The 57,671-nt window shown below is 44.5% G+C and carries 56 protein-coding genes, 1 pseudogene and 1 riboswitch (1 of these 58 running past the window's edge); of the genes and pseudogenes, 27 read left to right on the top strand and 30 right to left on the bottom strand.

Going from position 1 to position 57,671, the window contains the following annotated elements; genetic code table 11:
- Positions 1-462, top strand: the 3' portion of a protein-coding gene (locus ACKLNH_RS10450) for an amino acid ABC transporter ATP-binding protein (RefSeq protein WP_413112201.1). Its footprint begins 267 nt before the window's first position; the window shows 462 of its 729 coding nt (coding positions 268-729); the start codon falls outside the window, past its left edge; it ends in the stop codon at positions 460-462.
- Positions 463-663: 201 nt separating this feature from the next.
- Positions 664-879, top strand: coding sequence for a hypothetical protein (locus tag ACKLNH_RS10445; RefSeq protein WP_413112200.1), 216 nt, complete (start codon positions 664-666; stop codon positions 877-879).
- An 85-nt stretch (positions 880-964) separates the two neighbouring features.
- Here the strand turns inward: ACKLNH_RS10445 and pyk are convergent, their stop codons facing one another.
- Complete coding sequence (pyk, locus tag ACKLNH_RS10440) at positions 965-2,410, bottom strand: pyruvate kinase (protein ID WP_413112199.1); 1,446 nt, start codon at positions 2,408-2,410, stop codon at positions 965-967.
- Positions 2,411-2,513: 103 nt separating this feature from the next.
- Positions 2,514-3,368: a MurR/RpiR family transcriptional regulator gene (locus ACKLNH_RS10435; RefSeq protein ID WP_413112198.1), complete on the bottom strand. Its 855-nt coding sequence runs from the start codon at positions 3,366-3,368 to the stop codon at positions 2,514-2,516.
- Between the two features lie 437 nt (positions 3,369-3,805).
- Here ACKLNH_RS10435 and ACKLNH_RS10430 point away from each other — a divergent pair, with 437 nt between their 5' ends.
- Positions 3,806-4,081, top strand: coding sequence for a hypothetical protein (locus ACKLNH_RS10430; RefSeq protein ID WP_413112197.1), 276 nt, complete (start codon positions 3,806-3,808; stop codon positions 4,079-4,081).
- 89 nt (positions 4,082-4,170) lie between these two features.
- Here the strand turns inward: ACKLNH_RS10430 and ACKLNH_RS10425 are convergent, their stop codons facing one another.
- Complete coding sequence (locus ACKLNH_RS10425; protein WP_413112196.1) at positions 4,171-4,521, bottom strand: YajD family HNH nuclease; 351 nt, start codon at positions 4,519-4,521, stop codon at positions 4,171-4,173.
- Positions 4,522-4,801: 280 nt separating this feature from the next.
- Here ACKLNH_RS10425 and ACKLNH_RS10420 point away from each other — a divergent pair, with 280 nt between their 5' ends.
- Entirely contained in the window at positions 4,802-5,269 is a 468-nt protein-coding gene (locus ACKLNH_RS10420; RefSeq protein ID WP_413112195.1) for a DoxX family protein, read from the top strand.
- A 138-nt stretch (positions 5,270-5,407) separates the two neighbouring features.
- On the opposite strand, the gene ACKLNH_RS10415 is transcribed toward ACKLNH_RS10420, so the two are convergent.
- Positions 5,408-6,331 (bottom strand): LysR family transcriptional regulator, encoded by a 924-nt coding sequence (locus ACKLNH_RS10415; protein ID WP_413112194.1) that lies wholly within the window; start codon positions 6,329-6,331, stop codon positions 5,408-5,410.
- A 113-nt stretch (positions 6,332-6,444) separates the two neighbouring features.
- Here ACKLNH_RS10415 and ACKLNH_RS10410 point away from each other — a divergent pair, with 113 nt between their 5' ends.
- Entirely contained in the window at positions 6,445-8,466 is a 2,022-nt protein-coding gene (locus tag ACKLNH_RS10410; RefSeq protein ID WP_413112193.1) for an alkyl/aryl-sulfatase, read from the top strand.
- 292 nt (positions 8,467-8,758) lie between these two features.
- Positions 8,759-9,184: a gamma-glutamylcyclotransferase family protein gene (locus ACKLNH_RS10405; RefSeq protein WP_413112192.1), complete on the top strand. Its 426-nt coding sequence runs from the start codon at positions 8,759-8,761 to the stop codon at positions 9,182-9,184.
- A 50-nt stretch (positions 9,185-9,234) separates the two neighbouring features.
- On the opposite strand, the pseudogene ACKLNH_RS10400 reads toward ACKLNH_RS10405, so the two are convergent.
- From ACKLNH_RS10400 to ACKLNH_RS10390, 3 genes and pseudogenes are all read right to left on the bottom strand, one after another.
- Positions 9,235-9,438: pseudogene (locus ACKLNH_RS10400) on the bottom strand (IS66 family transposase); the annotation flags it as partial.
- A gap of 660 nt (positions 9,439-10,098) precedes the next feature.
- Positions 10,099-10,542 carry a DUF1240 domain-containing protein gene (locus ACKLNH_RS10395; RefSeq protein WP_413112191.1) on the bottom strand — a complete coding sequence of 148 codons (444 nt, stop codon included), beginning with the start codon at positions 10,540-10,542 and terminating at the stop codon, positions 10,099-10,101.
- Positions 10,532-12,736 carry an MIX and LysM peptidoglycan-binding domain-containing protein gene (locus tag ACKLNH_RS10390; protein ID WP_413112190.1) on the bottom strand — a complete coding sequence of 735 codons (2,205 nt, stop codon included), beginning with the start codon at positions 12,734-12,736 and terminating at the stop codon, positions 10,532-10,534. The genes ACKLNH_RS10395 and ACKLNH_RS10390 overlap by 11 nt, the downstream gene beginning before the upstream one ends.
- Positions 12,737-13,612: 876 nt before the next feature.
- On the opposite strand from ACKLNH_RS10390, the gene psrA reads away from it, so the two are divergent.
- The 4 genes from psrA (at position 13,613) to ACKLNH_RS10370 (ending at position 18,819) form a co-directional block, all read left to right on the top strand.
- Positions 13,613-14,284: a TetR family transcriptional repressor PsrA gene (gene psrA / locus ACKLNH_RS10385; protein WP_413112189.1), complete on the top strand. Its 672-nt coding sequence runs from the start codon at positions 13,613-13,615 to the stop codon at positions 14,282-14,284.
- Between the two features lie 33 nt (positions 14,285-14,317).
- Entirely contained in the window at positions 14,318-16,582 is a 2,265-nt protein-coding gene (locus tag ACKLNH_RS10380) for an acyl-CoA dehydrogenase (RefSeq protein ID WP_413112360.1), read from the top strand.
- Positions 16,583-16,775: 193 nt separating this feature from the next.
- Positions 16,776-17,978 carry an enoyl-ACP reductase FabV gene (gene fabV, locus ACKLNH_RS10375; RefSeq protein ID WP_413112188.1) on the top strand — a complete coding sequence of 401 codons (1,203 nt, stop codon included), beginning with the start codon at positions 16,776-16,778 and terminating at the stop codon, positions 17,976-17,978.
- Positions 17,979-18,096: 118 nt separating this feature from the next.
- Complete coding sequence (locus ACKLNH_RS10370; protein WP_413112187.1) at positions 18,097-18,819, top strand: YebC/PmpR family DNA-binding transcriptional regulator; 723 nt, start codon at positions 18,097-18,099, stop codon at positions 18,817-18,819.
- Between the two features lie 42 nt (positions 18,820-18,861).
- On the opposite strand, the gene ribB is transcribed toward ACKLNH_RS10370, so the two are convergent.
- The 3 genes from ribB to ACKLNH_RS10355 form a co-directional block, all read right to left on the bottom strand.
- Complete coding sequence (gene ribB, locus ACKLNH_RS10365; protein ID WP_413112186.1) at positions 18,862-19,530, bottom strand: 3,4-dihydroxy-2-butanone-4-phosphate synthase; 669 nt, start codon at positions 19,528-19,530, stop codon at positions 18,862-18,864.
- Positions 19,531-19,631: 101 nt separating this feature from the next.
- Positions 19,632-19,786, bottom strand: a riboswitch (FMN riboswitch).
- An 87-nt stretch (positions 19,787-19,873) separates the two neighbouring features.
- Positions 19,874-21,766 (bottom strand): TRAP transporter permease, encoded by a 1,893-nt coding sequence (locus ACKLNH_RS10360; RefSeq protein WP_413112185.1) that lies wholly within the window; start codon positions 21,764-21,766, stop codon positions 19,874-19,876.
- A 19-nt stretch (positions 21,767-21,785) separates the two neighbouring features.
- The gene (locus ACKLNH_RS10355; RefSeq protein WP_413112184.1) at positions 21,786-22,712 is read right to left on the bottom strand and encodes a TAXI family TRAP transporter solute-binding subunit; all 927 of its coding nucleotides are present in this window, start codon (positions 22,710-22,712) and stop codon (positions 21,786-21,788) included.
- A 310-nt stretch (positions 22,713-23,022) separates the two neighbouring features.
- On the opposite strand from ACKLNH_RS10355, the gene ACKLNH_RS10350 reads away from it, so the two are divergent.
- Entirely contained in the window at positions 23,023-23,409 is a 387-nt protein-coding gene (locus ACKLNH_RS10350) for a hypothetical protein (RefSeq protein WP_413112183.1), read from the top strand.
- Between the two features lie 61 nt (positions 23,410-23,470).
- Here the strand turns inward: ACKLNH_RS10350 and ACKLNH_RS10345 are convergent, their stop codons facing one another.
- Positions 23,471-24,286, bottom strand: a complete 816-nt coding sequence (locus ACKLNH_RS10345; RefSeq protein WP_413112182.1) for an AlkA N-terminal domain-containing protein — start codon at positions 24,284-24,286, stop codon at positions 23,471-23,473.
- A 134-nt stretch (positions 24,287-24,420) separates the two neighbouring features.
- Complete coding sequence (locus tag ACKLNH_RS10340) at positions 24,421-24,666, bottom strand: DUF6868 family protein (RefSeq protein WP_413112181.1); 246 nt, start codon at positions 24,664-24,666, stop codon at positions 24,421-24,423.
- A 211-nt stretch (positions 24,667-24,877) separates the two neighbouring features.
- Here ACKLNH_RS10340 and ACKLNH_RS10335 point away from each other — a divergent pair, with 211 nt between their 5' ends.
- The 9 genes from ACKLNH_RS10335 to ACKLNH_RS10295 all read left to right on the top strand — a co-directional run bounded on the left by ACKLNH_RS10335 (position 24,878) and on the right by ACKLNH_RS10295 (position 30,784).
- A complete protein-coding gene (locus tag ACKLNH_RS10335; protein WP_413112180.1) occupies positions 24,878-25,321 on the top strand; it encodes a copper chaperone PCu(A)C in 444 nt (147 codons plus the stop codon).
- A gap of 188 nt (positions 25,322-25,509) precedes the next feature.
- On the top strand, positions 25,510-26,595 hold the full coding sequence (locus ACKLNH_RS10330) for a YcjF family protein (protein WP_413112179.1): 1,086 nt from the start codon (positions 25,510-25,512) through the stop codon (positions 26,593-26,595).
- Positions 26,592-28,073 (top strand): GTPase family protein, encoded by a 1,482-nt coding sequence (locus tag ACKLNH_RS10325; RefSeq protein ID WP_413112178.1) that lies wholly within the window; start codon positions 26,592-26,594, stop codon positions 28,071-28,073. The genes ACKLNH_RS10330 and ACKLNH_RS10325 overlap by 4 nt, the downstream gene beginning before the upstream one ends.
- Positions 28,057-28,539, top strand: coding sequence for a peptide deformylase (def, locus tag ACKLNH_RS10320; protein WP_413112177.1), 483 nt, complete (start codon positions 28,057-28,059; stop codon positions 28,537-28,539). Before ACKLNH_RS10325 ends, def begins: the two co-directional genes overlap by 17 nt.
- A gap of 122 nt (positions 28,540-28,661) precedes the next feature.
- Positions 28,662-28,853, top strand: a complete 192-nt coding sequence (locus ACKLNH_RS10315) for a hypothetical protein (protein WP_413112176.1) — start codon at positions 28,662-28,664, stop codon at positions 28,851-28,853.
- 274 nt (positions 28,854-29,127) lie between these two features.
- Entirely contained in the window at positions 29,128-29,634 is a 507-nt protein-coding gene (locus ACKLNH_RS10310) for an outer membrane beta-barrel protein (protein WP_413112175.1), read from the top strand.
- Positions 29,635-29,765: 131 nt separating this feature from the next.
- Positions 29,766-30,179 carry an RNA-binding S4 domain-containing protein gene (locus ACKLNH_RS10305; protein WP_413112174.1) on the top strand — a complete coding sequence of 138 codons (414 nt, stop codon included), beginning with the start codon at positions 29,766-29,768 and terminating at the stop codon, positions 30,177-30,179.
- 69 nt (positions 30,180-30,248) lie between these two features.
- Positions 30,249-30,455, top strand: a complete 207-nt coding sequence (locus ACKLNH_RS10300) for an acetyltransferase (RefSeq protein WP_413112173.1) — start codon at positions 30,249-30,251, stop codon at positions 30,453-30,455.
- 62 nt (positions 30,456-30,517) lie between these two features.
- Complete coding sequence (locus ACKLNH_RS10295) at positions 30,518-30,784, top strand: hypothetical protein (protein ID WP_413112172.1); 267 nt, start codon at positions 30,518-30,520, stop codon at positions 30,782-30,784.
- Positions 30,785-30,943: 159 nt separating this feature from the next.
- Here the strand turns inward: ACKLNH_RS10295 and ACKLNH_RS10290 are convergent, their stop codons facing one another.
- From ACKLNH_RS10290 to ACKLNH_RS10275, 4 genes are all read right to left on the bottom strand, one after another.
- Positions 30,944-31,948: a LacI family DNA-binding transcriptional regulator gene (locus ACKLNH_RS10290; RefSeq protein ID WP_413112171.1), complete on the bottom strand. Its 1,005-nt coding sequence runs from the start codon at positions 31,946-31,948 to the stop codon at positions 30,944-30,946.
- Between the two features lie 221 nt (positions 31,949-32,169).
- Positions 32,170-33,240 (bottom strand): porin, encoded by a 1,071-nt coding sequence (locus ACKLNH_RS10285; RefSeq protein WP_413112170.1) that lies wholly within the window; start codon positions 33,238-33,240, stop codon positions 32,170-32,172.
- A 181-nt stretch (positions 33,241-33,421) separates the two neighbouring features.
- Positions 33,422-34,438, bottom strand: a complete 1,017-nt coding sequence (locus ACKLNH_RS10280; RefSeq protein ID WP_413112169.1) for an ester cyclase — start codon at positions 34,436-34,438, stop codon at positions 33,422-33,424.
- A 91-nt stretch (positions 34,439-34,529) separates the two neighbouring features.
- On the bottom strand, positions 34,530-35,816 hold the full coding sequence (locus ACKLNH_RS10275) for an MFS transporter (protein WP_413112168.1): 1,287 nt from the start codon (positions 35,814-35,816) through the stop codon (positions 34,530-34,532).
- 333 nt (positions 35,817-36,149) lie between these two features.
- On the opposite strand from ACKLNH_RS10275, the gene ACKLNH_RS10270 reads away from it, so the two are divergent.
- Positions 36,150-37,691 (top strand): sodium:solute symporter family protein, encoded by a 1,542-nt coding sequence (locus ACKLNH_RS10270; RefSeq protein WP_413112167.1) that lies wholly within the window; start codon positions 36,150-36,152, stop codon positions 37,689-37,691.
- 147 nt (positions 37,692-37,838) lie between these two features.
- Here the strand turns inward: ACKLNH_RS10270 and ACKLNH_RS10265 are convergent, their stop codons facing one another.
- On the bottom strand, positions 37,839-38,129 hold the full coding sequence (locus ACKLNH_RS10265) for a putative quinol monooxygenase (protein ID WP_413112166.1): 291 nt from the start codon (positions 38,127-38,129) through the stop codon (positions 37,839-37,841).
- Between the two features lie 314 nt (positions 38,130-38,443).
- Between ACKLNH_RS10265 and ACKLNH_RS10260 the strand changes: the two genes are divergently transcribed.
- Entirely contained in the window at positions 38,444-39,355 is a 912-nt protein-coding gene (locus ACKLNH_RS10260) for an alpha/beta hydrolase (protein ID WP_413112165.1), read from the top strand.
- 68 nt (positions 39,356-39,423) lie between these two features.
- Positions 39,424-40,527: a mechanosensitive ion channel family protein gene (locus tag ACKLNH_RS10255; protein WP_413112164.1), complete on the top strand. Its 1,104-nt coding sequence runs from the start codon at positions 39,424-39,426 to the stop codon at positions 40,525-40,527.
- Positions 40,528-40,598: 71 nt separating this feature from the next.
- Here the strand turns inward: ACKLNH_RS10255 and ACKLNH_RS10250 are convergent, their stop codons facing one another.
- Positions 40,599-40,751 (bottom strand): hypothetical protein, encoded by a 153-nt coding sequence (locus ACKLNH_RS10250; RefSeq protein WP_413112163.1) that lies wholly within the window; start codon positions 40,749-40,751, stop codon positions 40,599-40,601.
- A gap of 220 nt (positions 40,752-40,971) precedes the next feature.
- On the opposite strand from ACKLNH_RS10250, the gene trpB reads away from it, so the two are divergent.
- Positions 40,972-42,195, top strand: a complete 1,224-nt coding sequence (gene trpB / locus ACKLNH_RS10245; RefSeq protein WP_413112162.1) for a tryptophan synthase subunit beta — start codon at positions 40,972-40,974, stop codon at positions 42,193-42,195.
- Positions 42,196-42,266: 71 nt separating this feature from the next.
- Here trpB and ACKLNH_RS10240 read toward each other — a convergent pair whose 3' ends face one another.
- The 3 genes from ACKLNH_RS10240 to dcuC form a co-directional block, all read right to left on the bottom strand.
- Positions 42,267-42,881, bottom strand: a complete 615-nt coding sequence (locus tag ACKLNH_RS10240) for a 3'-5' exonuclease (protein WP_413112161.1) — start codon at positions 42,879-42,881, stop codon at positions 42,267-42,269.
- A 136-nt stretch (positions 42,882-43,017) separates the two neighbouring features.
- Positions 43,018-44,376: a class-II fumarase/aspartase family protein gene (locus ACKLNH_RS10235; RefSeq protein WP_413112160.1), complete on the bottom strand. Its 1,359-nt coding sequence runs from the start codon at positions 44,374-44,376 to the stop codon at positions 43,018-43,020.
- A 99-nt stretch (positions 44,377-44,475) separates the two neighbouring features.
- Positions 44,476-45,840 carry a C4-dicarboxylate transporter DcuC gene (gene dcuC, locus ACKLNH_RS10230; RefSeq protein WP_413112159.1) on the bottom strand — a complete coding sequence of 455 codons (1,365 nt, stop codon included), beginning with the start codon at positions 45,838-45,840 and terminating at the stop codon, positions 44,476-44,478.
- Between the two features lie 198 nt (positions 45,841-46,038).
- Here dcuC and ACKLNH_RS10225 point away from each other — a divergent pair, with 198 nt between their 5' ends.
- Positions 46,039-46,908, top strand: a complete 870-nt coding sequence (locus tag ACKLNH_RS10225; RefSeq protein WP_413112158.1) for a MurR/RpiR family transcriptional regulator — start codon at positions 46,039-46,041, stop codon at positions 46,906-46,908.
- Positions 46,909-47,005: 97 nt separating this feature from the next.
- On the opposite strand, the gene ACKLNH_RS10220 is transcribed toward ACKLNH_RS10225, so the two are convergent.
- Positions 47,006-48,118 (bottom strand): DUF481 domain-containing protein, encoded by a 1,113-nt coding sequence (locus tag ACKLNH_RS10220; RefSeq protein ID WP_413112157.1) that lies wholly within the window; start codon positions 48,116-48,118, stop codon positions 47,006-47,008.
- 212 nt (positions 48,119-48,330) lie between these two features.
- Positions 48,331-50,034, bottom strand: a complete 1,704-nt coding sequence (locus ACKLNH_RS10215) for an FAD-dependent oxidoreductase (protein WP_413112156.1) — start codon at positions 50,032-50,034, stop codon at positions 48,331-48,333.
- Between the two features lie 191 nt (positions 50,035-50,225).
- Between ACKLNH_RS10215 and ACKLNH_RS10210 the strand changes: the two genes are divergently transcribed.
- Positions 50,226-50,657 (top strand): YeeE/YedE family protein, encoded by a 432-nt coding sequence (locus ACKLNH_RS10210; RefSeq protein WP_413112155.1) that lies wholly within the window; start codon positions 50,226-50,228, stop codon positions 50,655-50,657.
- A gap of 9 nt (positions 50,658-50,666) precedes the next feature.
- Complete coding sequence (locus ACKLNH_RS10205; protein WP_413112154.1) at positions 50,667-51,089, top strand: DUF6691 family protein; 423 nt, start codon at positions 50,667-50,669, stop codon at positions 51,087-51,089.
- Between the two features lie 164 nt (positions 51,090-51,253).
- Here the strand turns inward: ACKLNH_RS10205 and ACKLNH_RS10200 are convergent, their stop codons facing one another.
- The 7 genes from ACKLNH_RS10200 to ACKLNH_RS10170 all read right to left on the bottom strand — a co-directional run.
- A complete protein-coding gene (locus ACKLNH_RS10200; protein WP_413112153.1) occupies positions 51,254-51,721 on the bottom strand; it encodes a hotdog family protein in 468 nt (155 codons plus the stop codon).
- A complete protein-coding gene (locus tag ACKLNH_RS10195; protein ID WP_413112152.1) occupies positions 51,718-52,980 on the bottom strand; it encodes a beta-ketoacyl-[acyl-carrier-protein] synthase family protein in 1,263 nt (420 codons plus the stop codon). Before ACKLNH_RS10195 ends, ACKLNH_RS10200 begins: the two co-directional genes overlap by 4 nt.
- The gene (locus ACKLNH_RS10190; RefSeq protein ID WP_413112151.1) at positions 52,977-54,515 is read right to left on the bottom strand and encodes an HAL/PAL/TAL family ammonia-lyase; all 1,539 of its coding nucleotides are present in this window, start codon (positions 54,513-54,515) and stop codon (positions 52,977-52,979) included. Before ACKLNH_RS10190 ends, ACKLNH_RS10195 begins: the two co-directional genes overlap by 4 nt.
- 6 nt (positions 54,516-54,521) lie before the next feature.
- The gene (locus ACKLNH_RS10185; RefSeq protein WP_413112150.1) at positions 54,522-54,890 is read right to left on the bottom strand and encodes an ApeI family dehydratase; all 369 of its coding nucleotides are present in this window, start codon (positions 54,888-54,890) and stop codon (positions 54,522-54,524) included.
- A gap of 459 nt (positions 54,891-55,349) precedes the next feature.
- Complete coding sequence (locus tag ACKLNH_RS10180; RefSeq protein ID WP_413112149.1) at positions 55,350-55,622, bottom strand: phosphopantetheine-binding protein; 273 nt, start codon at positions 55,620-55,622, stop codon at positions 55,350-55,352.
- 33 nt (positions 55,623-55,655) lie between these two features.
- Positions 55,656-56,237 (bottom strand): beta-ketoacyl synthase chain length factor, encoded by a 582-nt coding sequence (locus ACKLNH_RS10175; RefSeq protein WP_413112148.1) that lies wholly within the window; start codon positions 56,235-56,237, stop codon positions 55,656-55,658.
- A 468-nt stretch (positions 56,238-56,705) separates the two neighbouring features.
- The coding region (locus ACKLNH_RS10170) for an invasin domain 3-containing protein (RefSeq protein ID WP_413112147.1) at positions 56,706-57,671 on the bottom strand (966 nt) is incomplete at its 5' end.

Below are 57,671 nucleotides of genomic sequence, written 5' to 3'. Positions count from 1 at the left end.
CTATTCCCGCATAAAACGGTTGGAGAAAATGTGATGCTAGCACCAAAGCTAGTATTGAAAAAAAACGAAGAGGAATGTCGTCAACTGGCTGAAGAGGTGCTGGATAAAGTCGGGCTGGGTGATAAGTTTGATGCGTATCCAGAAAACTTGTCTGGTGGGCAGCAGCAGCGTGTGGCGATTGCCAGAGCGTTAGCGATGTCACCCAAGGTGTTGTTGTGTGATGAGATTACCTCGGCGTTAGATCCAGAGTTGGTTGGTGAAGTTCTTAAGGTGCTAGAGCAGTTAAAAGCTGAAGGAATGACATTGATTTTGGTCACGCATGAAATGGGCTTTGCGCGTGATGTCGGTGATCGTGTTATTTATATGAACGAAGGTAAGGTATGGGAGACTGGGGCTGCTAATGAGGTGTTTGCCAACCCGCAAACGCCTGAGTTACAAAATTTTTTAGCTGCAGTTAGGTAGCGTTAGGTTGTTTGTCGAGTAAATCAACATTTTAATCAAATCAGTAATTAGATTAATGCGAAGTAAGCTTTTTACTTCGCTTTTTTTGTATGAGTTATGCGTCATTTGATGAGATGCATGCAGATCTACAGGTGATACAGTTTTCTCCAGCCACCTTATCTAGACATGATAGTGAACAACTGGCTGGCAAAATAGCAACTTGTGCTTAAACCGTTTAAGCACTGCAGCGCAACGGCAGCGGGGCTGCTTAATTTCTTACAGATGTCGTTGTGTTTTGGCGCAAGTGGGTTGGTGTCTGCTTATATCACACAAGGCGTGGTAGCAATGACAGCGGTAATGATGATTTGTAGTCTATTGGTATTTATCGGTTATATACAATTACACCGTTCTGATAACCCTAAACTTGCCTTAGCATAATGAAGTAAGTTAAGCCCTACCTTGGTAGGGCTTAACGTTGTTGTGCTATAGCATTAAATCAGTTGTTCTAAATGATATTAAGCGGTTAGGCTGTCAGAATTCGCATGTTATTGGTGGTTTTGCTCTGATCCATGACATCACCTTGGGTGAATATAACCATATCACCGTTATCAATCATTCCACGAATAACGAGTTCTTTTATGGCACTCTTGGCCGCCTTAAGCCCAAGCAGATCTTCGCTATCGAAATAGATTGGCGTTACCCCGCGATACAGCGCTGTACGTTTCAACGTACCTTCATTGCGGGACAGTGCAAAGATGGGTAACCCTGATGAAATACGTGACATCATTAACGGGGTTCGGCCTGACTCTGTTAGGGCAATAATAGCCTTAACACCCTCAAGGTGATTGGCGGCATACATGGTCGACATCGCAATTGTCTCTTCAACGCTTGGAAAGACCTTATTCATGCGGTGATTTGAAACATTGAGGCTTTTCATCTGCTCTGCACCAATGCAGACCTCAGCCATTGCTGTTACCGTTTCAATGGGATAATCACCCGTTGCGGTTTCTGCAGATAGCATAACGGCGTCTGTGCCATCGATAACGGCATTGGCGACATCCATCACTTCCGCGCGGGTAGGCATAGGACTACTGACCATCGACTCCATCATTTGAGTGGCAGTAATCACAGTACGGTTAAGGCTGCGAGCACGACGGATAAGTTTTTTTTGCACGCCGACGAGCATAGGATCACCGATTTCGACACCGAGATCGCCGCGCGCGACCATGACAACATCTGATGCTTTTATTATATCGTCGAGCGCTTCATCAGTGGCGACCGTTTCAGCCCGTTCTACTTTTGCGACAAGCTGAGCTTTTAATCCTGCTTCTCGCGCCAAGCAACGTGCGTAATTCATATCTTCGCCGTTGCGAGGAAAACTAACCGCGAGAAAGTCTACCCCAATCTCAGCAGCAGTGACGATGTCACGTTTGTCCTTGTCGGTTAACGCTTCAGCAGACAGTCCACCGCCTTTTTTATTGATACCCTTATTGTCTGATAGCGTACCCGCAACCACGACTTCTGTGTGTACCTTGTTACCTTCAACAGCGTTAACTTTTAGCTGAACTCGACCATCATCAAGTAACAAAACATCGCCAGTGCGAACATCTCTGGGTAGTGCTTTGTAGGCTAACCCAACACAGTGTTGATCACCATCATTAGTAGGAAGGTCGCTATCTAAGGTGAATTTATCCCCCATAGATAGAGAAATAGATCCGGCCTTAAATGATGAAATACGTATTTTAGGACCTTGTAAATCACCGAGAATCGCAACGTGCTTTCCAAGTTTGGCAGCAATTTGCCGTACTTTTTCAGCCCGTGTTTTATGGATGTCTGCATTTGCATGAGAAAAATTCAGGCGAACGACATTTGCCCCAGCTTTGATGACGCCCTCGAGAATGGCATCGTCTTTATCCGTTGAAGGACCAAGGGTGGTGACAATTTTGGTACGGCGTAAAGGATGGGGCATGTTTCTCTCCATAGAAGTAACGTTAGTAGGTCATTATCTTTTAGTGAATAGAGTCATTAGCAAACAGATAAAAAAACGCCGTGATAATTATCACGGCGTTTTTTTACATCACATCTTCTTTGTTAAAACGCGATTCTTTAATCGCATCTTTGACGCGTCTCAAATTGTCCCTAAAACCAGAGCCCCTACGTAGAGTAAAGCCAGTGGCGAGCACATCGATAACGGTCATTTGCACAACGCGACTTGCCATTGGCATGTATACATCTGTGTCTTCAGGGACTTCAACCGAGATCACCAGCGAGCACTCTTTGGCTAAGGGGGAGTCTTTGCTGGTTAGCCCGATAACCGTGGCATTGTTTTCACGTGCCATTCGAGCAATCTCAACCAAACTTTTTGTTCGGCCAGTGTGAGAAATCAGGAACATGACATCGCCAACGGTCGAATTAATACAATTCATTCGTTGCATAACAACATCGTCAAAACAGTTGATTGGAATGTTAAAGCGGAAAAATTTGTTCATTGCATCATGTGCAACGGACGCTGACGCACCAAGACCAAAAAACGAAATTTTGTTGGCTTGAATCAATAAATCGACAGCGCGGTTGATTTCAGCAGGCTCAATGGTATTTCTTGCCACATCAAGACAAGCCATTGTCGATTCGAATATTTTGTTGGTGTAGGCTTCGGCGCTATCGCTCTCTTCTACATTTCGGTTGACGTAAGGCGTGCCATTAGCAAGGCTTTGTGCCAAGTGAAGCTTAAAGTCCGGATATCCTTTAGTATCTAAGCGGCGACAAAATCGATTAACGGTTGGCTCAGAGACATCGGCCATCTTTGCAAGCGTTGCGATGCTTGAATGAATAGCTGATTGTGGCGATGCGATAATAACTTCAGCCACTTTACGTTCTGATTTACTGAATTGATCAATATTTTTTTGAATTTTTTCAAGGATATTCATAGTAGGAGAATCGACCTAAATGTCTCTCAGTTATGAAGTACTCGTATGTACTTACTTATAGTCTTTAGAAACTATACATGCTTATCGGCACTATTTGTTAAAAAAGCACCGAGAGAGATGTGTTAATTTGAAGTAAGTCTAGTTTTTTACTTACAGTTTTGATGGTAGCTATCAACTTTTAATCATAAAAATCGCACAATTCGCGGTTTTTTGTCAAAAAATTTCATTAGGTAGAAATTTTTTTCCAGCAAAAATTGAATATACACCAGTGATTATATCGAGGTGTTACGTGCTGCCTGGATCTGTACAATAATACTTGCTTGATGATATCCGCGTCAGCTTATTGGCATAATGAGCGCGTAAAGAAGTATCTACGCTAGGGTATTTGGATCAATTATCCCGTATTTTGGAGAAGTAAATGACAGAGCCAATGCAATATGAAATCCCCCGTTGATAAGTTACTAACGAAACATCACGGCTTGGTTCATTCCGATGGTGTCAAGGTTGTCTCACATACCCAACGAGAAGTGGACGACTGGGTGCAGCATACATTGATGATAGAAGGCTGTGATATTGCGTTTAAGTTCAAGCGAAAGCAGAAATATAAAAGCTTGAAAGGGCAACGGGTAAATATGACCTATTACCCAAACTTAGAATCCGTGGCAGGATTTGAAGTAGAGGTTATGAAGGTGGTTAGAATTAAAGTTCACTGATAACGGGCAAACCGTAATGGCAGGTGAGTGACGGTGACTATATGGTATTACCATGGGTATCACATCACCTGCGTTTTGTTGCTATGCCGTTACTTTTTGTTGTTCATCATGGCTTTTAAATCGGCAAATGGATTAAACGTTGCAGCTTGGTGATCGCTATCACCTGCTTTTATTTCCGACCCATACTGATCATGCTCGGTATATTTCGAGTGTTCATGATCATGACAGAACAAACATAACAGTTCCCAGTTACTGCCATCCTCAGGGTTGTTGGTGTGATCGTGATCGATATGATGAACAGTTAATTCCCGTAAATTCGAATAGACAAACTCGCGGGCACAACGGCCACATACCCAAGGGTATAGCTTTAGCGCTTTTTCACGATAGCCACTTTCTTGGCGTTTATAGCTTGCACTGTTTCCGTAAAAATCAGAAGACATTGACATACCTTGTATAGCTGAAAGGGTAATTGTGCTTAGTCTAATCGCTTTGCTGGGTAGGGTCTAGATAGAATCGGAACAAGTGCTAGCGGATAGCTGGTTTTTGTGATGCTTCATTTAACTTGGGGATAGCAACTACTTCAAAAAAGTTGAATAAGAAGACCAAATTATAGATATGTTCATCATTACGCCGATTACTTACACTTTTCTATATCAGTTTATTTATCTCCACTCATCAAAGGTTTGATGGGTAAAAGGACAATGAAGAGGTAGGAAAATAATGAAACTCATTAATCGTATATTGGCGTCGACATCAAGCTGGGCCCCCTTAGCACTCAGGCTGCCATTAGGGATTATTTTTGCTGCTCATGGTGCACAAAAGTTATTTGGCTGGTTTGGAGGCTATGGATTACAAGGAACTGCAGGCTTTATGGAGTCTATCGGTTTAGCGCCAGGATTATTGATGGCGGCGCTCGCTGGTGCTGGGGAGTTTTTTGGTGGCATTTTCATTTTGATTGGTTTTTTAACACGTCCATCAGCGGCAGTGCTGGCGGTAACCATGTTGGTTGCTATCGTCACGGTGCACTTAGATAACGGTTTATTTATGTCGAATGGAGGGTATGAGTTTGGGTTGGCTCTGCTTGCTGGTTCTCTCTCATTGATGTTGTCTGGGGCGGGTCGGTTAGCGCTAGATAATGCTCTACTTTCCCACTTATTAATGCGCAAGCCTGCTTTAGGTACGGCGTAACAATGACAGCCCTAGTGTAGCCTCTATCTGCAAAGGCTACGCTCTGGGTTGTTGAAAGCCAATAACGTTTGATACCGCGACAATATAGTTTGTCACTTTTGCCCTCTTTGAGCAGCGTTTTTCCAACGCGAATTCTGATCACTTGGTATGCTTTGTAATCGTCCATTCTTGCTCGAAATATGACTTTAACTTTTCTCTTAGCCACATACTTGCGGGGCTTTTTCTGTCTCGGTTATGAACCATTATACGGTGGTTAATTGCGGTGGTTGTAAACGGGACTGGCAGTACTTGAATTTCGAGTTTGTCAGCAAACATATCGGCAATACTTTTGGTCATGGAGGCAATGCAATCACTTGTTGAGACCATCGACATCTGCGAAACCAATGACGTGCATTCTGCTGCCACCGTTCTTTCTTGCAGGTTTTCGGCGGTAAAGTAGTCAGCTAGATAGGTGTGCTCTCGGCGGAGTTTTAAGGTGATGTGCCTCTCTTGATAAAACTCAGCCACCGATAGGCTGTTAGCAATCCTTGGATGCCCCTTCCTAGCAATAATGCACATATCATCTGTAAACAATTCTTCAGTGAAAAAAGAGCTCGAGGTGCAGTTCGAAAACTCGATGGCTAAATCTGCTTGGCGCTGATGGAGATCGTTGACCAATTGCTCCTCGTTGGAGCGGGTTGGGTGCAGCTCTATAGTGACGTTGCCCAGTTCAGTATCGGCCTCTATCTTAGGCAACAGAATCAGCATAATGGGCTCTGAGGTATACACCACAAATCGATGCGGATAATTGACATTAAAACCTTCTAGGTTCTCCAAAGCGCTGTTGATCTGATCTAAAGCCGGTTCGACCTGACGGATCAGCTCTTGCGCATGACGGGTTGGCGCAATGCCCCGACCAGAGCGAATAAACAGCTGACTGCCTACTTGTTGTTGCAGGCGCTTTAATAATCCACTCACCCCTGGTTGAGTCATCTCCATCTCTTCCGCGGCGAGCGTTATCGATTGGTGACGATAAACAACGGAAAACACCTTGAGAAGGTTGAGGTCTATTTTATCTATCACGGATTAACTCATAACAAATGGTGATGTATTGAATGAAGTTTTGTTTATATATCGTTATGTGTCAATTGGCTAAATTAGCGCCATACCAATTGAGAGACAAAACGAGGCTCAGCATGAAAATGAATTTCGCACCATCTGTACTTTCTTTAGCGGTTGTCATGTCATTTAGCGCAACAGCGAACGACTACGCATCCATCGACACCTATGAGGGTAAACCAGCAACGGAACACACCGTAAAGGCAAACGCACAAGTGTCCAAAAACCTGCCTTGGGAAGATACGTCAGCATTTGCCCGAACCAGCCGTGGCTTGATTGCTGAGTTTGGCACGCATGAAGCGGGTGAGCTAAAAAATCGCTTTGAGTACATGACTGACATGTCGGTAGATGATTTACCACCAACGGTTAACCCCTCTATTTGGCGTCAAGGCATGCTCAACTATGCTGCTGGCGGTTTGTATGAAGTGACGGACGGGGTGTATCAGATCCGTGGGGCTGACATCTCTAATATGACTATCTACCGTACTGATAATGGCTACGTGATTCACGACCCTCTGCTATCAAAAGAAGCGGCGCAAGCCTCGTGGGAGTTTGCAAAACAGCATCTACCTAAAATCAATGGTGAGCATAAAATTACCGGCATGATCTACTCTCACATGCATGCGGATCACTTTGGCGGATCTCGTGGCATTCTTGAGTCGGGTGATTTTGATAAAGCGGCAAGAATCTACGCACCCAAAGATTTCATCAAAGAGCTGGCGGATGAAAATGTGATTGCCGGCACCGCAATGGGGCGTCGTGCAAACTACCAATATGGCACCACCCTTGATAATAATACCAAAGGTATTGTTGATAATGCGTTAGGCCTAGGTACGTCTCGTGGCGAGGTGACACTGGTCGCACCAACCGAAGAGATCCAAGAGCGTGAGAAGGTGGTCACCATTGATGGGCTAGATTTCCACGCGATTAACATGCCGGGGGCTGAAGCGCCTGCCGAGATTGTACTTTACGTTCCAGAGTATCGTTCGCTCAATACGGCAGAACTAACCTATGATGGCATGCATAATATCTACACCTTCCGTGGTGCGAAGGTACGCGATGCTTTGGTGTGGACAAAGTACCTCACAGAGCTAAAACTGCGCTTTGTTGACAGTGGGTTGGTCGACAATATTCATGCGGCCCATTCAGCACCCGTTTGGAATGATACCAACACCGATGTGAATGAAATTTCCGAATACATGACGTTACAACGCGATAATTACGGCTTCATTCATAATCAGTCGATGCGCTTAGCCAATCATGGCGTGACCATTCATGATGTGGGGCGAGAGATTGAAAAATTAGTCCCTCAGTCGCAGCTAGACACATGGCACACCAACGGTTATCACGGCTCTTACAGCCACAATGCGCGCGCCGTGGTGAACTTGTACCTTGGGTACCATGATATGAACCCAGTGAACACTAACCCACTACAAACCATTGATAAGTCATGTGTATATGTCAATGCGGCTGGCGCCGATGCGCTGTTTAATGCGGGCCTAAGCCATTTTGAACAAGGGGAGTACCAAGCGGCTTCACAACTGTTTAATGATTTAGTGCAATGCGACCCGAGCAACGTTGACTACCGCTTTGCATTAGCAGACAGTTTTGAGCAGCAAGGTTATCAGTCAGAAACCATGGCGTGGCGTAATAGCTACCTACAAGGTGCGGCAGAGCTAAGAACCGGTGAGATACAGCCATCGATTAAATTGGCCTCTGCCGATGTGATTGCCAATACACCAACGGGGATGTTCTTAGATTTTGTTGCCGTCAGCTTAAATGCAACCAAGGCAGAGCAAGCTGATCTTAACTTTAACTTTGGCCTTAACCACCCAGATGTTGAAGAGCTCTATTACGGTGAGGTATCAAACGCAAACATGTCCAACATTGAGGTTGAGAAGTTACCCGCTGTAGACTTTGAGCTGGTTATCAATAAGACCGATTTTACTAGTCTGGTACTTGGCGAAACAACATTAGAGGCGCTGCTTGAATCAGGAAAAGCGAGCGTAAAAGGTGAAGGAGAATTGATTAGCCAACTGGCAGCAACGCTGGATGAGTTTGATGGCTTATTTGAAATCCTACCAATGCCGAACAAATAACGACGCCTTAATTTAAAACTACGGTTAACCAAACCGCTCTGGATTACCCCAAGAGCGGTTTACTATTTTGTTAAATCCAAAAAGCCAAGCGAACTAACCTAATGGTACGGTAAATCTGGCGATATGCTTTAAGTGAACATAATTCGCGAAAAATCAATTTAGTAAAAGTGTTGGCTTTTACACAGCCGCGATCACCGATCCTTTCAACGATGTAAAATAAGTTTGGTTGACTTAAATTCAAAACAGGATTAATTTCACCCTTTGCGGATCGTTGATAAGGCAATGAAAGTAAATGGATTTAGATAAGGTTTTTGTGTTTGGAACTCTTAAGGAAGGTTTTCCCAACTACCACATCAACAATGGAACTCGCTTAAAAGGAGAGTTCCAAACCCTCAATCGGTATCCTCTTTATTTGGTTGGTGAGCGGAATTCTCCTTGGTTAGTATTAGAAGAAGGTGAAGGTTGGCACGTCAAAGGCGAAGTTTATTCTGTAACCAGAGAAGCCCTTACTAATATGGATAAGCTTGAGCGGATTTTAGAGCCTGATGGCTATCAGAAAGAAACTATACAGGTCCGCTGCTGTGAGACAGAAGAGCTCATTGACGTGCTCGTCTATGGCAAAACCATCAAGCAAATCAAAAATGCAAAGATCCGAAAAATCTTGGCTGGAGAATACCTTATTGAGCACTCTATCCTATATCAAAAACGTAGGCTCTAAACTATGCCCTCAGATTGCAAAACCTAAAAATGTGAAGGGTTGGAAGTAGTGCCATCACTTTGCAGATAACCGCTGTAATCACCCAAAAAAGCCGCTGGGCAGACTCTGGCGCGACTGTTTTGATAGTCGAACAAGACGATGTTTTTCATGTCATTGATTGTTGCTTTTGGTGAGTCGGACCCTGAGCAGTACAACCACATATACGCCTGTTTATCTTCTTTCAGTACATTAAGTGGTGTTTCATCCGTTTTTAGAGTAAAAACACATTCACAACCTGTTTGCAAACTCATTTCTGCCCCGAAGTTTGTTACGACCCCATATGAAAGTGGGAAACTCGAAGGGAAATACTTTAGCTTGTCTAACGCTCAGATACGACAAGAGCCACTAAAAGTGGCTCTATTACGCGCTACTTGCGGTCAATACTCTATGAGCGGAAGAGAACAGGGCTGTTGAAAGGCGGAGGTCTTTGGCTATCGCGGCACGGCCTGCGACTCATCAGAGTAGACATCAATGTACTAACATAGTCCCGCTATCATTGATGGTTTGTATTTTATCTGTAACTCTAACTGCAAAGCGACCCAAACATACAATGTTCTGTCCCATTATCCTATAGTTACGTCTATCACTAACAAAGGTTGTATGATGATGTGACCTACTTTTTCTAATCTAAAGGCTTCATCGCACCGCCTTAATAATCTCAGTTAAAAGCTGCCAAAAGCAAGCAATTGCTGTTCGGTACTTCATCCCATTTGCTATGGTGGTCGTCCGGGGTTCAGATTTGGCGATGGTATGGGTTTTTGCTGGGAACCGGGATCGGAAGAGAGACGCACGCGCTGTGCTTTTTGGGGTGGATGTGTCCCCACGCGGGTGCGTGGGAATGAGGGAAAGCTACGAACCGTTAAGGTGTAATTAGGCTACTTTTCGCAAAGCTGCATGTTGATTGCGTATGTTGTGCTAGGTCTTCGAGAATGGCTCATTGTTTTAGGGCACTCATAAAAACCTGAGTCTAAGAGGGTTTCAACCATCGAATGTCGCCCGATCAGACCAAAACCACCTAAAACAATCGCAGCGGCAATTGGAATATACCAGTCTATATCCGTTTTATTCGTTTTCATATTGAGGCACTTCACTTTCACATACGCATAAGCGAAAACTAGGATCGTTGATAGCATTAGCGTGCTTATTCCAAGGCTAATGGAGTAGTACGTTAAGTGCCCTACCTTATATTGCTCTAGCTCTGCCACACCTGATATATGAAAGCTGATGATTTCATATAGCGCAGATAGACCAAACATAATTAATATTCCACCAACCAATATCACAAAGACAATATCGCGGATTTTCAGCTCAGTTTTCATCAATTACATCCTTTACCGCATCTATCATTGAGTCGGTGAGTTTATAGTGGTCATCAATGGAGTTAAATAAGACGCTTGTACCTATAGTAACTACAGCAACTGTACTTATTACTAAAACGTAGGGGGCTGCAGCAACAGCTCCTGCTCCAAAGATCAAGCCCTTTAGACCAACATAAACAGCAGCCACTGTGGAACCAAACTTTATCCCTATAGCCGTTGCTACAAAGGCTTGCGTTAAATCACTTGCTGTGCGACCCAGCAAGTCTACCATTGTACTCTCGTCTTTTAAGATATGTTCAATGACATTTATTCCTGCTGTGAATAAAATGGTGAGTTTCACAGTTGTTTTAAAATAGGCCATTTTTCCGTGACCACCCGCAAGTCCCAAACCTAGATCGGTTACTTGTGGGTTGCTTGCTCTCCACCGATTTCCGGCGACTAAGGTTTTCAGGTGGTTTTTATAGCCCTTAATTACGATGTATGCTCTGCCATTGTAAGTCGTTACTTTAGATATAACATTTAATGAGCCAAGCTCTCTGGCAATGGCTTGGGCGTTAACTCGAGTGCTGATGAAATCTCTTAAGTTATTGAAGTGCGTTAACGTGTCTCTTCGATTTTCATCTGAAAACCTGCTCTTTATAAATTCTTCGACGCTTATGCCCATTTTAACTAAGATATCGTGAAGAAACTCACCCGCTTCTTCTGCGGACATCACCGCAATGGACTCTGCAACGGTGTCGTCGTAGTTTACACGCATCTTCGCGTTTACTTTTTCACCCGTGAGGAAGTTGTAATCAGGCCAATACATTAATCTGGGGTCGAGTGTTGTTTCGTATGGGACGGGCTTACTATCGTCTTTTAACGATTCTGCTGGCTCTTTGTAATCAGCGATTGTGGCTATGTTGAGTAGCGGGATCATGTCTTTCGCTGCCGAAATAGCATTAACGTGCTCCGTCAGCCGCAGATTTGGGCGCTGATAACTTGCATCTTCTGCTTTGGTGACGGCAGTAATGGCGACGGGTGGTAGCGTGTTGCGCTCACTAGTGGTGGTGTTAGTTGCGGGCGTTCTGGAGACTCTTAGGGCATCACCGACTTTTAGTACTGACGGATCTGGCTCGTAGCTTGGGTTGAGGCGTAACAACTCGAGTGGCGTTAGTTGATGCTGCTCTGCTATGTCTTTCCAAAGCTCACGACCTTCATCGTTTTGTGCTGACACGACAATGTGAAGCCGAGTTTGATGTTCGATGTTTTTCTTTGGGTAGATCAGAAGCGTCTCGCCAATTTGCAGTGATTTTTCGCGCCCTTTCACCGCTGGGTTAAGCTCTATCAGATCATTAACTGCAACGCCATACTTTTGGGCGACGTCCCAAAGGGTGTCCCCTGCGAGCAGATTGTAGTAGGTGTCGCCATTTTGCTCATACTCGCGCTTTGCTTTCTCTTTGCTTAGGGTATCTATGATCTGTTGTAAATCGACCTTAAACGCATGTTCATCTAACCAAGACACATCAATAAAAGCAAGGACTTCACTGTCTATCGGCGATAGTTGATAGAGCAGGTGTTGAGTTGAGACTTCCTGGCCGTGTCTGTGCCATGGCAGAAGCAGGTAAGTTAGCGGTCTGTTTGTTTTGGCTGTTTGGTTAAGCAACGAGGCTGTTGATAGTGTGACTCTGAACTGGCTGTTTCCTTCTCCTGCAAGCGCGTACTCGTGAACTAGCTTTCCATCGATAAAATGATAGTAATAGCCGAGCGTTGGCACCCCTAGGCGCTTTCCTAGCTGCACAGCTAACCTGACGGGAATAAAGCTTTCGTTAATTACGCCACTATTTTTGCTTAATACTTCTACGTTTTCGCTGCCTAGTGCAGAGTTAACCCCGCCAAGTGCTGAATTTACCCGACCCTCAAAGGAGTGATAAAGACGCTTTGGTTCTTGATGAAAAACGTCTGCGGTTAATATTGTGTGGCCATCTTTTCCTTTTTTGACCCATGAGGTGATTGCTGGCTCAAGCTCTGATTTTGCCAAGTTGAACTCGCCAACAACAGCAGGACGACAGGCTGTAAGATGACAGGCTATCTTGATATTATATTCGTACTTTGCTAGCTCTTCTTGGGGTTGCGGATCTAACTGTTTGTCCAGAACAACATCTTCCTGTATGGAAGGAAAGTGTGACGGACCTTTGTACTCAACGAAGTTCATACTTTCAATGCGACTGATTAAATAGGGTCCATTATAAGGTATTGACGTGATCCCGTTTATAGCCGTTTTGCCTTGTTTTATAGGTAATGTGTTGGTTTGTATGATTTTGTGATGTTATCCCAAAATACTTGTCTTCCGGCTATTTCTGCAGTTCGCTGCTCTTTGATGGTGCTAGTTACTTGCCTTTGGCTTAATTGCGTGCTGATGAATCTGAGCAAAAACTATGCCTGATTTGTGCAGCTGTAGTGGATGAGAGAATTTGGTCCTCAGATCAGAGTGTTTGCAATACCGCTGATAATCCGCCAAAAGCTAATTTAGTAAAGTTACTACCTCATTGTTGTCCAAACGTCCTAAAGATTGATGAAGCTTTAGCCAGATAACAGGCAAAAAAAAGCCTGCTTAGTATCAGCAGGCGCAAGTTCCATTACACATTAAGGAGAATTGGCAGTTTCCGAGTATGGTGCAATGTTCAAGGCGGCCTCCTCACACATTGCACTGAATCTGTTATTAGGACTACGCGATCTTGGGATAGTTCAACCTAGCGGTGAATTATCTTTAATGGTGGCAGATCCCCTGATGTGAGTGTGCTCTGACATGCGTGTGATGGCTTGGAGGAGAACGCAGTCGATTAGAAGGGTATACGCCATAAAGTAAAAAACCTGTATCCAAATTTGGGTACAGGTTTTGAAGAACATCTTCAAGAAAAAGCAGTGGCATTACTTATGACTCTACTCATGTGCAAGAGTTCCGTGAGTTTGGAAAATTTTTGATTAAATTTTTTCAACACGAGAATAGAGAGTAATGAGATGTTACGAACTTGTTGAAATGCCATTTGGTGACTAGGATTTAAACAATTGTTTAAATTGAGTGATTGAGATGGCAGCACGACAAGAGACAAAAACCAAAATATTAGATACAGCGGAAGTACTTTTTGCTGAATATGGTTTTAATGAAACATCCCTTCGCATGATCACCAGCAAGGCAAACGTCAATCTCGCTGCGGTTAACTACCATTACGGCGATAAAAAATCTTTAGTCAGGGCTGTATTGAGCCGATACCTAGAAGCATTTATGCCGCAGCTAGAGAAAGAGCTGCATACATTGCTAACACGTGACGAGTTTTCAATGCAAGATGTGCTCAACTGTGTAAAGCGTCCTTTGTTGGCACTTAATCATTACCGACGCAATGGCTCGGCGGTGTTTATGCGCCTGCTGGGGAGAGGGTATTCCGATGTTCAAGGTCATTTACGTTGGTTCATTGTTAATGAATATCAGCCGGTACTTGTACACTTTACGACCGCCGTTTGTCGCGCTAACCCTTCATTAGATCCTGAAACGCTGTTTTGGCGTTTGCATTTTACCCTTGGTGCGTGTGTTTTCACGATGGCATCGAGTCAGGCATTGGCAGATATTGCACATAGTGATTTTGGTTGCGAGACGCAAACAGAGGATATTTTAGACCGACTCGTTCCTTATGTGGCAGCAGGTGTAGGGGCAAATGTGGATCAAGAGCTCTCTATGATTAATCAGAGAGTGGTAGTGAGTTAATCGATACTTGGCTTGATATAGAGGGACAACATGATGGCGACATTGCGACAAAAGTACCTGACTAAGCCCGCATTCTCTTTTTTTAAGAGCGTGCTGCCTCCCATGTCTCAAACAGAAAAGGAGGCGATTGAAGCAGGAAGCGTTTGGTGGGATGGGGAGTTGTTTGCGGGATCACCGCAGTGGAGCACGTTGCTGACTTATCCTAAGCCCTCTTTGACGCAAGAAGAGCAGGCGTTTATAGATAACCAGTTAGAAGGGTTACTTGCGATACTCGATGACCACGAAATTGTGCAGCAACAGCGTGACCTTCCCGAGGCGGTTTGGGCCTACTTGCGAAAAGAGCACTTTTTTTCGTTGATTATTCCCAAGCAATACGGCGGAAAGGCGTTCTCTGCGCATGCAAATTCCACCATCGTATCAAAAATTGCTACACGGAGTTTGAGCGCTGCAGTTACTGTGATGGTGCCTAACTCTCTTGGTCCGGGCGAGCTGTTAACCCATTATGGCACTGAGGAGCAAAAAGCTTATTGGCTACCACGCTTGGCGGATGGAACCGATATTCCATGTTTTGCTTTAACTGCGCCGGAGGCTGGCTCAGATGCGGGAGGGATTCCTGATAAAGGTGTGGTTTGTTATGGCGAGTATCAGGGTGAGCAAGTGTTAGGTATAGAGCTTGACTGGGACAAACGCTATATCACTTTAGCTCCTGTTGCGACGGTACTCGGGCTGGCGTTTAAGTTGTTTGACCCTGATGGCTTGTTAGGTGACGAACCTGAGTTAGGCATCACTTGTGCACTGATCCCGACTGATCACTCAGGGGTAGAGATTGGTGAGCGTCATAACCCGCTAAATATGGCCTTTATGAATGGGCCAACCCGAGGGAGTGGGGTGTTTATTCCATTGTCATGGATTATTGGTGGGCCAGACTATGCCGGCAAGGGTTGGCGAATGCTGGTTGAGTGTTTGTCGGCAGGGCGCGGTATCTCATTACCGGCACTGGGGGCAGCGATAGGCCATTTGTCAGCCAGAACAACGGGGGCATATGCTCGAATTCGGAAACAATTTGGTGCACCGATAGGTCAATTTGAAGGGGTGGCAGAAGGATTAGGACGCATTGGTGGGCTAACTTATCTCCTTGAGGCAGCGCGTACCTTGTCTACCACAGCGCTAGATTTGGGTGAGAAGCCCGGTATTGTTACGGCGATTGCGAAATACCATATGACAGAGATTGCCCGTAAGGTGCTGAATGATAGCTTTGATATTCATGCAGGACGGGCGATTCAATTGGGGCCGATGAACTACTTAGGCCACCACTATTTTGGTATCCCTGTGGCGATAACCGTGGAAGGGGCGAATATCTTAACCCGTAATCTTATGATATTTGGTCAAGGTGCGACGCGCTGTCATCCGTATGTACTGGCCGAAATGCAGGCCGCGGCCAACCCTGATGTAGAGGCGGGGGAGCAGGCATTTGATGTTTTATTGGCCAAGCATATAAAATATGCGGCCAACAACGCGTTTTCTGCGCTGGGTCATGCCCTAACGGGATCGCGTTTCGCAACCAGTCCCGTCAGTGGAGAAACAGCAGAGTATTACCGTCACCTAACTCGCATAAGTAAAGCACTGGCTGTGTCGGCCGATGTTGCCATGCTCACGTTAGGCGGTGAGTTAAAACGTCGTGAAATGGTGTCGGCACGGTTGGGTGATGTACTCAGTCATCTCTATTTAGCCTCTGCAGTATTAAAGCGCTATGAAGACGATGGACGCCGTAAGGAAGATTTGCCGTTTGTTCATTATGGCGTTCAATACTGCTTGCATGCTTGTGGTCAAGCCTTCTTGCAAGTGTTCGATAATTTCCCCCGTCAGTATGTTGGCACTGCATTGCGTGCGTTGCTATTTCCCATCGGCATGCATTTTAAACCGCCAGCGGATCCATTATTGTTGGACATCGCTACGTCTTTAATGACCGCAGGCAACATGCGGGATAGATTGACTTATCTCTGTTATATCGGCGATAAGGAGCAAGACCCGATAGCAATTATTGAGCGTGCCTTTAACGCAGTTGTTGGCGTACAAGAGTTGGAGAGTACGGTGTATCGCGCGGTTAAATCTGGCCAACTGGCACCGAAACAACCCTATTTATCCACGTTAAAGCAAGCGGTTGAAGAGGGGATCATTACCGAGCAGCAATATGATGAGCTGCTCAATGCTGAGGCATTGCGGTTGGCTGCTATTCAGGTGGATGAGTTTTCTCCATCTGATATTAAGAATAACGCCTCCTCTAATCAGGCAGCATGATCGTTCTACGCCGCACTGGAGTAACGTAAGCCGCACAGAAGTGTGGCTTTTTTCTGTTTATCTTGGTGGATTTAGCCTCAAATTGACGAAGACAGATCCAACCACTGGCTTTCAAGCGTAAAAACTGACAAAAACGGATGCGAAAGCGCGACGAAACTTTTATCCTTGTGGCAACAAATCAAGGGAACTAACAATGATTATTAAACCAAAAATTCGTGGCTTTATTTGTACAACAACGCACCCAGAAGGGTGTGACAAGAACATAGCTGAGCAGATCGCTTATACCAAGGCGCAGCCTAAGCTCGAAAATGGACCAAAGAAAGTGTTGGTTATTGGTTCTTCGACTGGGTATGGCATGTCTTCACGTATTGCCGCAGCATTTGGTAGCGATGCAGCAACGATAGGTGTATTTCTTGAAAAAGCAGGTCGTGAGAAGAAGTCAGGATCTGCGGGTTGGTATAACAGTGCCGCCTTTGATAAGTATGCGAAAGACGCTGGATTGTACTCAAAAAGCCTTAATGGCGATGCGTTTTCCAATGAGATGAAAGCGAAGGCAATCGAGCTGATCAAAGAAGATTTAGGCCAAGTGGATATGGTTGTCTATTCGCTGGCGTCACCTGTACGCAAAATGCCAGAAACGGGTGAGCTTGTTCGTTCTAGCCTAAAACCAATGGGCGAGACGTACACAGCAACGGCAGTTGATACAAACAAAGATGTATTGATAGAAGCATCCATAGAGCCGGCAACAGAAGAAGAAGTCGCAGACACTGTCAAAGTGATGGGTGGCCAAGACTGGGAACTATGGGTTAACGCACTGGCTGACGCAGGCGTTTTAGCCGATGGTTGTAAAACCGTTGCGTACAGTTATATCGGCACTGAAATTACGTGGCCTATCTATTGGCACGGTACATTAGGTAAGGCTAAGTTAGATCTTGATCGTGCAGCAACGGCGTTGAATGAACGTTTAGCTGCGGTTGGTGGTAGCGCAAATGTTGCCGTGCTGAAAAGTGTCGTAACCCAAGCGAGTGCTGCTATTCCTGTAATGCCACTTTACATTGCGATGGTCTTTAAGAAAATGCGTGAAGAAGGCGTGCATGAAGGCTGTATGGAGCAGGTTTTCCGTATGTTTGCAGCGCGTTTGTATCGTGCAGATGGTGCGGCAGCAGATGTTGATGAAGAAAATCGCTTACGCTTGGATGACTGGGAGTTGCGTGATGATATTCAACAGCATTGTCAGACACTGTGGCCGCAGGTGACCAACGAGAACTTGTTTGATGTTGCTGACTATCAACAGTACAAAGATGAGTTTATGAAACTGTTTGGTTTTGGCGTTACAGGTGTTGATTATGATGCTGATGTTAACCCAGTTGTCGATTTTGACGTTGAATCGGTGTGATTTAGGTAAGTAAAATACGTGATAAAGCCGCCATTGGCGGCTTTTTTACTGGTAGCTGTCATATTGACTGGTTATAATCTTTGCCGATTAAATCCCTGCTATAACAGAGAGAACCCCCATGGGAAGAAGTTTTGAAGTCCGTAAGGCGTCAATGGCTAAGACGCAAGGCGCGAAAATTAAAGTGTACTCAAAGTACGGTAAAGAAATTTACGTAGCTGCAAAAAATGGTAGCCCTGATCCGGATATCAACCTTTCGTTAAAGCGCTTGATTGAAAAAGCAAAAAAAGATCAGGTTCCTTCTCACGTTATCGAAAAAGCGATTGATAAAGCGAGTGGTGCTGGTGGTGAAGACTATGAAACTGCACGCTATGAAGGCTTTGGCCCAGGTGGCTGTATGGTTATCGTCGATTGTTTGACCGATAATAACAACCGTACCTATATGGACGTTCGTCAGTGCTTTGTGAAAAACAATGCAAAGATTGGTGGTCCTGGCGCTGTTGGACATATGTTTGAGCACCAAGCTATTTTCGCTTTTAAAGGTGATGATGAAGAAGCGGTACTTGAAGCATTGATGATGGAAGACGTTGATGTGGCCGATATCGAGCTAGAAGATGGTGTTATCACTGTTTTTGCGCCGCATACTGAGTTCTTCAAAGCGAAGAATGCATTGGCACAAGCGTTTCCTGAGACAAAACTTGACCTTGAAGAGATCAGTTTTGTTCCTCAGAGCATGCATGCTATTAGCGGTGACGATGTTGCGTCGTTCGAAAAGTTCATGGATGCACTAGATGATTGTGATGACGTTCAGAACGTTTATCACAACGCAGAACTACCTGAGTAATTCTGCTGATTGAGAATAGCCGACATTGCGTCGGCTTTTTTATTATGCGCTCTGTTTTTCTTCAGACAGACGATACTCAACGATGTCTTCGATAGTCAGCACTGGCATATTGTGCTTTTTCGCAAAAGCGATGATCTCTGGGGTTCTTGCCATTGTCCCATCTTCATTTTGTACTTCACACAAAACACCAGCAGGGTTTAATCCCGCCAGCTGCATCATATCGGTAGTGCCTTCTGTGTGACCACGGCGAGTCAATACACCACCTTGACGTGCGCGAAGAGGAAATACGTGACCAGGACGAGCAAGATCTTCCGGGGCTGCGGTAGGGTTTATGGCGGTTTTTATCGTCGTTACACGATCGGCAGCCGAGACGCCTGTGGTTACACCAACTTTTGCTTCAATCGACACGGTAAATGCGGTTTGGTTTTGGCTGTTATTGTTTTTCACCATCGGTGGCAAATCAAGCTGCGTTGCTTGTTCGTCTGTTAAGCAAAGGCAAACAATGCCACTGCATTCGCGGATCATTAATGCCATTTGAGCTGCTGTCATCGACTCGGCAGAGTAGATTAGGTCGCCTTCGTTTTCGCGGTCTTCATCATCTAAAACTAAAACGCCCTGACCTTGCTGCAAAGCAGTAATACCAGCAGCAACGCGCTCTAACGGTGTACCAAACTCAGCTAATAATGAGTGGTGTTCTGGGTTCTGATTCATGGTAATTCCTCGTGTGTACCAGAATCAGGGCAATAAAGAAGTGGGCCTGCACAAGCTAAGCTTGTACAAACCAAAAGCACCAATAGAGAGTATTGGTGCTTTTTTACCCTCTCCCATCCGGACTATAACCGTCGGCTCTGGAATTTAACCAGATCTGCTGTCCTTTAATCGTGCGACTAAAGCGCTCGCGGGCTGATGGTTGTATAGCAAACCAATTACCGCCGGTGGGGAATTTCGCCCCGCCCTGAGAATAATTAAAACTAATAGTGAAGGTGAAGTGTATCGAAAACAGCCGTCAACTTATATTGTCTATGATCAATACACGGTATTGCATGGCTAATTATTAGGCATACGCCGTTTCTCGTTTGCTTTTAATCAGATTGAGTAGTGCGATTGTAATAATGATGGCCATCAGCGCAATACGGATGTAATTATCAAATAGCACCAGTGGTATCGCGCAGCAAAATAGAGTGGCTCTGGCGCCAATGCTTAACGATGTGACAAGTCGACCTTCTATAGCCCCAGCAAAAGCAATAATTAATGCGCTGGTAGCGAAAATTGCATAAATTAACTCCGCGAACGCGTGCTCGGTGTAAATTAGCCCAGAAAACGCCATCATTAATGGAATGATGAAAAACCCTTGTGCGAGCTTAAATGCCTGCACAGCAGATCGCATAGGAGGAGCACCAGCAATGCCAGCCCCAGCAAAAGCAGCAAGTGCAATGGGAGGGGTTACATTGGACGTTTGCGACAGCCAAAATACGATCATGTGAGCGGCCAATATGGATAAGCCAAGTTCGGTAAGGGCAGGTACCGCCATAATTGATAGAACAATATAGGCCGCTGTTACTGGTAATCCCATCCCAAGAATAATTGCAGCAACAGCAATTAAGGCCATTACTGACCAGAGATGCCCGCCGGAAAGGGTCATCAGGAACTGGGTAAATTGCAATCCAATACCGGTTTGACCAACAACCCCGACAACGATGCCTGCGGTTGCACAAGCAACAGAGATAGGTAACGCTAATAACGCGCCATCTTTAAGCCCTTGCAGTAGTAAGGCGAAAGAGATTCTACTGTGCTTACGGCACATGGCAGCAACTAGGATGGCAGCACAACCAGCAATACCAACCAACACTGGAGAATAGCTCATCAGCAACAGTGTGGTGATTAAGATGAGTGGTACAACAAAATGCCACCCTTGTTGAATAACCGTTCGCAGTGCTGCTACTTTATCCATGCCTTTTAAACCGAGTTTGCAAGCCATTAGATGCACATAGAGCAGTGTACAGGCAAAATAGAGCGTTGCTGGGGCAATGGAGACAAGTAAAATTTCACTATAGGGGATACCGGTAAACTGAGCCATAACAAATGCCCCAGCGCCCATAACGGGTGGCATAATCTGTCCACCTGTTGACGCTGCGGCTTCAATGCCAGCGGCTTGATCGGGGCGGTATCCCAGTTTTTTCATCATCGGAATAGTCAGAGCACCGGTGGTGACCGTGTTCGCTATCGCTGAACCTGAAATAGAGCCCAATGCTGCGGACGCAATAACGCTGGCTTTGGCTGGCCCACCACGATATTTACCGGCTACAGCGAAAGCGGCATCAATAAAAAATTGCCCCGCGCCGGTTACTTGTAAAAACGCACCGAACAGCACAAAAATAAAGACCACACCAGCGGCAATAGCTAGCGGAGCGCCGAAAACGCCGTTCGTCGAATAGATGTGAAAGCGAATAATTTCATCGAGCGCAAACCCTTTGCTGGCAACGGAGGCTGGCAGAAGGTCGCCAAACATGGCGTAAACAAGAAATGTACCAGCGATGATAACCATGACCAGACCCACGGTACGTCTTGTCGCTTCCAATAAAGCGATGACCATTATGCTGCCCGCTAAAATGTCCATCGTTGAGAGCCCATCTAGCAAGAACATGATGTCATCATAATCAAAGCGAATGATATGTTGGGTTGCCCAAAGCGTCGCGATGATTAAAGTTAAGTCTACTAATCTTGCGAGTAGGTAAGAGGGATAGGTCGATTTAGGTTGTATTAACGGTTTAGTGAAAAAGACTAAAATAAGTATCCAGCTTAAGTGTATTGGGCGGAAAAGTGTTGCGGATAAATTTGCAGTGACTCCCTGCCAGATCTGAAAAATCGAAAGCGCGATAGCCGCAACAGCGGCTATCGTGGTGATGGTATTGGTCAAACGCTCTATCTGGTTGTTTGCCGTTGTCATCCTTGACTCCTTAACTACTTTATAGTGCTTCATCCATGTACTTTTTTGAGCCGGGGTGCAAAGGAATACCTTGTAACTTATTCATGTTTTCAACGGTGGTAAATTTAGTCACGCTAATGGCTTGGCGAATTTGGTCAATATTCTCAAAAGCCACTTTTGTCATCTCATAAGCGAGCTCTTCATCTAAGTCAGCTTTCGTGACCAATACATTCCATACTGCTGGAGCAGTGAACGCTGGCACATTTCTGTATGCACCCCCTTCAACATCTAGACCTGCATAAGAAGGATTCGCAGCAATAATTTTCTCTAACTCAGCGGGTGTAAATGAGATAATTCGAATATCTCGGGTAAGAGCGAGCTCTGTAATAGCACCAACCCCAAGGCTACCAACGATTACACCGGCATCGATTTGACCGTTAGCAATCGCATTGGTTGTTGCTGTGTAGTTCAGGGCTTGGCCTTTTACATCACTCTCATTGATGCCTAGTGTTGCAAGAATATTTAGTGCACTAACGCGAGTACCTGAACCTGGTGCGCCTAAGGAGACGCGCTTGCCTTTCAAATCACTGACAGATTGGATATCAGATTTTGCTGGTACAATAAATTGAACCACATTTGGATATAGAGCAAACAGTACCGACACATTCATTTTATGTGGGAATGGTTCTGTGCCAGAATAGGCTTGCTGTACAACGTTGCCCATTGCAATGCCGGTCAATTGGTTATTGGTTGAGACTTTAATGACATTTTCAACAGATGCAGCGGTAACTTCAGCTCGCATGTTGAAATCATCGATATTTTCACTCCAGATTTTTGCTAACAAGCCACCGAGTGGGTAGTACGTACCGCTTTGGCTACCTGTACCTATGGTGTAATTATTAGCTAATGCCGGCAGTGATAGCGTTAACAGCAGGGCTATCAGTCCTTTTTTGATTGATAAATACATGCGCTCATTTCCTTATTTGTCTTATAATGCATACGGTGATGTAATCGTTACTTGCTGTTATGAATGTGTTAAGTATAAATTGCAAGTGTTTTTTACAAAACTGAGAGCTTCGTGTTGCACTGGTGTAGTTAAATTGTCATGTGTTCTTCATGTTATTTCACATTTGAATCATTACAATTTAGGGGAATGAATACACTGAATCAGAGTCGATTAAATGTAGATAGGCGCGACGGAAATTGTCATAGAGAACGGTATTTAAATTTTCCGTCATGGTAGATATGCAATTTCTTCAGTGCAAGAAGGGCAATAAATGAGAAAAATAGTTGATTATAAACATCGTTTCATTGGGCGGGTGAATAATATAGCGGGAGTATGCCGTGTTCGTTTATTTCGCCATGATGCAACACAGCAAGTTGTAGGTGTGTGTTCACATTTGGTAGAAAATAGATATAGCCCATGTTTGAGTAAAAATTTGCCGGCGATCGTTCAGCAAGTAGAAAGTAAATATGAATCCGCAATAAATAAGCAACATATTCTCTGGTTAGAGCATCATCCGGCTGATATTGGGCCTGTTTATGGGGAAGATATTGTTGATCTTGTGTCTGAGACCGATGCAGCAATGCCCCTTTGGCAACGTTTGGATGAAGGGCAATTGGAAAAAGTAACCGGCTTAACATTTAAGCATTTTCGTTGTTAACACGATTTGTTGGCCTGATTTTAAACCTAGCCAACAGTAGTGCGATACATTTTCGAAGCTGCTAATCAAGAAGTCGCCATAGATAAAGTGTTAAGTAGCTTCGCCACGGCGAGGCTAAATCAGGGTTGAATTTATCAAAGTCTGGTAGTTTGCTGAGTGCTTTTTTGACCCCAAGATCGCCTGACAGATAGATGTCAGGATTGCTATCACCGCGAAGTTTTAAATAGTTAATCGTCCAAGGTCCAATTCCACGAATGTTAATAAGATAGTCTGAATCGATGAGGCTATTTTTTTGCGCATAGCGAGTAAATTCTAGCAGCGTTTCTTTTCGTCTTTGTGGCATACCCAATGTATTAATTAAGGCCTCGTTAACCTGTGACGGAGTGGGGAAGTAGCGCCGTTCTTCAGTATTGCGTGGATGACTAGCGATGATTTTTTCGGTAAGGTTTCTAGCCGCTTTAATGGAGACTTGTTGCCCTACAATGGCACGAATACCTGCTTCATATGGAGACCAAATCCCGGGAAGGCGCATACCATTTAATTCAATAGGGGCCTGTATCGCTTGTGATAAGGCAGCTTCAGCATTAATGATGTCAGTCTCTAAATCTAAACAACGTTGAATATTCTTGACCACAAGGGCAAGATTATGTGAAGACGATGCTTTAATTACAACATCAAAGCCGTTTTTTTCCGGCTGATGAGTAGCCGTAAATTCACCAATGTGATTATCGCAATTAAATGTTCGACCGTACGCGTTATCATCGACCCATTCAAGCCCATCGATCGCGCGATGTTGATAAAAATCACGAATAGAGGTCCAATCGTAAGGTGGATGGTATGTAAGGAAAAACGTTGAAGTGAAAGGTTGTCTATTCATGTCATCACCGTATATTGAATTTCATTTAGAATTGTATATCAACATAGGGCATTGACCGCAAGAAAAGCGAGCAGAGCCAGTGTGTGCTGACCCTGCCAATAGCCTAGAAAGATGACTGCCGTAAGAATCGGGGGTTATTTAACGATAAGGTAAAGGTGCAGTGCTATGCAAGGCAGCAAAAAAATAAAAAGGGTAATATTCTTTATTATCATGATAATACGAGTATGAAAAGCAATGACGTCCGCTTTACTTAACAACCTAAAATGTGCGTGGAGCCGATAGATCCATGATGGTGAAAACCGACAAACCATAAACCAAAAATAGACACACATACTGCTAATGATACTAATAACCGCAAGTACTAACCGAAGAAATTCCATCGCACAACCTCGTCACATTTGAGCAGTGTTAGAGTAGCGTATCTACGTTCGTAGGAGTGCTAACTAGATCTAAACTTGATAATCGATATCAGAAAAAATAAATATTTTGTGTGATTCTCTTCGTGCACTCACACTATGCGTTGATATTGTTGTGTTTTCAATAATGCGTGGTTAAGTTTATTATATGCGCAAATATAAGGAGATAAATGTCGTGTTAAGAATAATACTATCCATGCTGTGCCTATTGCCTTTCCTATTTCCGGTGCATGCTAATGATATCTCGGAGATGTTAATTGAAAAACCGTGGTCTAAAGAAGTTCCTCCAAGTAGTAACGTGACGGCGGGATTTTTTGTAATTGAAAACCTATCAGGGCAAGATGACAAGCTATTGTCTGCATCGTCACCAGTTGCAGGAAAAATGGAACTCCATGATCATACTCATGAGAACGGCATGATGAAGATGCGCCAAATAGATAGCATTGCGTTGCCTGCAGGTGAGCGCGTTGCATTACGACCGGGTTCTTTGCATTTAATGTTGTTTGATTTGAAAAAACACTCAGTAGATGGTGATGTAATTCCGGTGACATTGCAGTTTGAATCTGCCGCTGATATTGAAATAGAGCTTATTGTTGAAAGCGCGTTGTATCAACCGTAGCAGTAACGAATTAATCCAGTGCGCTTATATCATCGTGAAAACCAGAGAAAAACTGCATATTATGTGGCTTCTTTGTATTGTTGGGTTAGAAAGCGACTGTCAACGTCACGGTGACTATTATTTGAATTCAGTCTGCACTACTATGGGGAAGCAAGCTGCGACTAAAAAAGAGAGCATTGGGAGGCTAAATGAAATTATCGCTGTTTCAGAGATTGTATAAGGCGGTGGTTGAGCCTGAACCTGATATTGAACCATTAAATAATGAGTCGGTCCCGACTCCCATATTGTGGCTGTTGGGCAAATCTGGTGCAGGTAAGTCGAGCCTAATTCAAGCACTAACCTCCGACAGTGATATCGAAGTTGGCAATGGCTATCAACCGTGTACAAAAACAGCGCAACGTTATTTGTTTCCACCGACGCGCCCATTGGTCGGTTTTCTTGATAGCCGCGGGCTTGATGAAGCTGATTATGATCCTGCCGAAGATATCGCCTACTGTTTGAATCAAAGCCACGCTGTCGTCGTGGTAGTCGCGCTAGATGATCCAGAACAAAGCAGTGTTATTGAGGCGTTAAAACAGATCGCTAAGCAGATACACGCTTCGCAATGCCTTTTAGTGTTTAGCCGCAAAAGTCATATTAAATCGACAGATATTGAAAAGTCATCGCTGTTTATTGCAGAAGCGATAAAGCAGAACACGGGGCTCGATATTCCATGGGTTTGCTATGACCGTTTTAATCAAGACGATATCGAAAATGTAAAAGTGGCACTGTCAGAACGTTTACCCGAATTACATCTTTGGCTTATGAATAGTCAGGCCAAAGATGCCGAGAGCCGCCAATTCCAACGGGTTCGTAGTGATGTTTTATGGTATGCCGGCGCCGCCGCTGCCAGCGATACACTTCCCGGCGTCGGTTTAATCTCAGTACCTACCGTGCAGGGCAAGTTGCTACATACACTTGGGCGCAAATATGACGTTGAGTGGGATAAAGCCAAATTGGCCTCTTTCTCTTCTGCATTAGGTGTGGGAATGTTACTTCGTTATGGTGGGCAGTTTGGTGGGCGTCAATTGACTAAGCTTATTCCTTGGGTTGGGCAGACCGTAGGTAGTGCGACAGCCGCAGTGATTAGCTTTTCTACGACGTACGCACTTGGACGTGTTGCGTGTTATTTTCTCTACCAAGAGAAAAATCAGTTGCCTGTCGATCCGGAAAGTTTGCAATTACTTTATAAGCAAGCATTAACGGATGCGCATAATGAAAGAGGAAAATCGTGAAAAAAGGCTTATTTTGGCATTGGTTACCACAAATGAAATATGCGCTGCTTTTAGTGTGGTTGGTGCCTATCGCGGCCTTGGCACTTTTTGGCAGTATATGGTTATGGCAACATCAATATTGGTGGCCATTTATTATTGCTATTTCGATCCTCTCTCTACTGACATTTTTGGTCAATAAAGGGTTAACTGCATTCAGTGAAAACCTGCAGCAACCCATTAAAGACGCTGACTCATCGTGGGGAGAGAAAGAGCAACAGATATGGCAACAATTGGTCCTGCAGCTAAATGAGCAACCAGAGCCGGAATGGTCCGCGTTATACCGTAGTGCGACTCAACAGTTTAGAATTGTGGCTGATTACTATTACCCAGAGAACTCATCTGCGGCATTTGCGTTTACAATTCCAGAAGCGCTGCAAATTAATGAAGAGGTGAGTCGCCGTTATCGCCAGCTCGTTAAAACTCACTTGCCGTTGGCAGATCAGATTCGAATTGATCAGATCATTAATGCATACCAATATAAAGGTCAGTTACAGACGCAATTGCGATGGGCGAAAACAGGCTATCGAATCGCGAGATTTGTGAACCCCCTTAATGCGTTATTGGCAGAAGTGCGCGGCTATTTGGTCGGTAACGTCGTAGACGAAACAAGCCGACATTTGCAGTATAAAGCGAAACGGCTATTACTAGAGCAGGCTGGGTCTGTTGCGATTGACCTCTACAGTGGTCGATGGCGGCCAGACAATAGTCTTTCACCACTGGGTGCTGAGCCAATTGGAACCCCCAAAGTCGCGGTATTGGGTCAGATCAATGCAGGTAAGTCATCATTAATAAACCAAATCATGGGGCAAACTGTTGCAGAACATGATGCGTTGCCTGCGACTGATGAGGTTCAGGCGTATAGCATCAATTACGATGATGAGAATCGTTTGATGTTGCTCGATCACCCTGGAACGACAATGGCAGGGCTTGCACAGGCAGTGAAGTCAGCAACGGATGCGGATGTGATTGTGTGGGTCATTAAAGCGACGCAGCCTGCAAGGAAGGTCGATGTTAGCTTTTTACGCGCGTTAAGAGACTTTTATGTCACGCATAAAGAGCGACGCATGCCACCAGTGATTGTCGTTATTACGCATATTGACCTGCTCGGTCCGAGTGAGCCTTTAGATAGCTTGAACTTTTCTCATCCCGAATCCACTAAGGCAGAGATGGTGGTGGATTTGGTGACATATCTGAAGCAGACGCTGCCTTTTGCTGATGAAACATGGTGGATACCTGTTTGTACGCAGTCGCCTGAGCAATTTAATATTGATACGGTGGAAGGGGCGTTGATCGAGCGATTAGATGAAGCCAACCTTGTACAGATGAACCGACGCCGATATGGGCGTAATCAACTTTCGTTTCGGCAAGAGTGGCAGAAAGCCAAAGCGCTGGGCAAAGTGGTATTTAAGCAAGTATGGGCAGATGAAAAAAAAGATTAAACAGGTGGGAGATCCCATTTTAACGTTAGTGGCAAAGCACGTTGATGATGTTACGCAAGTTCACGCTTTAATCAACGAAATGCGCCATGCTATGACCATGGCAGAAGGTGTTGGTATTGCTGCTCCTCAATTAGGCGTCTCACTGCGTATTATGATTGTCGGATCAGCACCTAATTCGCGTTATCCTGATGCGCCATTAATGGCTCCGATCACAATGATAAACCCGATAATTTTGCATACTGGGTTAGATAAAGCGAATGATTGGGAAGGTTGTTTGAGTGTTGCGGGACGTCGGGGGCTAGTGCCTCGGTTTACTCATATCGACGTTGAGTACTTAGATGAGAATAGTCAGATACAGCGCGCGAAGTTTGATGGGTTTATTGCCCGAATATTTCAGCATGAATTAGATCACTTGAATGGTATGACTTTTCTCGATCGAGCGATAGAGGTGGTAGATATCAGCTGATGACGATCTATGTTTGCGAGTAACACGCCAAAGATGTTAATCGTGTAGGAATAACTAGGTAGATTTTCATCTTGATATTAAAGAGTTAAAGGATTAACGGAACGTATGACAAAGGATGTGTTATGCAAAATTGGATATCAAAGAAAGCGCGAAAAGTCGCGGTGCAACTTATTGGGGTCTCTCTATTTGCTTGGGCGGGATCAATGGGGGTGGTAAATCATGAGAGTCAAATATTATCGATTCTAGGTTTAGCCATTTTCTTTTATGGCTTTGCAATGAAAGCTGAAGTGGCATCAGATGACGATAATCATTGAAAATATAAATTTCACTAAGTGAATCTATATTAGATTATTCGTGCTTAGGAAGTGCCTGGTATTGGCCTGATTGATGATAAGTGGTAGCGTGATTATTGACGTTTTTTTGTACTAAAGTAATGCTGCAAGACTTTGTGGTATTAGATAATCTGACTGCATGTCAGAAATATGAATGAAAACAGGGAATAACCGATTGATATTTTTATTTCCAGCCGTCAATATACTCATATATATATCTTCGTTAATACGATGAATTTTTTGCAAGTGAGGAAGTATGGCAATTAAGAAATCACTACTGGCGCTAACGCTGTTGGCTGTTAGTGCTCCATCAATGGCTTTTTTGGGCCTGTCGGTTGGCGCAAACGCTGGTGCAGCAAGATTAAGTGGTAGTGGCAGCAATCAATATGGCTACGAATATGGTATTAACGCTAGCTACAGTGTTGCACCATTTATTAGTATCAGTTCTGGTTATACATCAGGTGAAGGTAAAGTAGAAACTGATTTTACCACTGGAAAGCAAACCGTGAAATACACATCGATTCCAGTTCAAGCTCGTATTGATATTCCACTGATCATTGGTGATATCTACGCTAAAGCTGGTGCTAACTACTACGATGTTGACCACTTCAATACTAACGACAGCGGTTGGGGCATGACTGCTGGCGCAGGTGTTGCCTTTACAATGATTCCGTTCATTGACCTAGCCGTTGGCTATGAATACCGTGAGATGGGCAAGCTAACGACAGACTCTGTTGTATTTAGTGCAGGCCTAAGCTTCTAAGCATACGTTAAATCGCAAATTGATAAGCACAGTCATTGGACTGTGCTTTTTTTGTCTGGTTTTTTTAATTGCGCTTTGATGGGCTTGGGTTAGAATTGCTCGATAATTCCTGGACACAAAGAGCAAATAGTATGCATGAAGAGATCATTGAAGTAGAGGCAGAGCCCATCGTTGTGGATAGTTTGCCAATTGAGCTCTACAAAGCGTTGAAAATTGCCAATGTCGTCTCTGGAGGCGGAGAGGCAAAGTTTGTTATCGCGGAAGGCTACGTTGCGGTAAACGGTGAACTGGAACAGCGAAAACGACGCAAGCTAAATGATGGCGATGTTATTGAGTTTAATGGTGAGTTTTATGTTGTTGACTATCAGGAAAAATCGGTCGAGGCACTGGAAGCAGAGGCGGCCATAAAGGCGCAGCAGGAAGCCCTTAAGTCGACTGTCAGCAAACCAAAAGCAAAGAAAAAAAACGGACCTAGCACCGAACAGAAAAAAACCAAACGAGATAAAAGAGACAGCACAACGGGTAGAAAATCGATCAGCTTCTAATTGGATTGATCGAAAACTTTGCCGATGTAGGCCATACTTGATAGCGATAGCAGGTATGTTGAGGTGTGTATGTTTTTAAAAGATACGAAAAATGGTGATCTTTTTGACGTGGTGGATATGACATCACTCACTAACCCTTTTTCACGCCAAGTTGTGGTTCAACCACAAGCTGGAGAAGATTTATCCGACCCAGTCAGTATGGATAAATCTGAGTTGGTGTTTCCTTCTGGTGAGGGGCTACCAGAGTGTTGGCGAAACGGTCATTACCGTTACTAATCAAATTACTACTATAGCCAACAGCCTTTTGTTGTTGGCTTATCGAATTTATGAGAGAGAACATGTCTGACGATATCATGACAGGAGAAATGTTGATTGAGGTGGTGGAGAACCAACTGGCGGATGGTCACCCAATCAAAGTGAAGGAAACCTTGATGCGCTTGATGATGACCGGACACTCGCGTGAGGATGCATTGGCGTTTATCGCCTCAGCGCTGGCAATTGAAGTCTTTGATGTGATGAAAAATGGCGCAACGTTTGATGAAAAGCGCTACGCTGAAAACTTAGCAATGTTACCAGCCATGCCTTGGCAAGATGATCTCGACTAACGTATTTGCGTTAAATTAACAAAGAAACGCGTTACGATGTGTGCGGTCTCCTTTGTTGGTGCCGCCACTCATCATCCTCTCCAAATAGGTGACTATAAATTACCTATTCCTGTTCAATTTACGCATCTCACCATTGCCCCTTAATGCGCCCTGAACTCGCTATTTCGTCGTTTTGCGCTTAATCAGCTTAGCTGGCACCATCATTTTAACGATACCGTTATTTTTATTATGTATTTGATCAAATATGATTTTGACAGATTCGCGTGCGAGACGGCGAAAGTCTTGGCGAAAGGTGGTTAATTGGTAACTTAACCATTCGGTTTGTGGAATATTGTCAAAGCCAATAACGCTCAGATCCTCTGGAATACGCAGGCCATACTCTATGCGAGCGACATCCATTACGGCCATGGCGAGGTTATCAGTGGCACAAAAAACCGCGTCAGGACGATGGTCTTCTGCGAGCATTTTGCGTATTTCATCTTGTGAATCTGCATAATCGTAAGTAGCTTGAATTATACGTGGTCGATTGCCGGTTAATTCTTCAAATTCAGAGCAGAAGCCACTTTGGCGTTCTTCATTAGTAAGCGTTGGTACTTCACCAGTTAGGTAAGCCGCATTGGTAATGCCACTTTCACACAATAGCTGTGCAGCTTGTTGACCCGCTTCGTAGTTATCACTGATCACATAGCTACTCTGGGTGCCGCCAGTCACGCGAGCATATTGAACGACAGGAATATTAAACTCTTCGCACTCTTCATAGAGAGATTTATTAAAGGTCGCAGAGGCGGCAATCACACCATCAACACGGTACCGGAAAATATTAGGGATAGAGTGGTTGTCACTGTCATCCACTTGCCATGGAATCAATACTGCAGAATACCCTTTATCTTGTAATTCACTTGAGATCAATTGCAGGGTTTTCATGTGGATAGGGTAGTCAGCATCAGGAAAGACCAACCCAATTAGCTTAGACTCATTGGTGGTTAGACTGCGTGCGAAAGCATTGGGGCGATAGTTAAGCGTTTTTGCTGCTTCAAATACTTTCTGTTTTGTCTTTTCAGAGACAGAGCTTCCAGCGACAAAAACACGTGACACAGTTGATTGAGATACGCCGGCCAGTTTTGCGACGTCCTTTGATGTTATCGTTTGTTTTTCAGGATGCATGTGTGTTGATTCTTAGTCAAAAAGCTTTGCCTAGAGTAGCATAAATTGCTACGTAGTCATATTTACTATCGCTTAATTAGCCGGTTAAACGGCGAAATTACAGGGGTTATCAAAGCGCTTTGGGTTGTACCCAAAAAAAGCCCTACTCGGAAGTAGGGCTTAATGGATAAGCGGTTCTAATTATTAGTTAAGCAAAGTGATAAATGGCTTAACTTGTGAAATTAGAAGATGTAGCGAACGCCAGCAGCAAATTGATTGTCAGCATTTTGGTTTGCGCTACCTTTGTCGCTACCTTTATCAAACTGATATTCTGCCCATACAAACAAGGTATTCTTCTCTAGGTGGTACTCAATACCAGGAATAATCAGTTGACGCTCATAAGCTTCAGCGCGTCCATCAGTATCCGTTAGGTAGTTGATGTTAAGCGTTGGGCGAAGGCCAGATTGCTCAAAGTGGTAGTAGGTGTAGAACTCAGTACCGCGGTGATCATAGAAGTTTGCTTCGTTCGTTACTTCCCAGTTTGAACCGTGGCTGTAGGTTAGGCCTGCGTAGAAGTTACTCTTTGAGTAGTTAACTCCAACAAGCGCGATGCGAGCTGTGTCGCCCTCGTTGATGTTAGTGTTACCATCGAAATCAGTCAGTTCGTTTTGGTGATAAGCAAGACCAATTGTCATGCCATCCATCACGCGATACGTCGCTGATGCACCAAGGCCGTTCTTCATTGTTGCGGTAACGTCATTCGCTAAGCCAACATCGCTACGTGTGGTTTGGTAAGTGAAACCATACTTAAGGTCGTCATTAATCTTGTTACGGTAAGTAATTGAGTTAGAGGCACGGCCTGAACCCGAGTTGATGCCCCAGTCGCTTAGGTTGTAAACACCTGAACCACGCGTACCGAAGACACGACCCATATCGGTGAACCATGCGACATCGTAGAAAGTACTCCACTGCTTTGTACCAGCAGCAACTTTACCGTAGGTGTCGTGCTCTACGCCGACATAAAGGAGACGATCATAAATGTTTGAGCCGTTAGCGCCAGAGTTATAGCCCCATTCTGCATGACCAAAGCCTGTCCAACCATTGTCTAGGTTTTTAAGTCCTTTTAGGCCAAAACGTGAGCTGCCGCTATTCCATTCGCCTTGATGCTCATCGCCTTTATCTTGATAACGGATATCGAAACGGCCATCAAGGGTTAGTGAATCACCGTTGTCATTCACAAAGGTGTGTGCTGCCATTGCTGCACTCGATGTTGTTGCCGCCAAGACCAGCAGCGTTAATACAGATTTTTTCATAATATACTCTTTCGCCGATTAAAATAGGGCATGCTTAACCCTCAGAGCGAGTCTGATCAGCGTGTTTAAAAAAGGTGAGGGGTATAAAAGAGCCTTAGGTCAATTGCACTAAGGCTCTGAAATTGCAGTACGCCGACGTAAACATAGAAGGCATGCTGGTCATTACATCAGAGGGATGTAATTATAGGTTTGGGTTCAAGATCTGTTGTGTGCGTTCAAAAACGTCGAGACCTTGTTGCTTCAACCAGTATGGTAGGTCGATAAGTACCCAGTTTTCAGATAGCTTGTCACCGTCACGGTAGTAAACGTCAACCACTTGCATGTCAGCACGTACTTCGCCGCCAGTCATGCCTAGGAAGCCACCTGTTGGGGTGTTTGATAGGTTTGGCCAGCCAAAGAAACAAGAGAAGTTACCTTCAGCAAAACGACAAACGTGGCCGTTAAACTTCTTGTCTTTTAGGTTGTTACGGAACGGCAGTTGGTGCTGCTGCTGGTAACGAGGGATAGTGTACGATGCACCGATACCACATGGGCCGTACCAGATCATGTCTTTTGACCAGCTCTTTTCAAGAACTTCTGGTGGGCAACCCATCGCGCCGCTGTCGTTAAGAGCAGATAGGTCATCAACCATCTTGTTAACAAGAGCCAGTGTCGCAACACCTTCTTCTGGCGCAGCATCTTCAAACAGTAGACCGTCGTGGTTACGTGGGCCAGGGTAAACGAAGTGCTTACCCGTTGAAGGAGGTAGTGGGTAACAACCCGCTTGATCCATCATGCCGAGAAGGTCTAGGAAAAGACCAGTTTTCGTGATCTTGCCATCAACAACACAGTTAAATTCTGCGTAGCGAACGTTCATGATTTTACCAGTAGGGCGCATGCCTAGGAATTCAGCGTCTAGAAGACCCATGAAGTGACCCATGCTCATAACCCACGTTTCGCCAGCAGTAACTTCGTTCTCACCGCCGATAAAGATGTCTTGACGACGCTGCATGCGAGTCATTGACTTCATTAGTGGAGACCAGAAAACGTCAGCGGCTGCTTGTGCGCCTTCTTGTTCACGGAATGGGTAAACGCCACGCCACAGGTAATCTTCAGAGGTGTGTTGTTTTAGAACTTCTGCAACGTTTTCGTGAGTTGCGTTTTCCATTGCGTCGAAGTAGTTACGTACAACGCGTTTCGCTTCTTGATACTTGCTCATAGTGCAAATCCTATCTTATTTGATCTCAACAGAACTTGGTCTGTTGGTGATAATGGTTGCAGGCTTCGTCTTCGCGAAGCCTAAAAATAAATTAAGCTGTCGCTTTTTCTTTTTTTGAGAACACGCCAGTTTTTAGCGTTTCAGGCAGAGATAGCCATAGTAGACCGGCTAGAATCCATACGATTGGCGAGCCCCACATTGCAGTTTGTAGGTCTGAACGCTCTTGGATGAATACCAACACCATTGGTGCCCACATACCGATCAGACGGCCACCGTGGAACAGTGCTGCGCCGAAGCTGCGTAGGTGTGCTGGGAATAGCTCAGAGAAGTAACCACCCCAAACTGCGCTCGATGCCAGACCGAAGTTATACACAAGGCCTAGAATTGCAAGCATGTTCAAACCCATGAAGCTAACGTCAGACGGTGCGATAAAGAAGATTGACGCCATGATACCCGCTAGGATAAAGCCAAATGCGTTCACCTTACGGCCCCACTTATCGGCTACTGCGCCCCAAACCCACGCACCCAATAGGCTACCAAATGCTGAGATAGAGAAGATAACACCCATGGTCTGACCGTCGAACATGCGCACTTCTTTTAGGTACGTCGTAACGAAGCCGTTGAAGAACTGGAAGCCGTAGAAGTTCATGCCAGACAGCAGAAGACAGGTTAAGGTGATGCGTAGGTTAGTACCACGGAACATCTCACCCCAAGAGCCTTTTTTCTCTGCAATATCGTTACCGCTTGCGTCTTGCTGTACTTCTTCACCAAATGCGATCACTTTTTTATCGCTTGGTAGAACAAAGATCATAGCTACGGCAGCAACAAGAGGTGGAACACCACCCACTATCATCATGTTTTCCCATGACGCGTCAATGCTGGCCAGGTATGCTGCATACGCACCCATCGCCATTATAGCAACCGAGAACATACTTGATGCAAAAGCTGTCAACTTACCACGAACAGAATCGGTAAAGAGGCCAATCATTAGTGATACTGCGACGGTAAAGTAACCACCCAGCGCTATACCAACGACAAAACGCATCGCTGCCCAGCCTTCATAACTGGTAAAAGTCATGTTGAGGATAGTTGCGGCACCATTAATGGCAGTAATGGTGATAAGTACGTTTTTCTTGCCGAAGCGGCTGGCGAACCAAGCACAGCTCAAGGCACCTAGTAGAGCACCTAGCGATTGCCACGTGTAGAACTGAGCCGTGTGAGCCAGTGTAATACCTTCATAGGCATCAACAATGTATGGACGAACGTAGTCGATTACGACGAAGTTATAACAATAAAAAACGTAACCGACGAGGATCGCTAGATAAGCGGCGGCACGTTGCATCATTGGAACTTCGCTCATGTGTTTTTTGGCTGTCATGGCCGATAAACCCCTATTTTACAAAGCAGTTGTAGCTATTGGTTTCATGAATATGATCTGTATTTGATCAACTCCATGTGCGTGTTGGAATGAATCATAGTTTTTTACGGGCTACAAAAAACTGATCAAAATCAATTTCTAATGAATACGTACCCATTATGTTGTTTTTAGTGATCAACATCTCATAACTCTATCATTAGTTGATTTTTAATAATTTTGACCTATATTAGATGGCCTATATCACATTTATATTGGGATTATAGTTAAGAAATGTTCCGTTTCACTAATATCTGGGCATGAAAATTAGCTACCCCTGAATTAGGAAACCTTGCTATGGTTACGTATTCAAGTTTCGTAGTGATCGCGTTCTACGTTTCATTCACTATATTGATAAGCTACCTCGTTAATAAGCGATACAGTGTTGGTGGCGACTTCTCCACGGGCGGAAAGCAATTTGGCTGGTTCACTGCTGGTGTCTCTATACTTGCGACATATATTAGTGCAATGACGTTTGTTGGTATGCCTGGGTGGGTTTATAGCTCAGGGATGGAAGCGATGAGCATTCACCTTAATTATCCGATTGTCATTTTCTTCGCGGTGATATTTTTTGTTCCTGTTTTTTATAAGCTTGGTCTGACGTCAATCTATGAGTATTTAGAGCACCGCTTTGGTGTTGTAGCGAGAACGATAAATTCTGTGGTCTTTATTGTCGTGCAATGCATATCAGCGGGCGTTATTCTCTACGCTGTGGCACTGATATTAGTGCAAGTTCTACCGGTTAGTATTTCCGAAGCCATTATTTATATTAGTATTTTTACCGCCTGTTATACCTATGCAGGAGGGATTTCGACAGTAATTTGGACTGACATGCTACAGTCGGCAGTGTTGGTTGCTGGTAGTATTGCCATTTTCTCGATCCTATTAACAGAAATAAATACCGCAGACTATCTGTCTCGAGAACACTTAAACATCATCAACTTAGACTTTGATCTTGGCGTCGATACGACACTTTGGGCTGGTGTTGTCGCAGTGAGTTTTCTTCATTTGAGTGTGTATGGCACAAACCAGCTAATAATTCAGCGCACCTTGGCTACCAAATGTGAAAAGACTGCTCAGAAATCCATGTTATTGTGTGGTTACGGTGCATTCTTTATTTATCTGTTTTTTGCTGTATTAGGCGTTCTTCTCAGTGTGTTTTACCAAGATCAGCCATTTGCAAACAGTAATGAAGTGATTCTTGATTTTGTGTTTAACCACACCAATCCGATCGTCGTGGGGTTGATCATCTCTGCATTAGCGGCGGCGGCGATGTCTACCCTCGACTCCACCTATAACTCGATGGCAACGGTGGCAACGTTTGATATCTATAAGCGTTTTGTGCGCAGCGAAGAGAATGATGACCATTACGAGAAAGTAGCCAGAAAAATGAGTTTGTTTACTGCTGCAATGGTGGTGGTACCCGCATTGCTAGCCGTGTCAAATGAGTCAGTACTTAAAACCATTGCGAGTTTAACCTCTATTTTTGTGGGCATTCGCTTGGGGTCGTTTGTGTTGGGTTTGTTCTGGGCTAAAGCCAACGAGAAAGGAATTATTGCTGGAAGCATTGCCAGTGTAGTTGTGGTATTTATGGCAAGGTATGTCGGCGTCGCATGGCCTTGGTTTGCGCCACTTGGTACGTTTGTCTTCCTATTGTTTGGGGTATTGGTAAGCCGTAGATGGGGAAGCGTCTCAGTAGAGCAGCAAGCGTTTATAGATAACCAAAAAAACTTATTCGCTAAGCCCACCGCCAGTCATTATGGCCTTTTGGTGTTTGCCTTAGGTACTATTATCGCTTGTTTAGTTTTGCCGGATTGGTTGTTTGCTGTTTTATCATAATATAGTAACGACAAAAACAGATTTTAATCGACAAATTTAAAAGCTGTTCTAATGCCTCATCTTCCAAAGTACGCTCGATGGGAAGATGAGGTGCGTTGCAACGATATACTTTCTCAAGCCTTTACCTGTTGGTATTGCTGCGTCATTTTAATCTACTTGTGTCATTTCGCTGACGATAAATGAGTCGAAAGCGCCTTCTGTTGCAGCTTTAAAGTCTGATAAGTGCTTGTTGGCCATATGAGTTTGCCATAGCTCTCGAGATGCCCAATTCTCGTAAAAGGTGAAGTGTGCAGGGTTATTGTTATCTTGATGAAGATTGTAATTGATACAACCATCTTCTGCGCGAGAAATAGAAATCAGCTTTAAAAGCTCTGTTGTGATTAAATCGACTTTATCTTCTTTTGCTATAATATCTGCAATGATCGTTAGTTTGCTCATAATAAATTCCTTTTAGTTAAATGATCTGCTTCTTCCGATAATAGCGATAAGCATTTGAATATAACAGTCGTTAACGCCTTATTTCTTATCAAACAGAGTTTTCATATTAAGCAATTTGCACGCGCCACGCGCCACGCGCATGGACGTGTGATTGATGGCTGAACATCACCTTATTCATAAACCTGACTTCAAATTTGTAACCTTGAGATTTTGTTTGTGTCTTTTGAATGCAGTGGCAACGCGCCATGCTGGCACTTCTTAAGTTCTTATAAATCTGCTAGCCTAACAGTCACATAGCTCAACGGAATGAAACAATGACGCGCAAGGACATACACCACGGGTTTATTGATAGTATAGATGGGCAATTAGAGTATTTCGCGGCATACCCAAACCAATGTAGCGAAGGCGTACAGAGTGACAATGTTGTCACGTTGTTTGAACAAACGCCTTTGAAAGCAAGGCCCATACTGTTCATACATGGCATTTTATGCAGTGGGCAGCTGTTTCAGTATCATATTCTACCGGCTATCGCAGCGGCCGGGCATCCTGCTTATGCGATGAGCTTACGTGGTCATGGCGGGAGTCATGGTAATCTTGTTGGTGATACGTTGAGCAATTATGTTCAAGATTTAAAGGCGTGTATCGATTGGCTGTTTAATCGCTATCAGCAAAGGCCTGTTGTGGTGGGCTACTCAATGGGAGGGTTGGTTGCACAACATCTAGCAGCGCAGTGTCATACGCAGGGGCAGATCATGCCAATGCATGGGCTCTGTTTATTGGCTTCCGTGCCACCGACAGGTTTTCATCATTTAAATCACGATATCTTAATTAAACAACCGCTCTTTTCTTTTATGTTAGGTCAAGCTATGTGGGTACCGCAATCAATCCCCTTTAGCCCATACTTCAAACGCATGATGGTCAATGCACTCTTTCATAGTGATCCTGAGCCGTATCAAATTGAAGCCTTGATGACGGATATGGGATGTGAGGATTTGCGGCTTTTTACGGATGCAAGTGGTGTCTCAACCACGTTTAGATCGGAATTGCCAATTCTAGTTGTTGGGGCTCAAAAAGATAAATTGGTTTCTGCTGAGCTTATTGATAAAACGGCTCATGCTTATGGCGTTGAAGCGCACCATCTTCCAGAGCTCGGTCACGCTGTTCCGGTTGAAAAGAACTGGTGGCTTTTTGTCGAAAAATTACTGCATTGGGTCAATACGCAGTAGCGTTAAATAAAGATAGATTTCATTCATAGAAGATTTAAAACATTTTATAGGTTAATAACGGACTTATCATGGAAGTACAGTTAGAAACAATAGAGCAGCAACTGGTTGGGCTGCTACAAGGCAGTTGGCTGTTGAATGTGATTGTTACCTTGTTGGTGACATCTGCTGCTTTTATTCTTTGGCGTGTTGGCTCGACTCGGCTTGAGCGTTATATTCGCTCAACCTCATTAGTATGGGGTGAGGCGTTATGGTATGCGATTCGAACGCCAATAAATTGGATGATTGTTTTAATTGGTTTAACCGTGTTGGTTAGGTTGGTGGATGATCCATCGCTAAACATGCTGCTTTATCCGGTACGGCAAATAACAGTGACCGCTTTATTGGTATGGGCGAGCTTTCGCTTTATTGATCGCGCCGAAAAAGAGTTTATTCGTCGCCAACAGGACGCGACGACCATAAATGCTTTGGGCAAGTTGGTCAGTATGATTATTCTGGTTTTTGCTTTTCTTAGTATCGTTCAAAGCTTGGGTGTGAGCATTTCTGGTATTCTTGCCTTTGGTGGTATGGGGGGCTTAATTGTCGGTATGGCGGCAAAAGACCTCCTCGCCAACTTTTTTGGTGCGCTGGTGATCTATTTTGATCGCCCGTTTAAAGTTGGCGATTGGGTTCGCTCCCCAGATAGGCAGATAGAAGGAACCGTTGAGCGTATTGGTTGGCGAGTAACGGTGATTAGAACGTTTGATAAGCGTCCACTGTATGTTCCCAATGCCGTATTTGCTAGCATTATTGTTGAGAATCCATCAAGAATGACCAATCGACGTATCTATGAAACCATTGGTATTCGCTATGATGATAGTGACAAAGTGTCGGCAATTGTCGCTGACGTGAAAGCAATGCTATTAACGCATCCCGAGATTGACACTAACCAGACCATGATTGTTAATTTTAATGCGTTTGGTCCGTCGTCATTAGACTTTTTTGTTTATACCTTTACCAAGACGACCAATTGGATTCACTTTCATGAAGTAAAGCATGATGTCTTAGAAAAAATTCTACAGATTGTTGCACGACACCATGCGCAAATCGCTTTTCCTACCCAGACGTTGCATTTGGGTCAAGCGTCACAAGATGGCGCTTTAACCCAGCTTCACACCGCGCGAATGGAATCTTAGTACGTTTGTGAGCAGCGTGTATTAGATACATGCGCACGAAGCGCAGGTTTACTGCGCTACGATTCTGTTTGCTAAGGCCTAAATAGGATTAGCCCTGTAACAGCCAGCGTCGGAAATATCCCGTACTGCAAAATGGTGGTAGGGATCCAAGGACCATAGATAGCCACCCCAGTTAAGATCGCCGCAATAAGATGAACATTTCGAATTGTTTTTCGTTTTAACACTGCACTTGCCTTCATTGATAGGTGATGTTACACAACGATTCTTAACGGCATTTAGACATAGATCCTAAAGCTATAAGTAAAGAAAACCCATCAGTGCTCGTGTACTAGTTGGCGAGAGCGATGTCACGAATTAGAGATTTACTTAATAAAGAAGAGTGATCGCAAAGGATATAAGGGTTAACCTGAGCGAATAGGATGGATTTAGTAAGGAAAATCAAGGATGAAAAATAGTTTTGAGCACGCATTGCCAAACGCAGATGGTTACTTTGGTGAGTATGGCGGCAGCTTTATACCACCTCAGTTGGAAGTGGTGATGAAAGAGATTAATGCTGCTTATCAGATCTGTCGTAAAGACCCTGAATTTCAGGCTGAACTGGCGCGCCTTTATAAGCATTTTGTTGGTCGCCCAAGTCCTATATTTCATGCTCAGAATCTATCTGAAAAGTATGGTGTTGACGTCTATTTAAAGCGAGAAGATTTGAACCATACCGGTGCCCATAAAATTAATCATTGTTTAGGCGAAGCACTTCTTGCTAAAAAGTTGGGTAAAAAGAAACTAATAGCAGAAACTGGCGCGGGACAACATGGGGTGGCGTTAGCAACGGCAGCGGCTTTGGTGGGATTGGAATGTGATATCTATATGGGTGAAGTAGATATTGCTAAAGAGCACCCGAATGTGGTTCGTATGCGTATTCTCGGCGCCAATGTTATTCCCGCCACTCATGGACGTAAAACATTGAAGGAAGCGGTCGATGCTGCGTTTGAAGCGTATTTAAAAGATCCGGTTACTCAGCTGTATGCGATTGGTTCGGTTGTTGGTCCGCACCCATTTCCAATGATGGTTAGAGACTTCCAATCCATCATTGGCAACGAAGCACGTGTGCAATTTAAAGAGATGACAGGCTCACTTCCACAAAATCTGGTGGCCTGTGTTGGTGGTGGCTCTAACGCTATTGGGTTGTTTACCGCTTTTCTTGACGATGAAGAGGTTGCTATTCATGGGGTAGAGCCAGCAGGGCGCTCTTTGCAAGAGGAGGGTGAGCACGCCGCGACATTAACCTTGGGCGAGCCAGGTGTATTGCATGGCTTTAAGTCTTATTTATTGAAAGACAGCCAGGGTGAGCCGCAAGAGGTCTACTCGGTGGCCAGTGGTTTGGATTATCCGTCTGTAGGGCCACAGCACAGTTACTTAAAAGATCTTGGTCGCGTCAGTTACGGTACCGCTGGTGATGACGAAGCGATAGATGCCTTTTTTGAGTTATCACGTTTAGAAGGCATCATTCCGGCCATAGAATCGTCTCATGCTGTGGCTTATGCAATAAAGCTAGCGAAGCAAGGGCTAAAAGGCAATGTACTGATTAACCTTTCTGGACGAGGTGATAAAGATATCGACTTTGTTGTTGAGCATTACGGCAAAGATTACGGTATTCATTCACTCGTTTAAGGTAAGCGCCAGACTACGCATTGTCTGCACAAAAAGCAGGACCTAGAGGCGATGATCACCTCTAGGTTTTTTTATGGGCATAATAGCGAGTGCACGGCTGCTTTGGGAGTTTTAGAGATTTTGCGCATTAATGCAAAATCGGCGTTTTGAATTCCATACTGCTGTACTTCTTCTAGCAGCCTTAACCATAGTGACGTGGTCATTTCGGCATCTGCCAATGCGCGGTGAAATGTTCCATCGTTGTCGATATTGCAAAAATGCACCAGCTCACCCAGTTTATGTGAAGGTGCTTGTTGTAGTAGTCGTCGTGCAATGAGCATTGAGCAGGCAAACGTGCCTTCATAGCCGCGTTCGATACGAGCAAACTCAGCATCTAAAAAGCGTTGGTCAAAAGAGGCATTATGAGCAACGAGGTTGCTGTTGGCAATGAAATCAGCAAAGTCGTGCATTACTGAGCCGCAATCGGCCGCATCGACCAGCATTTCGTTACTAATTCCCGTGTAATTTTCGATGAATCTGCTGACCTTTTTCCCTGGGTTCATTAAGCGTTGGAAGCGGTCAACAATACGTCCGTTTTCTAGCTTTACTGCACCAATTTCGATAGCGCGATCCCCTTGGTTGGGCGATAAACCAGTTGTTTCAAAATCGAGTACCACAACGGAGCTTGCAGGTTTAGTCAGTAACATAGTACGTGTTATATCGTGTGTAGAAATAAGACCGTCGAGTATATCGCCTCTATGTGCTGTAGACGAGGGGAGGAGCAGAGAATTATCCATAGCAAAGAAAAATATCGCACATGCTGGTGCATGCGCGATAGTGTCGTTATAGGTGTGCTTTGGCAAAGTCGATGCTTTCGTCAATCAATTCGCTATTGCAACCAAGGTAGTTTAGAGGATTACAAAAACCTTCAATCTGCTTTTTACTAAACAGCGCGTTCATTTCAGGGCTTTGTAAGAGCAGCTGGTTTAATGATAATGAGCCCGTGCTACCATCGGCAATGATCTTCTTAACCAGCTTGTACCCTTCGTCGCGGCCAAGATGTTCAGCGACTTGCATCATCACCGCTTCTGACATTATAAGATGGCGTGAAGCATCGAAGTTGCGAAGCATATTATCAGGGTTAACGATTAAATTATCGATAAGGCGATGAGCACGTTCAAGTGACGTAGATAAAGCCAAACAAGACTCAGGCACTAATGACCAGTTTAGTACTCGCATTGAGGCAGCTCGAACATCCTGCTGATCCATTAAGTTAGGCGCACCCGATGCGTACATCCACCCCATTCTCGATAAGGTTTGAATCATATTACAAGCGCGAGGGTTAGCTTTATGGGGCATGGTACTTGAACCACCACCGCCTTCACCTTCTCTCACTTCGCCAAGGGGCGCGCGGCTCATTAACTCAATGTCGTTGGCGATGCGACATAACGTGCCATGAACAATGGCAAAGCACTGGATGGTTTCAACCATCCCATCGAGGCTGGCATTCCAAAGGCCTATAGGTTGGGTTAACCCCAGCGATTCCATGAGTCTATTTCTCACTTCTAAGCCTTGAGGACCAATGGAAGATAGGTTACCCACAGCACCCCCGTATAGACCCATAATGGCGCGAGGTGCTAGCTCGTCGATACGTTGCAGATTGCGGGTCATTTCAGTGAGATAAGACGCGACTTGTAGCCCCCATGTGGTGGGTAAAGCATCTTGTGAATTTGTACGTGCCACCATTACGGTGTTTCTGTGGTTATCCGCCATGTTGATCAACGAGTGAATTAGCTCGACAATTTGCGTTCTAATTAGTGCTAACGCACGCTTCAATCGCATGGCTTGGCCACTATCGAGTAGATCTTGTGTCGTACAACCCCAGTGCAAATACTGCTTTACTAACGGGTTAGGGTGTTCACTGATCTGATCAATCACCGGTTTAATTGCCATGCCAACATGTGCCGTCTCTGTTGCTAATCGAGACCAATCGATAGCATCGGTTGTCGCTGCTTGTTTAATCGCATAAGCAGCATCTTGGGGAATAATACCAAGGTTTGCTTGAATGTCGGCGATGTGGGTTTCAAAGCACAACCATGCGGCGACGAGCTGTTCATCAGACCAAATCTCTTTCATCTCTTTTTGGGAAAAAAGGGGAGAATAGAGTGCAGAGTCGAATACCGACACATTCATTGGATTCATACGATGTTCCTTGGCGAGAGCGAAGATTTAAGGGTATACGGCGAAAGAGCAGATAGCAAAAAGGCTGCCGAAGCAGCCTTTTTTAGGTGTTTGTATCACTTACAGTGCGATAGCACTCATTGCAAGTAGTGCAACAATACCACCTAGCATAGGAATCGCAGTACGTGTTACAACAGCGATTGGTGAAACGTTAGCAGCACCGGCACAAGCAATCACGACACCAGCAACTGGTGAGAATGAGCGGAAGATACCTGCTGAAAGTTGCATTGGAAGCGCTAGTGACGCAGTTGATACGCCAACAGTTTCAGCAACACTTGGTGCTAGCGGCGAGAAGCTAAAGAATGCTGCATTACCAGACCCTGATAGTAGCGCAGTCGCACCGATGATAGCGATCATCACGGCGAGCATCGCTATGTAACCAAGGCCAAGGTTTGAACCGGCACCCAGTAGAGTATCGATAAAGCCCATCGCAGTTAGACCAACAACAAAGGTGTTAGCAGCGATGATAAGTGCAACAACACCTGAGAATGAGTTACCCATACCCGTTAGGTAAACTTTCAGTGAGTCAGCAACACCTTTCACATCTTTAGTCACAATGAGGTCAGCTAGCATAGCGACCGCAAGGCTGAAGAACATAGCCGTTACAACGTCAACTTTAATTGCGCTAATCATGAACTCACTGAATACCAATAGTAGGCCTAACGGTAGTACAGGCAGGATTGCGAACCAAGCAGGAACGTTACGTTGTTCGGTATCATCTACTTGTAGCGTTTCAGGCGTAATACCTTTTGCTGCATCACGCTTGTCGAAGAAACGTTGGCAGAAGAAGTGTAGAACCGCAATAACAATCATTACCACAGGTGCAACGATCATTTGGTTAGCAACGAAGTAGTTCGCAGCATCAATGCCGATAACTTCTGCCGCACGGTTAGAGTTACCAGAGCCTGGGCCTAAATCTAGCGCGGCTGTGGTTGCAAGCACTGCGGCTGTTGCGGCAGGAGTACAACCAATACGAACCAGTACAGGGTATAGAGCAACCAATAGAAGCATTGCTAAGCCAACCGCACTTGGAATAAAGATATTGATGATTTGACCAACGATGTAAGTCAATGCCAACACAACATAAGGGCTTTTGAAAACAGAGAGTGGTTTAGTTACCACTTTAACCATTGCGTTAGCAGCACCAATGTGGCTCATGTACTTAGAAAAACCACCAACAGCCATGATGATTAGGCCAAGGTTAGCCAAAGTAGATGAAGAGAGTGCTTTGATAACAACAAAGAAGTCAAAAACAACAGTGCCAGTTGAAGAAGCATTCGACGGGATAAAATCAGTGTTGCCGTTTAATGCTCCTAGTATCATCATAATGATACCTGCAGTGAACAGGCATGCCTGAGTGTTGTATTTTTTGATGATAAAGTAACCAGTGGTAATGACTACTGGAATTGCAATTAAAGAGAACATTATAAGCTCCGTGTTTGTTTGTAGCGCTATAAAATAGCAAAACAATGCAAAAGGGAATGGGAATCACCTATTCCCCCATTGAATTGTGTTTCCAGTCATATTTCTATAATCTAGACCAATGCTTGCGCCTTATCTTGTTAAGTTATGGTTATGCAACATTTACACGTAATCAAAAGGGTAACCAATCAAGTAACCTATATGGAACAGACATTAGAACTAGCTGAACTAAAGCTGAAGATTGCTGAGCGCCAACCGCTATCATGCGCCGAAAATCGTGTCGCTGAGTTCGTTGTTACTCATTTCGAACAACTGCCGTATTTAGGTATAGAAGAGGTGGCAAAGCGAAGTGAAGCGAGTAAAACCTCTGTAGGCAGGTTTGTTCAAAATATTGGCTTTCAGGGGTTCTCTCGTTTTAAAAAAGCAGTGGTACTGCACCTGCAAAATACCCATATTAAGACACCATCAAGAATAGCGAGTCGCCTGAATGCGCCAGAAGAAGATGTTCCAATTTCTGCGAAAAGTTACCTAAAGGAGCTAGAGCAAACGTTTAGCTCCTTAGCGAGCACATTTGATGAAGCAGGATTTGAACAAGCGTTAGACCTATTTGCCAATAAGAATAGTGCGCTCTATGTTTTTGGTCCGTCGTCTTCGAATGGCCTTGCCACCTATTTCACTATGCTAACGCGTTATGTTCGAGAAGATGTTCGTCATTTGACCCCTGATGTGACCCTATTGCCCCACCATCTGCTCGATATGAAAGCGGGTGATACGCTATTCGTAATCTCATATTATCGCTATTCTGATGTCGCAGTTAAGCTGGTTGAGTGGTTTCATAGTAAAGGTGGCAAGGTTATTGTTCTTACAAATCATGGTGTTAACCCGTACACTCCCTACTGCCATGTTCAGTTGCTTGTTCAGAGTGACTCAATGGGCGTTTTCCAAAGTCGTGTCACTGGGCTGGCTGTGGTTGAGGCGTTGGTCAATGCGCTAACTCAGCGAATTGGTATACCAGAGCGTTTTGATGCATTAGAGAACATATTGTCAGATTTTGATACATTCCATTACTGATATTTATCTATCCTGAAGCACGGGAAAACCGTTTTCCCAAGTTGTGGTGATAGTGAGCAAGTCAATGTTACTTGATTGGTGATATGTGTATTAAGTGTTAAAAGTCGACGCCAATCCCGAAAGTTAGGCGATAATCATCTTTATCTGGAGCATCACCGCTACTGTCGGGAGTAGGGGATTCTGTTCTATCCCAAATAAAGTCAATATCGAGTCCTACGATGTCGGTTAGTTCGATATTTAGAGCCAGGACATTGTGATGAATCAATTGCCCTGCGTCCTTTTCTGTAATTGTGAGGTCATAATCGTGAGAGAGTTCGATATCACGGCTGATATCCATTTGAAATGAAGAACTGATCGTTGCACCTAGGCTTGATGTTTGTGTCGCTGTATTGTCTGCAACGTCGCGAAAGTGTGTACGTTGCCAAGAGGGACCTGCGAACAGTTCCCAAGAGCGTTGGTCACTGTTTAACAGCTCATAACCGATTTGGGAGCCGATTTTGGTTTGTAGATCAATATTGAGTAGCGGGGCATGATAAAGTTCTACTTGTAATGGGCGAATGAGCTGACGGCTGTGTTGAAATATATCGTAACTGCTCGTTAAGCGGTGGTTTCTATCCGTTTCTTGACCGTCACTGACGGAAAGAATGCCGGTATAGTTTATTCGAGTTCGCGACCGGTAGGTGGTACGCTCCGCTGACAGTTTGCTCGATATATCGATAGATTCGCTGTTTCCTCTTGCTGCATTGGCACTTAACGTAATTTTGTTTTCCCAGCGATCGAGCTCTTTCTGACGGCGCGCATGTAGTGATACGATCATTGCTGGGTTGATGGTGAACTGCGGACTACCATCAATTGACAATAGGTTGCCATCAAGCAGGACACTGCCTTCAAACGTTCCGAGGCCTCCGATATATAATGCCATTTTTCTTGGGGAGTAGAGGCGGTGTATCTTCGATAACTTGATGCTAACGGTACCAAGATCTTTACTCTTAAAAGTCAGCTTTTCATAAAACAGCTCTTCAATTTTGCCGTGTAAGATCTCGCCAGAGGTTAGCTGAACCCAGTCCTTATCGGCAGTAAGTCCAATATTGTCGATCATCTGTTGCTCTAATTGAGAGACGGGCTCCGTCAATGTCGAACTCGGGTGATAGTATTGCTGCGCGCTAGAGAGCTGCGCTGTAAGTAGCGATGCACATAGCAATGTAGACATGATCGTCATTTTATACCGTTACTGACCTATATCGCGTATTTGAAAGCTTAACAATTTACATGGCGTCATAAGACTGTATGTCAGTATAGAGCAAGAGTTGAACTTGTTGATGTGTGACGACGAAGAGGAAGAAAATGTAACGAAAGGTGTTGTTTCAATGATAAAAAAAGAGCACTTGATGTGCTCCTTTTACGTCGTAAATAGCCTTTAATTTATGCGGTCGCAAACTTGTAAGTGCGATAGCCTCCAATCAAGTTACGGGCTTTAAAGCCATTGTTAACCAGTTGGCGATAGGCGACGTTACCACGTAACCCAACTTGGCAATAGATCACAATCTCTTTGTCTTTTGGTAGCTCATTCATTCGGTGGCGTAGCTGATCAACAGGGATGTTAATCGCACCATCGATATAGCCCACATTTTGCAGCTCACCTGGGTTACGAACATCAAGTAGAACTTGGTCGTCGGTGAGGTTATCTATTTCATTAAAGTGAATAGGAGTAGCGTCACCGTTAATGATGTTATTTGCAACAAACGCCGCTTGGTTAATGACATCTTTTGCACTGCCATAAGGTGGAGCATAGGTTAGTTCTAGATGCTGGAGCTGCTCGACAGTCATGCCTGCACGCTGTGCAACTGCCATTACATCAATGCGCTTATCAATACCATCTTTACCTACGGCTTGCGCACCAAAAATCTTACCGTTTTCTGGATCAAATAACATTTTAAACGAGACGATTTCAGCGCCAGGGTAGTAACTGGCATGGCTTGCCGTGTGTACATAGACCTTTTCATAGTCGATGCCATCACGTTGTAGCTGTTTCTCGTTTTTGCCGGTAGACGCAACGGCTAAGTCGAAAATCTTACAAATCGCTGTACCTTGTGTGCCTTGGTAAGTCTCTTGGCGGCCAAACATGTTGTCCGCAGCCATGCGACCTTGGCGGTTTGCGGGTCCTGCTAAAGGCACCAATGTTTGTGCACCTGTGACAAAGTCTTTTTCTTCAACGGCATCGCCAACCGCATAAATATAGGGATCGCTGGTTTGCATCATCGGGTTTGTTGCGATGCCACCGAGTTCGCCAATCTGTAATCCAGCTTCTTTTGCCAGTTTGGTTTCTGGACGGACCCCAATCGCCATAATTAAGATATCGGTTGTGAGTGATTCTTTGTTGCTCAGCGAGAGATTCAGCTCTCCTTCAATATGCTGATGCTCTTCGTTTTCCCCAGAGTCAAAGCTAGAGATATGCTGGTTAGGGACGAACTGCACAGATTCAAGCGCAACACCGAGCTTTAGGTCTATGCCTTTGGCGCGGATCTCTGCATGAACCATCCCTGCCATCTCGCGATCAACCGGCGTCATAACTTGATCTGCCATTTCGATGAGCGTTGTCTTAATACCTAGCTGGTGGAAGGCTTCCATCATCTCTAGGCCAATGAAGCCGCCACCGACAACGGTGGCATGTTCTGGCTTGTTCATTTGAATCGTTTTGATAATACGATCCATATCAGGAATATTGCGCAGAGAGTGCGTTAACGGATTATTTATACCCGGGATCGGTGGCACAATTGGAGCAGCGCCTGGGCTAAGCAGTAAGAAGTCGTAGTGCTCGGTATATTCGCTGCCATCAAGTAAATTCTTAACCGTTACAGTTTTATTGGAACGATCGATAGCGATCACTTCATTCATTACACGAACATCAACATTGAAGCGTGCCAAAAAACTCTCAGGTGTCTGTAGTAGCAGTTTTGAACGATCAGTGATGTCACCGCCGATATGATAGGGTAAACCGCAGTTAGCAAAAGAGACAAATTCGCCTCGCTCAAACATAATAATTTCAGCATCTTCGCTTAGACGACGCGCGCGTGCTGCCGCTGAGGCACCGCCAGCAACGCCACCAACGATTACGATTTTTGTCATAAATAAACTCCCATTTGACCAAGCTATTGAGCCATGGAGATGGTATGGCTCATTTCTATGTTTGAATAACTATACCGCACTACATGAGCAAATGCTAATAAATGTTTATCTAATTAAGTGTTGACTGAAGGAAAATAGTTAGTAACATTCACCCCAGAATTATATCTAGTGCTGATAGGAGCCGATGAACAATGTTATTTGAAATTCCGTGGGATGGCCTACGAGGTGGAATGTTGCTGGGATTGTCAGCAGCGTTACTTTTAATCGTTAATGGACGTATTGCTGGTATTAGCGGTATTTTTTCTGGTGTGTTGAAACCACGTGAAGGTGAGATTACTTGGCGCTTGCTCTTTTTGCTCGGCATGGTTGTTGGTGGATTTGCAGCTTTAGCATTAGGTTATGAGTTTCCATTACTGGAGTCAGGAGCATCGCACGCGGTTTCTCCACTCAGTATAGTGGTGGCTGGGTTGCTTGTTGGTATCGGCGCACGCTTGGGGAACGGATGCACAAGTGGTCACGGTATTTGCGGTATTGGGCGTATGTCTAAACGTTCGATTATTGCGACGTGTACATTTATGGCCGTCGCGATGCTAACTGTTTTTATTCGTCTTCATATTATTTAGGATACCATCATGTTTGTTCTTAGTTTTTCACTGCTGTCAGGTGTTATTTTTGGTATCGGTATGATGATATCGGGCATGGTTAACCCAGTAAAAGTGATTGGTTTTTTGGATATAGCTGGGGAATGGGATCCAACGTTGGCCTTTGTTATGGGAGGGGCATTATTGGTGTTTATCCCTTTCTATTTTCTGCTTATTCGTCGATGTGAAAAGCCGATAGCTGACCGCTGCTTTTTTATGCCGGAAAGCAATGTGATAGATAAGAAGCTACTTGGTGGTGCGGCGCTATTTGGTATTGGTTGGGGCATTGCCGGGATTTGTCCAGGGCCAGCAATTACCATGTTGGGGTCGGGTAACTTGCTTATTATTCTATTTATCATCGCGATGGGCGCAGGCCTTTTTATTACAGATAAACTAATGGCGCTGCGTTGTTAAGCGAGAATTCTCCGTGGTGAATTCAATGGATATCAAATCCATTTCGCACTCGTAACGTGACAACGCCCTAGTTAGCTTAACCTTAACTAGGGCGTTGGTATAATGATTATAATTTTCATTGTGTGCCATCAGTGATTATAGTTCTCCGCCTATCCTTTTCTGTTTTATGCCTCAGTCGATGTCATTACGTTTAAGTCGCATTCAGCTAAGAGTTGACCGTTTGCTTGAATTTCTCCGTGAAACTGCTGCATAGTGCCCATGCTTGCACGATGGGTAACGATAACTTCTAATGTTTGACCTTCTTTAAACGCTGGGCATTGGCATTGAAAACGGCGGGTGCCAAGAAGCATCCCACTGGGTGGTGGTTGACCGTTTAACCATGCCTCAAAACCAGCTTTTGCTGCAATGGTTTGTGCCATCATTTCAAGACCTATCCAAGCAGGTACGCTATTTGTGCCGGCTTGATAGTAAACATTACTCGCATCAATGGTGGCGTGTGCTGTTGCACCGCCGGCACTGAATGCGATTAGCTTATCGATTAAGATCATTGGTTGGCTGTGAGGCAGTAATGTCTCTATTTCTGGACTATGCGAAAACAATTTTTTTACTGGTTCTTTGGGATGCAATATCATGAGACCTCGCCAAAAATCAGAGAAACATTATTCCCACCAAAAGCAAACGAATTACTTAAAATTATTGGTTGCCTAGGCTTAATGTCAGGCTTGGCCAGTTGAATAGGAGGAAGGCGTTGGTCGATCGAGTAAGCCGTCGATTGAGCTGGAATGGTCAGGTCATAACGTAAAATATGGTAACTGATGGCGGCTTCTACTGCACTGGCCGCGCCAAGCGTGTGTCCTGTGAGGCGTTTAGTGGAACTCACCGGCACGTTATCAGCAAAAATATGATGGATAGCCTTTGACTCAACCTGATCATTTAAAGGGGTTGCTGTTCCATGTGCATTAATATAACCCACTTGTTCTGGATGTAGCCCTGCCGAGTTGAGTGCTTTGTGCATTGCTTCGATTGCGCCACGACCTTCAGGATGAGGTGCTGATATATGGTAAGCATCTGAGCTCTCTCCCGCGCCTAACAATGCGATATTGGGCGAGCTCTTGTTACGCTCGTTACTCACCAGCATAAATGCAGCGGCTTCTCCAATATTGATACCATCGCGTGCTTGGCCGAAGGGTTGCGTATGCTTTTGTGATAAGGCTTCTAGTGCATGAAAACCGTTTAATGTTAGTCCGCATAAGCTATCTGCTCCACCGACAACAACTGCATCAACAAGGCCTGCATTCAGTAAACGTTGTGCAGAAATAAATGCTCGACCACTTGATGAGCAGGCTGTTGAAATAACATAAGCCGGCCCGTCAAGGCCGAAATAATTTGCAATAAAGTGTGCTAAATCACCAAGCTCTTGTTGCTTGTAGCTGTAATTATCCGGCAGTTGACCTGATTCAACATACTGTTTTATCGCTTTTCCGCCTTCATCAATGCCACTGGTGCTGGTACCAACAACAACAGCGATGCGATGACTACCGTAACGTTCTTTTGCTTGATTAATGGCATCGCTACACGGTAGAAGTGCTGCGAGTGCCAGTTGATTATTGCGACTTTTGGTTAGGTTTAGTCCTGTTGGAATTGATGGCAGAGCTTGGGTAACACGTCCAACAAAGGTAGTGCAATGATCGACAAGCGTTGTGTTGTCTTGTATTAATCCAGGCGCATTACCCGCTAGTAGGTTTTGATTAATGTCCTTGGTTGAACTCCCCAGAGCGGAGATAAAGCCACATGCGTTGATGTAGATGGGGGAAGCTATGGTGGTGCGACATTCGGTGTCCAAGCAGGTGGTAGCTATGTTAACCGACGCTGCTAGCGAAGGCTTTATCATGGATATAGCTCCCAGTGCTGTTCCTGAATATAGCTAATTAGTTGACGAAGCTCTCCTTCAAGAGGCCGGTCTTCGATAACAGGATCAAAGTTACGCTGTAGTGCCGAATGCATTTTCAGTACAGCATCACTGATATGTTGTGGGTTAAGTTCTCCTTGACGCTGACGTAGGTAGATCCCCTGTGATGCAGCGAAGAGACCTGCAGCAGCCACTTGTTCGGTTAGGGTAATGACACGTAAACAATCTCGAGCAGCGATGGTTCCCATGCTGACTTTATCTTGATTGTGGCACTCTGTAGAGCGTGAGAATACACTGGCAGGCATTGTGTGTTTCAACGCTTCGGCTGTCCATGCAGAAATACCAATTTGTACGGCTTTGAAGCCGTGATTAATCGGTTTTCTAGCACCCTCTGCACCCGTAAGGTTAAATGGTAAGCCATTGTTAAACTTATAGTCCATCAATTGAGCCATTTGGCGATCGATCAGATCCGCGATATTAGCAATGGCTGTTTTTAGGGTATCCATCGCCATGGCAATGTGTCCGCCATAGAAGTGACCGCCATGCAGAACGCGCTCTTTATCACCATCTATGATTGGATTGTCGTTGGCACTGTTTAACTCATTTTCGATCAGCTGGCGTAACCAGGGAAGTGCATCTTCAACGGCACCAATGACGTGTGGCGCACAACGCAAAGAGTAGCGATCTTGTAGACGATCACTGTTAGTTGGAGGGGTCTCTGCATGGAGGTCGGCCCGTAACCACGCAGCAATGCGCTGTTGTCCAGGATGAGGCTTTACAGCGAATAGTGTTTCGTCAAAATGAAAGTCATTTCCCTTCATTCCCACCGTGACCATGGCAGTAATTCGGGTTGCCAGTTTAACTAGATATTCAGCACGGCTATAAGCTAAACACGCGAGTGCAGTCATCACTGACGTACCATTCATTAAGGCGAGCCCTTCTTTAGGGCGCAGTGTTAATGGTGAAATGCCGAGTCGGTTAAATACATCTTTTGTTGCGACAATTTCACCTTTATAGAGTACTTCTCGCTCTCCAATTAGCGCGGCAGCTAAGTAAGACAATGGGGTTAAGTCACCACTCGCGCCGACCGAGCCCTCTTGTGGGATGCGTGGGGCAATATCTTGGTTAATCAGGGTGACAATTTGTGATAGAAGCTGATGACTAACACCTGACACACCTTGCGCCAACGAACATAACCGAGTTGCCATCACAGCACGGGCTTGAGAGTGGGTTAAGTCGTCGCCAAGTCCACAACCATGAAAGCGAGTAAGATGGAGCGGTAAGGTATCAACAAGCTCTGGTGGGATAGCAACGGTGCATGAATCACCGTAGCCAGTCGTTACACCATATATCACACCTTCTTGTTTTAACAGTCGATCAAGAAACGCCACACCTCGATCTATTTTGTTCGTAAAATCTGGGTGTGTGGGCAAACTGGCATTAGCCCCATTGGCAATAGAAACTACATCTTCAATACGTAGCCTTTCAGCACCAAATTCTATTGTTTTCTTTGTCATAGTCCTTCACTTCTTTGGTTGTATGAACGCATTACTTAACAGAATACGCCCACTCGAATGCACGCCAGCATCCGAGGTATAAATGAATGTCAATGCTTGCTGCTCAGGTAGCCAATGAATGGATAATTTAATGGTCTTTTCTGGCGATAACGGCAATTGAAACTTGAGTTTATCGATTTGGCTGAAATCACCGCTAATAGGAAGATATTTCGTGGCAAGCTGCATAACATAATCGATTTGGCTCACTCCAGGTAGGATAGGAGCCGTAGGAAAATGCCCTTTAAAATCGGGTAAGTGTGCGGGAAATCGTATGCTCGAGGCGATGGTGATGTCGCTATGTTGGAGTGACAATATGGTCAAATCACGCGTGCCCATTTACGTTTCCCTTATGTGGCTTTAGATTAAGATGGCGCAGAACTGAAATGGCGATGACGGCAGAACCTTTAAAGCAGGGATGTTTAATTAAGCGTTGTTCTATTTTTTTATCATGCTGAATAACACCGCATTTCGCATCATGTAATAGTGTGTACCCGTGATCTGACAGTGAGTTTGAACTCTTATTTTGGGTGTTTGCAGGAATAATGATGTTATTGTTTGTGAGTAAGTGAACGATATTTTCAGTGCTCATGGTGTAACTACTATCCATACAAGTAGCGCTGTTTTTACCTGCGTATCTGTTTAACCACTTAATTATAGTGTTAATATATTGGGGCCATGTAATGCTGACCCCGTTAAAGAGCCTAACACAATGCGTAGCGTTATAGTTCTTTTGTAATAAATGACGCATTTTTGTAGGGACGACAGTCATTGTTTTAGCTCATTTCGTTGATATTGTTAAATGCCTTCAGTGGCTGATATATGAGAGTTGATGTGCTTTGCTAACGTTGCAACGGACTTAAAGTGATCCTTGATTTTTTCGTTGCTAGCTTCAATACTTATATTGAAGTGGCTTTTTAAGGCCATGCCAAGTTCCAATGCATCAATAGAGTCAAGCCCTAAGCCATCGTTAAATAAAGGCTCGTCACTATTAATTTCTTCGGGTTTGATACCTTCAAGGTTCAGTGATTCAACAATTATTTTCTTTATAGTCATTTCTAAATCGATCATTTTATTCTCCTGTATGAACGTATAAGGTGCTGATTACAAACCAGTTGAGGTTGTTATTTGTTTGATAATTGCAGGCATATCAACACCTAAATCGATAGAGGCGTCATCGCTAAAAGTGAGTAATGCGCCAAAGGCATAAGGGGGTTGATTTGCGAATCCGGTGTTTAGTGGTGCTGGTGGTACTTGGTCATAGTGTACTATTAATACTGTTGCGTTAGGCGAGCACGCTAAGTAGGTATACGCATCATATATAGCATATTTTAAGCTATCTTTTTTAGCACAAATAGAAGAAACGGGTGCAGTGCACTGTGAGATAATTGTGAATAACCCTGAAGCGGTGTTGTGGACGCTTTGTGAGAAGGCAGTCGGAGAGATAGCTTGCCTATTTGCAATGTCTGTTAGTATGTTACAGGTTCTTTCTATTTCACCATGCTGGCTAGAAAATATAACATAATCTACACTTTCATCCTTATACAGTTCTAACGCTACCTGTGTCGCTAATTTAGAGGTGAGGCTCATTCTCCTCTTTATGCCACTAGGGATTGTTTCTTGTGGCTTACTTTTAAGGTCGTCACTTGAAGAATAGATGGAATTATTAATTTCATTTTGTTCCAATTTGTTCCACTTTTTTACATTTAGGGTGACGTTGGATATAGGTGAATGTTTCATTTTTTCATTGTTATTATACGTTGGAGTGTTAATAGGTTATCTCTTGTTCTTAGCCTTATAAATATTTATTTGTGTAGTTGTTGGTGTAATTGGTCTGTTTGTGATTTGTTTTCATGATTCATATGTATAGATGCTTGCGTTTTATTCGTTTCTCGAGCTATATCATGCTTTATGATTATCCGTATTGATTGTTTTGTTATTTGCGGAGTTGTTGGCATGCTTTTTGGGAATGGGGGTAGTGGCTGGTGGCATATATAATTGTACGCTTGCTTAGCTATTTGGGTTAATTATAAAGTTAGGTTTAATAAGAAAGAAGTTTTTCGACTAAAGTGGTTATCAAATTTTCATGTGGTTTTTAATTTTAAGAAGAGGCGGGCATTAATAATGCCCGCATTGAATCAGTAATGAGTTTTTCTAATCATTACAAGTTAGAGTGAATTGCGGCCCGGTTTCCCCATCAACATCGATTGTGAATGACATAACTCTCGTGCTTGCTAAGCCATTATCACACAAGAATTGAAGCTGGTAGGTACCATCCTCGTTATCTGATACTGCATTCATTGCAACTGCCCAACTATCAGCTGGAGCAATGCCTGCAGTGATGGTGTGCCCGCCATGCCCTACGTTATTCATATCACCATCGCGAACCGTGATAGTTTTCGATGCTGATCCAGCTACCGTCATTGTCAGAGCGGCACCACCGGTAAATACCGTCTGTGAAGCATCCGCCTGGGTAAAGACAATCGTTGGCTGCGTTGCAATCGTAATCCCACCAACTTGAACGCTGAGCGTATTGGAGCCTGCACTAACTCGACTGATTGTGATGCTATAACTACCATCATTGTTATCATTCTGGCTAACAGTTGCACCCGAGCCACCAGAAATAGTTAAGTTACCGAGTGAGCTCCCATAGTTCGCCCCATCGCTTTTTTTCAGTAAAAGGGTAAACGTAAGAGACTCCCCAACGGCTAATCGGTAAGTATCATTATCGATGTTTAACCCAGCCGCCGGACTAGCCGCTAGTGTTGACTCAGAACCACTCACATCGACAGTAAAGCTCGCTGCTTGTGCGCTGCCGACAGGGGTTCCGTCATAGGTAGCACTAATGCTGACATTGCCCGCAGTAGTAGAGGTAAAGCTAACACTGTAACTGCCGTTGCCATTATCACTGAGGGTGCCAGCTGTTGCGGTGCCGCTTGCCAGCGCGATATTTACCTTACTGACATCACCGCTAAAGGCACTGCCAGCATAATCGTTAAGCTGTAGATTAGCGGTAATCTCTGCACTGCCATCGGCTGCGGCGCTGCTTGACGTTAAGCCAAAGGTCGACTGGCTAAGATCAAGCGTGGCACTAAAGCTCGCTGCTTGTGCGCTGCCGAC

The organism is Thaumasiovibrio clandestinus (assembly GCF_047250365.1).
Classification (GTDB): Bacteria; Pseudomonadota; Gammaproteobacteria; order Enterobacterales; family Vibrionaceae; genus Thaumasiovibrio.
The sequence above is the reverse complement of the archived record's forward strand: the minus strand, read 5'-3'. Positions and strand labels throughout refer to the sequence as shown.

Coding starts and splice junctions, on each gene's coding strand:
- ACKLNH_RS10390 (WP_413112190.1), bottom strand. CDS start 12,736: ATGAACTTCGTTGAGTACAAAGGTCCGTCACACTTTCCTTCCATACAG.
- ACKLNH_RS10260 (WP_413112165.1), top strand. CDS start 38,444: ATGACGCGCAAGGACATACACCACGGGTTTATTGATAGTATAGATGGG.
- ACKLNH_RS10380 (WP_413112360.1), top strand. CDS start 14,318: ATGGCGACATTGCGACAAAAGTACCTGACTAAGCCCGCATTCTCTTTT.
- ACKLNH_RS10310 (WP_413112175.1), top strand. CDS start 29,128: ATGGCAATTAAGAAATCACTACTGGCGCTAACGCTGTTGGCTGTTAGT.
- ACKLNH_RS10355 (WP_413112184.1), bottom strand. CDS start 22,712: ATGTATTTATCAATCAAAAAAGGACTGATAGCCCTGCTGTTAACGCTA.
- ACKLNH_RS10270 (WP_413112167.1), top strand. CDS start 36,150: ATGGTTACGTATTCAAGTTTCGTAGTGATCGCGTTCTACGTTTCATTC.
- ACKLNH_RS10340 (WP_413112181.1), bottom strand. CDS start 24,666: ATGGAATTTCTTCGGTTAGTACTTGCGGTTATTAGTATCATTAGCAGT.
- ACKLNH_RS10200 (WP_413112153.1), bottom strand. CDS start 51,721: ATGATATTGCATCCCAAAGAACCAGTAAAAAAATTGTTTTCGCATAGT.
- ACKLNH_RS10215 (WP_413112156.1), bottom strand. CDS start 50,034: ATGACAAAAATCGTAATCGTTGGTGGCGTTGCTGGCGGTGCCTCAGCG.
- ACKLNH_RS10225 (WP_413112158.1), top strand. CDS start 46,039: ATGGAACAGACATTAGAACTAGCTGAACTAAAGCTGAAGATTGCTGAG.
- ACKLNH_RS10205 (WP_413112154.1), top strand. CDS start 50,667: ATGTTTGTTCTTAGTTTTTCACTGCTGTCAGGTGTTATTTTTGGTATC.
- ACKLNH_RS10285 (WP_413112170.1), bottom strand. CDS start 33,240: ATGAAAAAATCTGTATTAACGCTGCTGGTCTTGGCGGCAACAACATCG.
- ACKLNH_RS10280 (WP_413112169.1), bottom strand. CDS start 34,438: ATGAGCAAGTATCAAGAAGCGAAACGCGTTGTACGTAACTACTTCGAC.
- ACKLNH_RS10350 (WP_413112183.1), top strand. CDS start 23,023: ATGAGAAAAATAGTTGATTATAAACATCGTTTCATTGGGCGGGTGAAT.
- ACKLNH_RS10305 (WP_413112174.1), top strand. CDS start 29,766: ATGCATGAAGAGATCATTGAAGTAGAGGCAGAGCCCATCGTTGTGGAT.
- ACKLNH_RS10370 (WP_413112187.1), top strand. CDS start 18,097: ATGGGAAGAAGTTTTGAAGTCCGTAAGGCGTCAATGGCTAAGACGCAA.
- ACKLNH_RS10295 (WP_413112172.1), top strand. CDS start 30,518: ATGTCTGACGATATCATGACAGGAGAAATGTTGATTGAGGTGGTGGAG.
- ACKLNH_RS10255 (WP_413112164.1), top strand. CDS start 39,424: ATGGAAGTACAGTTAGAAACAATAGAGCAGCAACTGGTTGGGCTGCTA.
- ACKLNH_RS10210 (WP_413112155.1), top strand. CDS start 50,226: ATGTTATTTGAAATTCCGTGGGATGGCCTACGAGGTGGAATGTTGCTG.
- dcuC (WP_413112159.1), bottom strand. CDS start 45,840: ATGTTCTCTTTAATTGCAATTCCAGTAGTCATTACCACTGGTTACTTT.
- ACKLNH_RS10290 (WP_413112171.1), bottom strand. CDS start 31,948: ATGCATCCTGAAAAACAAACGATAACATCAAAGGACGTCGCAAAACTG.
- ACKLNH_RS10275 (WP_413112168.1), bottom strand. CDS start 35,816: ATGACAGCCAAAAAACACATGAGCGAAGTTCCAATGATGCAACGTGCC.
- ribB (WP_413112186.1), bottom strand. CDS start 19,530: ATGAATCAGAACCCAGAACACCACTCATTATTAGCTGAGTTTGGTACA.
- def (WP_413112177.1), top strand. CDS start 28,057: ATGAAAAAAAAGATTAAACAGGTGGGAGATCCCATTTTAACGTTAGTG.
- ACKLNH_RS10240 (WP_413112161.1), bottom strand. CDS start 42,881: ATGTTACTGACTAAACCTGCAAGCTCCGTTGTGGTACTCGATTTTGAA.
- ACKLNH_RS10185 (WP_413112150.1), bottom strand. CDS start 54,890: ATGGGCACGCGTGATTTGACCATATTGTCACTCCAACATAGCGACATC.
- ACKLNH_RS10395 (WP_413112191.1), bottom strand. CDS start 10,542: ATGAAAACTGAGCTGAAAATCCGCGATATTGTCTTTGTGATATTGGTT.
- ACKLNH_RS10430 (WP_413112197.1), top strand. CDS start 3,806: ATGAAATCCCCCGTTGATAAGTTACTAACGAAACATCACGGCTTGGTT.
- ACKLNH_RS10410 (WP_413112193.1), top strand. CDS start 6,445: ATGAAAATGAATTTCGCACCATCTGTACTTTCTTTAGCGGTTGTCATG.
- trpB (WP_413112162.1), top strand. CDS start 40,972: ATGAAAAATAGTTTTGAGCACGCATTGCCAAACGCAGATGGTTACTTT.
- ACKLNH_RS10360 (WP_413112185.1), bottom strand. CDS start 21,766: ATGACAACGGCAAACAACCAGATAGAGCGTTTGACCAATACCATCACC.
- psrA (WP_413112189.1), top strand. CDS start 13,613: ATGGCAGCACGACAAGAGACAAAAACCAAAATATTAGATACAGCGGAA.
- pyk (WP_413112199.1), bottom strand. CDS start 2,410: ATGCCCCATCCTTTACGCCGTACCAAAATTGTCACCACCCTTGGTCCT.
- ACKLNH_RS10330 (WP_413112179.1), top strand. CDS start 25,510: ATGAAATTATCGCTGTTTCAGAGATTGTATAAGGCGGTGGTTGAGCCT.
- ACKLNH_RS10220 (WP_413112157.1), bottom strand. CDS start 48,118: ATGTCTACATTGCTATGTGCATCGCTACTTACAGCGCAGCTCTCTAGC.
- ACKLNH_RS10345 (WP_413112182.1), bottom strand. CDS start 24,286: ATGAATAGACAACCTTTCACTTCAACGTTTTTCCTTACATACCATCCA.
- ACKLNH_RS10405 (WP_413112192.1), top strand. CDS start 8,759: ATGGATTTAGATAAGGTTTTTGTGTTTGGAACTCTTAAGGAAGGTTTT.
- ACKLNH_RS10235 (WP_413112160.1), bottom strand. CDS start 44,376: ATGAATCCAATGAATGTGTCGGTATTCGACTCTGCACTCTATTCTCCC.
- ACKLNH_RS10425 (WP_413112196.1), bottom strand. CDS start 4,521: ATGTCTTCTGATTTTTACGGAAACAGTGCAAGCTATAAACGCCAAGAA.
- ACKLNH_RS10265 (WP_413112166.1), bottom strand. CDS start 38,129: ATGAGCAAACTAACGATCATTGCAGATATTATAGCAAAAGAAGATAAA.
- ACKLNH_RS10180 (WP_413112149.1), bottom strand. CDS start 55,622: ATGATCGATTTAGAAATGACTATAAAGAAAATAATTGTTGAATCACTG.
- fabV (WP_413112188.1), top strand. CDS start 16,776: ATGATTATTAAACCAAAAATTCGTGGCTTTATTTGTACAACAACGCAC.
- ACKLNH_RS10195 (WP_413112152.1), bottom strand. CDS start 52,980: ATGATAAAGCCTTCGCTAGCAGCGTCGGTTAACATAGCTACCACCTGC.
- ACKLNH_RS10435 (WP_413112198.1), bottom strand. CDS start 3,368: ATGAATATCCTTGAAAAAATTCAAAAAAATATTGATCAATTCAGTAAA.
- ACKLNH_RS10420 (WP_413112195.1), top strand. CDS start 4,802: ATGAAACTCATTAATCGTATATTGGCGTCGACATCAAGCTGGGCCCCC.
- ACKLNH_RS10300 (WP_413112173.1), top strand. CDS start 30,249: ATGTTTTTAAAAGATACGAAAAATGGTGATCTTTTTGACGTGGTGGAT.
- ACKLNH_RS10315 (WP_413112176.1), top strand. CDS start 28,662: ATGCAAAATTGGATATCAAAGAAAGCGCGAAAAGTCGCGGTGCAACTT.
- ACKLNH_RS10190 (WP_413112151.1), bottom strand. CDS start 54,515: ATGACAAAGAAAACAATAGAATTTGGTGCTGAAAGGCTACGTATTGAA.